The sequence below is a fragment of the Shewanella hafniensis genome (assembly GCF_019655335.1).
Classification (GTDB): Bacteria; Pseudomonadota; Gammaproteobacteria; order Enterobacterales; family Shewanellaceae; genus Shewanella; species Shewanella hafniensis.
Window position 1 is genome coordinate 57,672 of record NZ_BPFD01000006.1, and the last position, 44,640, is coordinate 102,311.

A 44,640-nucleotide genomic window follows, 5' to 3' on the forward strand; every position below is an offset into this window, starting at 1 on the left:
GTGGGCTTAGGCGACAATAACGGCCCAGAGTACGGATCTAGCTTTGATATTACCGCCGCCTCTGAGTTGATGGCGATTTTAGCCTTAAGTCATGATTTGGCGGATCTGCGGGCGCGGATCGGTCGTTTAGTGCTGGCCTTAAATACCCAAGGGCAAGTGATTACCGCCGACGATTTAGGTGTGGCTGGCGCGATGACGGCCATCATGGCCGATGCAATAAAACCGACGTTAATGCAGACCTTAAATGGCTCGCCTTGCCTTATTCATTCAGGGCCCTTTGCCAATATTGCCCACGGTAACTCTTCGATCATTGCCGATGATATTGCCCTCAGGTTGGCGGACTTTGTGGTGACTGAAGGCGGTTTCGGCTCGGATATGGGCTTTGAAAAGTTCTGTAATATCAAAGTACGTCAATCGGGGCAGGCGCCAGCCGCCGCTGTGTTGGTGACGACTTTAAAAGCGCTGAAGGCCAATAGTGGCTTGGTATCTGAGGCGGATAGCAATGTATCAAATATCCATGTGCCAAACATAAGCGCGACAAACAGCAATGCCCTTGATAAGGCTCGACTCGAAGCGGGCTTTGCAAATTTAAACTGGCATATCAACAATGTGGCGCGTTATGGCGTTCCTGTGGTGGTGGCTATTAATCGTTTCGCCACTGATTCTGATGCTGAGTTGCAATGGCTAACGGAAGCCGTCAATGCGAGCGCTGCCTTTGGCTGTGAAATTAGCGATGCCTTCAGCCAAGGGGAAGCGGGCGCTATCGCCTTAGCGCAAACTGTGGTTCGCGCCGCTGAAACTAAAAGTCAGTTCAAGCTGTTATATCCAGATGAAGCCTCATTGGAGGCTAAGTTATCCACCTTAGCCGAAGTAGGCTATGGCGCTAAAGGCGTGAGTCTGTCTATCGAGGCGAAACAACAGGCGCAGCAACTGACCGCGCTTGGCTATGGACATTTGCCTTTGTGTATGGCTAAAACGCCGTTATCCATTAGCCACGATCCTAGCTTAAAGGGTGTTCCTAAGGATTTTGTGGTGCCAGTGCGAGAGTTAGTGTTACATGCGGGGGCGGGATTCATTACCGCCTTAGTGGGTAATGTGATGACTATGCCAGGACTTGGGCTGAAACCGGGATACTTGAAAATCGATATTGATGCCAAAGGCGAGATAGTCGGTTTGGGCTAACGTTTAGATTCAATACAAACGTTTAGATTCAATACAAACGCTTAGATACAAAACTAACTGTGCTGAGATAGAAAAGGGCGAGCTGACAGCTACGCCCTTTGACTCAGTTAATGTGCTAATACTGTTTTAGTGCTAACGCTTTAGCGCTGTTTTAAAACGGTTATTTCGTGGTTTGATAGATATGCACATCGCGCTGCGGGAACGGAATGCTGATCCCTTCGGCGTCAAAGCGCATTTTCACTTCGCGGGTAATGTCCCAATACACTTCCCAGTAATCTTCCGGTTTTGCCCATGGGCGCACGATAAAGTCCACCGAAGATTCTCCTAGCAGATGCAGTTTAATCGTCGGCTCTGGCAATGGCTGTACTTTAGGATGGGCCTCGACGATGGATTTGAGAATCGCTTCAGCATGTTCTATGTTGTCGCTGTAACCAATACCAAATGTCATATCCACCCGGCGTTGGTGCTCGACCGTGATGTTGTTAATAGTGTCGCCCCAAATCTTATTATTAGGAATAATAAGACGTTGGTTATCCATGGTTTTTATCGTGGTCGAGACCAAACTCATGTGGCTCACTCGACCTGTGACGCCAGCGGCGTTGATCAAGTCTCCCACATCGTAGGGACGATAAATTAAGATCATCATCCCAGAGGCAAAGTTCGACAGAGTATCTTGCAAGGCAAAACCAATAATCACACCCGCGATACCAAAGCCTGCGAGCAGCGGCCCAAGTTCGATCCCAAGTTGAGACAGGGCGATCAAGAGTCCGATAGTAAAGACGGCTTTGCCTGATAGCGAAGTAAAGAAGTCTTGTAATAACTTGCTCAAATTCAATTTAGAATTGCTAACAGTATTCTTCACTATCTGTTTGGCTAACTTACCCGCGAGACCCGCGATAAATAAGATCAAGCAGAATACAAATAACTTAAACACGACCGTAGGGCCATGATTTATCGCTTGTTCCTGCGCCGTGTTCAGCCATTGCTCGATTAAGCTTGAGGCCACATCAAAGCTCAACACATCCTGAGTAATATCGCCTGACACACTGAACAAGGTCTTTTTCAGCGCGGCAGTATCTTGGCCTAAAGCATCGAGTAAGTTGATGTCGATATTTAAGCTTTGGCTATTTTGGGCTAAGCGTTCCTTTAGCATCATCACGTGGCTGGTTTGCGCCGACGTAACGTCTTTACCTGCACTGGTTGCGGTATCGACTGCGGCTTGCAGTTGCTGCTGAGTGTAAGTCACTAAACTTTCGAGCATATCTGCACGCGCAATTAAAATTTGCAGCAGTGACTTTTGCGCTTCACTAATATCTTGGCCAACTTGTTCGAGCCAATTGAGTGTCTCGAGTTGTTGTTTGTAATAGGTGTCTTTGTCTAATTCGCGCTTAGCGATATCGAGCAGAATCGCATCATCTTTACCTGAGCCTAATTGCTGCTCTAATTTATCAATGTTGTCATCGATATAGCTATCAATCTGTTGGATGTAGTTCAATTGCCCTTGGATCAATGGCTGCAGAAAAGCACTGTCGATCGGTGTTGCTTCGAGCAGATCTTTAATCTTATTACGTAACTGTAAGGTTTTGTTTTGAATGCGATATTCGACAATCGTCTTCAACTCACCTTTTGCATGTTTTAGTTTATGGATATCGGTATCGATAGCCTGTTGCAACATAGCCAGTTCAGCTTTGACCGCCACAGGTGTGGTTGATGTGTTATCGGTTACCGCGACAGGTTCGGCTTGCGTTGGAGATGAAAGGCTTAACAATGGAATAAATAGGGCAAACACTAGAGCGAGGTAGCGATGCATAGGAATGGTCTTAAGTTGAAATATGTTTGGCTATGATAGTGGCTGCCGGATTGACTGTAAAACGCCGTCGCGTGAAATTGGCCTCGGAGCTAAGGTTTTTTGTAGTAGGGGTGTATTAGGCTTATTGCTGGTACCCGTATCTTCGACAATATTAGCCTTTTATCAGCATTTGCTGGCCGTAGTCTGGCTGGGATCTGGTAAACTTGCGCATCGCTATTTAGGAATCGTGTTTTCATGTTGTGTTCCCATTGTAATCAGTACATCAAGGTCAGTGATATCACCCAGCAAAGAGGCAAAGGTTTTGATGCTCAAGTGCGTTGTCCCCACTGCACCGCTTGGTTAGGCCGTAGCCCAACATTGGCTAAGCTTAAGTTATTGGGCTTTTATTTGAGTGTGTTTACGGCGGGATACAGTTATTTTGATGCCTCAGTGCGGCACTTTGCGATCCCAGTGATGATTTTTTCGCTGATGTTGTTGTTTGTGAGTCACTTTATGGACCAAGTGATCACCATTGAAGCGCCGGAACCCGTCGATGATAGTGACCAAAGACAGAAGTACCGATAACAAGAAGACAATTTGTTGATGCGCAAATGAGTCGAGTGCCTTTAGCGGGCGCTCAAGGTATAGCGAAGCAGGTGTTTATTGTGGCGAATTATCGCCGTCGCGAGTGGGCCTTTGCTTACTGAACGACTTGTTCTTGGGCCGCTAATGAGTGCTCAACGTAGTAAATTCCACCAAATATCACCACGCTGAAAATCACTATCCCTAAGATAATCCCTAAGTTTTCACGAAAAAATGCTAGCATGTGAGTTGCCTTTTGGTGGTTGAAAATGGACGCCATATCGAGCTCAATTTTGCCGCTGTGCTCGCTGACATAAAAACTAAATACACTATAGTTACACTCACTTAAGCTAATCTTAAATGCACTCTTTTAGCAGCATTCCCGCAAGGATTCGCCGTAATGGGCGAGGCCAGTTGTCGCTAAGATTACCCACCTCAAATATCTTGTAACCTTTTGCAAAGTGATTACCTTATTGCAACTTGCTATGGCCCTGACATAGACTTATGCAACTTTTTAACTATGGGGACGACTGAGTGAGACTTAAACGTCACATTAGACGCACGATTTCGATATGGCTTTCGGCCATCTTGATATTGCTGTCTTTTGCCGCCTCAGCCCATAGTGTGACCCATCTTGACGATGGGGCTAAGACCCACTGTACCCTGTGCTTCCATCAGCACCAGCTCAACAAGATTCTATTGACCCAACCGCTGACGCTTAATTTAGGCGTACAGCATTTCGATGTGGTCGAATTTGTTTTACCCCCCTCCATTTCTGAACACGTCAGTGTTTATCGCAGTCGTGCGCCTCCTGTCACGCTCTAAATCAACTCAAACATTTTAACTTATTGTATTTCTTGATGACTTTATATCAGTCGTCGAGTGCTAGTTGTATTTTGGAGATATCATGACTGTTTTAAATACCCGAATTTCTTTGGTGGCTTTGGCGTGTGCGTTTGTATCGCCTAGCTTATTGGCTGAAGATTCGAGCCTCACGAACCCAGCGATCAGCGCCGTATTAAATGGTTACTATCAAACGGGTGAGCGCCCATTAGCCGAGAGTCCAGATGGCTTTGGTTTAGGCGAGACTGAACTGGCGATGAGTGCCAATATCGATGATATGTTTTACGGTAAAATCACCGCAGTAGTTGAAATGCATGACGGTGACACTGAGCTGAATCTTGAAGAAGCCTTCATTCAAACCATGGCGATGCCAGCGGGATTATCTATCCGTGGTGGCCGTTTCCTATCGGACATTGGTTACCTCAATAACCAACATTTACACACAGATTCTTTCACCGACCGTCCAGTAGTTTACCGCGCATTTTTAGGCGGCCATTACTTCGATGACGGTATACGTTTCAACTACGTAGCGCCAACCGACTTGTATTGGACTATGGGCGTTGAGGCCTTTAAGGGTGACAGTTTACGTGCTGCCGATGAGCATGGTGAACGTGAGTTTAAGAAGGTCGGCGTTTATACCTTGTACTCAAAAATCGGTGGCGACATAGGCGATAACAGCTCATGGCAAGCGGGGTTGAGTTACTTGCGCAACGAAAATGGCCAAGTGACTGCCCATGAAGAAGGGGAGCATGAAGATGAGCATGCCCATGGTGATGAGCATGCCCATGGTGATGAGCATGCCCATGGTGATGAGCACGAAGGTCATAGCCATGCCGCATCTTACACAGGTAAAAATACCTATGGTGCTGATTTTGTTTATAAGTGGGCACCTAACGGTAACTACAAATATCAAAATCTCACTGTGAGCGGTGAGTACTATCGCGTGAGCGATTTTACTCCTATCGATTTACATCCTGAGGATGCACCGAGCCAAGATTACCACCAAGGTTGGTATTTGAGCAGTGTGTACCAATTCACGCCGAGCTGGTCAGCGGGTGTGCGTTACGGTGAAGCTGATACGCAAGAGCTCCATGGCGATCATTTCCATGGGCAGAAGTTGAAAGAATCTGAGGTGAGTTTGGCTTGGCATTCTAGCCATTTCTCGACGGTTCGTTTCCAGTATACCAATCAAAAGGGTACTAACTTTGACGGAATTGAAGACGACAACATCTTCACTATTCAATACATTATGTCTCTGGGGGCTCACGGTGCGCATCAATTCTAATTTAGCTAAATTGGCCGCAGTGGCCTTATCTGTCACTTATACCGGTTTGGCCCACGCCGAATTAAACGTGTTTGCCTGTGAACCTGAATACGCGGCATTGACCAAGGAGCTTGCTCCAACGGCGAGCATCTATTCGGCAACAACGGCATTACAGGACCCGCATCAAGTGCAGGCACGTCCGAGTTTGATCGCCAAAATGCGTCAGGCGGATCTTGTGGTCTGCGCCGGTGCCGATCTTGAGGTGGGTTGGTTGCCTATGCTGCAGATGAAGTCGGCAAACGCAAAAGTGCGCTCGACCGATCACGGCTTATTTTTCGCCGCCGATCAAATCGAGACCTTAGATAAGCTGGCCAGTGTCGATCGCAGCATGGGTGATGTGCATGTTCAAGGCAATCCACATATTCATTTTGACCCGACGCGACTGTTAAAAGTCGCCACGGCATTGAGTGCGAAGCTGACTCAGTTAGATCCTGCTGGTGCGGCTGACTATCAAAAATCACTGGCAGATTTTACCACTCGCTGGCAAGCTGCTGTCCCGCGTTGGGAAGCGCAAGCTAAGGGATTACAAGGTAAAAAAGTGATTGCTTACCACTCAAGCTTCAGATACTTATTCAATTGGATTGGTATCGAGCAAGTGGCGGATTTAGAGCCTAAACCGGGTTTAGCTCCAACGAGCGGCCACTTAGCGAGCCTGCTGACGCGCGCCGAGCAAGGGGATATTCTGGCGGTGGTCGTGGCCTCTTATCAGGACGAGCGCGGTGCAAAATGGCTGGGTGAGAAAGCGAACTTGCCCGTGGTAATGCTGCCTATGTCTGTGGGTGGTAACGATAAGAGCCAAGATTTATTTAGCCTTTATGACAGCGTGATTTCCCTCTTAAATGGAGTGAAATAAACCTATGTTTGATCTTGAACTGATGTCGATTCTGTTGCCTGCATTGGCGGCGGGGATCTTAGTGTTGTCGACGCATATTGTACTTGGAAGACAAGTACTTAAGCGTGGCATTATCTTTATCGATTTAGCGATAGCGCAAGTTGCCGCCTTAGGCGCGATTGTCGCTCACATGGACCACAGATTAGAAGACATGCCGTTTGCTAATGTGTGGATGCCAGCGCTGTTTGCCCTCGCGGGCGCAGGGTTTATCGCTTGGTTATCTAAGCGGATGGCGGGTGAGTTGGAGGCAATGATCGGCTGCTTTTATGTGTTGTCTGCGGTAGCGGCTATGTTGCTGCTGGCGAACGACCCACACGGCGCCGAGCTGTTAAAGCAATTGATGTCAGGTCAGATCCTGTGGGTGAGTTGGTCACAACTGATTTTGCCGGCAGTAGTATATTCGCTGGTGTTATTGGCGATATTCCTGCGTCCCCAGATATTGGATGGTGCAGGGTTTTATCTGCTATTTGCGCTGGTCATTACCTTGTCGGTGGAATTAGTAGGTGTTTATCTGGTATTCAGTACCTTGATATTGCCCGCTCTCGCGCTGAACAAGTATTGCGGCAAAGGTCGGTTGTTTTACGCTTACCTCGTCGGTTTGTTGGGTTATGTTCTAGGATTAGTCCTGTCGGCAACCTTAGATCTGCCCAGCGGTGCGGCGATTGTCGCGACTTTGGCCGTGAGCGCCTTAGTGATCCGTTTAGTGTTAGCTAAAGTTGCGCCTCAGACAACGGGATCTGAAATCCTGCCAAAGCACCACGCTTAGATAAATATTGATATAAAAGCCCATAGATACACTGGATTTTCAGTATATCGATGGGCTTTTTTGCTTGCTTGTTAGCAAGTCAGCTTACAGATGTAAACAATATATTGAGTCCCAAAGCCATGGTAGCTATACTGACGCCACTTTTACAGTCGGAGTAAATCGTGCTTTTAATCGTCAGATCAATGCTGTTGGCGGTGTCATTGTTGCTTGCCTTTATTTTTGGTGGCTTAGTGTGTTTATTAAGACCTCGCCACCGCGACAATGTACATATGTTCGCCAAGATCTTCTCATCGGTCGCCCCGATCCTTGGGATCAAAGTGATTGTACGTCGACATAAAGATGTGCAGGATGGCCCCTATATTTTCCTCGCAAATCATCAGAATAACTTCGATCTTTTCACTCACACGACTGCGGTACCTAAAGGGACTGTGAGTTTGGGCAAAAAGAGTTTGGCGTGGATGCCATTATTCGGTCAAATCTATTGGTTGTCAGGAAATATTCTGATCGACCGCAAAAACCGTCACAGTGCTTTTGATACTATGGCGAAAACCGTGGAAAAAATTAAACAGAAGAATTTGTCTGTGTGGATTTTCCCTGAAGGGACACGTTCACGTGGGCGCGGTTTGTTACCTTTTAAAGCGGGCGCTTTCCATACGGCGATTGCGGCGGGAGTGCCTGTTGTGCCGGTATTGGCCTCGTGCCAAAGCCATATTAAGCTCAATCGCTGGAATAACGGTGTGGTGATTATCGATATGATGGCACCTGTGCCGACCGCAGGTTTAGATAAAGCCGATGTGAAAAACTTCTCTGCGCAAATTCATGCCAGCATGTCGGCGAGATTTGCTGAGATAAATCAAGAGGCGGCAGCACTTATGGGTAAAACTCTCGCGAGTGATGACGTATAATGCCAATTTGAGCCAGATTTACCTTAACGGAGACAAATCCATGTCTATTGAAAGTCAGTTAAAAGCCCAACTTGCAGAGAATCGTGACATAGTGCAAGCCCTGCTTGACGATGGCTCAGAGCCTGATGCGGAATATGTTATTGAGCATCACTTTTCATCGACCAATTTCGATCGTCTCGAAAAAGCTGCAGTAGATGCCTTTAAATTAGGTTTTGAGGTAAACGACGCTGAAGAAATGGAACTGGAAGATGGTTCAATTATTTTCTGTTTCGATGCTGTCGCGCACCACAAGCTAGATGTTGAATTACTGGATAAAGCCGCAGAACAACTGCTGCAATTAGCGGTAAAACAGAAAGTGGAATATGACGGTTGGGGCACCTATTTTGTCGGTGATGAAATGGATGACGAAGATGAAGACGACGAAGAAGATGATGGTTTCCCTCATTAATTCGCGCGTGAATATCTAATCTATATCCGCTTTAAATAAAAATGCCCATCTATGATGGGCATTTTTATTAGGTGGATATTTTAAGTTTGGCTGATTTTTTTCGCAGTTGTACTGGTATGCAGAACGCTGCAATTACGGCCTTTTTGCTTGGCTTCGTACAGCGCTTTATCAGAGCAAGAAATCCAGCTTGAGCTGCTGGTGATGTGGGAACCAATTTCGCATACACCTAAACTCACAGTCACAGAGATCTTCAAGCTTTCATACACTATGACGGATGCGGCGATTTTTTCCCTGAGCCGCTCGGTAAAGTTCATCGCATCTGCGCCGCTGGTTTTGGGCAATACAACCGCAAATTCTTCGCCGCCATAACGTCCGGCGCAATCGGTCTCACGCAGGGATTGGCTGAGTAAGTGGGCGATATGCTGGATCACTTTATCACCCGCCAGATGACCATAGCTGTCGTTGATATGTTTAAAGTTATCGATATCTATCATCACTAAACTTGCCATACCTGAGTAGCGCGCATACATGTCGTACTCATGGTCTAAACATTCTTGCCAATGACGACGGTTATGCAGCTGAGTCAAACCATCGGTTTGGCTTAGGCGCTCGAGTTGCTCGTTCGCGGCTTTAAGTTGTAACTTGTTGATGGCAATATCAGTCACATCATAAATAATCACGCTGATATGGGTCACTTGCCCTGTAAGCGATGCCAGTGGCAACAAGGTCACGTTTTGGTACATGTAGTCTGCACGGCCTGTGATCGGGCGGTAGTTTTTAAATTGGAAAACGTATGGCCTTTGTTCCCAGCTGATAAAGGCACGGTTTTTAAGCATGAAAACCGATTCCATTTTCTGCTTTAACCAAGTGGCGGGCAGATCGGGGAAGCGGGTAAACAGGTTTTGACCTTTGATCGAATTAGGGGAAACACCGCTGTGATTCTCCATAAAACCGTTCCACAGCTGGATATTGTAATGGCGATCTAATACCACTAATCCCACCTCTATGGTTTGCACCATATCGATGAGCCAGTGTAGTTCGTTCATTGCGCTTTGGTCGTTTGACATAGGATAAAATCCAACTGGTTAATCGAGTAAATAGCCGAGTTTAAAACTAAGCGTAGGGATAGAATCCTCGGTGAAGAGCAGTAACAAATCGCATTGAATATTATGATCTTCAATCCGATAGTTGATCTCCATAGCCAAAGTTCGTTGCCATTTCTCTGAATTATCATGGATCAGATCGTTAACCGTGCAGTGCCGTCCGAGCACGACAGGGTGAGCCTGACTAAATTTCATGTCGAGCTGTTCAGAAATGCCGTTAAGGAAGGCGCCGATTAACACGTTTCCGGTATCGATCAGGACTTCTATCTCAGTATTTTTATCTTCAGGATTGGCTAATCCCATCAGCTTGGCCATGTCCTTAAAGCTGGAGTCATGGAACAAGAGCAGAGCTTCACCCGCAATTCCCGCCCCAATAAAACCTTGGCAAAGTGCCGATACGGTCGAGCTTTCTTCCGTGGCTTTGAGTGCCATGGTTAACTCACTCACCTCAAGCACGTTCACGTTGGGGATGGGCAGTAACACGAAGACATCGAGTAACTTAGCTAACAGATCGGCGGCGCGGCCCATGGCGACGTTGGCAATTTCTTGGCAAGCGTCACGCATGTCGACTTTGATCATCGGGACTTCGTCGGCGATATCTTTCTGCGTCAGGGTTAAGATGCCGTAATCTTGCAAAATGTTGCTGATGGCATCGGCACTGACGGGTTTTTGAATAAAATCTAATGCGCCTAAGGCTTTGACTCGCTCGTGAGCTTTGATTTGAATGTCGCCAGAGACCACAATGATCAGCGCGGGGAGATCCTGCTGCTGCACGGTTTGCAGTACTTCATAACCGTCCATCACTGGCATGTTGAGATCGAGAAACACCACTTCGCCTTTTCCTGCGCGGATAGCATCAAGGCCTTCGGCACCATTGGTCGCATAAGTAATTTCCACATCCCACTCTTTTGGGAGCGTGCGGGCCATTTGCTTACGTGCCATGGCGGAATCGTCACAGATGAGTACAGATATTGACATGCTGACTAGTGATCCTTATTTGCCCATTAATTGAAGATAACACTTATTTTTCAGGTCCGACTGACGAATTGCATTCTTCGGGCAAGTCTGATTTATATCTTCTAGATGTAACTTATAGATATTATTGATTAATTTATTTTTTCGCTGACATTAAAATTTGGCTCATTATTGAATCACATGATGCAAAATTTTAAATCGAGCTGGCTAATTTTTAGCAAATAACAAGGATGTAACGAATAAAAAGGACGACTGAGTCCATCTGTTTGCGGCGTTAACCTTAGCGGCAAGTACAGTGCTATATAAGCGTCGATGTTGGCGGCGAGGTAACTTCATTGCCGAGTTCGATAAGTCTATCTCATCGAAAGATACATTAGGATTACCGCACGTATTGGCGACAGCCTAACATAAGTTGCCTTCAGTCCATGTTTGAATTGGCAATATTTTGACTCAAGTCAAAAAACAGGCTTATGTTATATCTTTTAGTGAATTATTCCAAACGTGTTAACATTTATTCTGGACTGACCAGTAACGGAATATTTCATGAGTGGCCAAAGTGTACAAGTCAAAATCGATGATGGCATCGCCTATGTGTTGCTTAATCGTCCTGAAAAAATGAATGCGATTAACTATTTGATGTTTAGTGATCTCGACCGTGCGATTAAAAAGATCAAATCTAATCGTGGGGTACGAGCCGTGATCCTCTCAGGTGCGGCGGGCAATTTTAGCTCAGGGCTCGATGTCAAAAGCGTGATGTCGGCACCCATGCAGGCAGTTAAGTTACTGTTTAAGGGCTTACCTGGGAATGCTAACTTGGCACAGCGGGTGTCATTAGGTTGGCAAAACTTGCCTGTACCTGTGATTGCCGTGCTTGAGGGCTGTTGCTACGGCGGCGGTATGCAAATCGCCTTGGGCGCAGATGTGCGCATCGCTAGCCATGACTGTAAGTTATCGATTATGGAAGCGAAATGGGGACTCGTGCCCGATATGGCGGGGTTGGTCGCGTTAAGGCAAATCATGCCTAAGGATCAAGCCATGCTGCTGAGCCTGACGGCAAAAGTGCTTGAGAGCAATGAAGCGCTGGCCTTAGGACTCGTGACACAAGTGAGCGAGACGCCGATGGAAGCGGCTCAACAATTGGCGCAGCAACTGATGCAAACCTCGCCGGATGCGGCTGCGGCCATCAAACTCAGTATTAACCGTAGTTGGACGGCTTCGGTGCGGAGTCTACTTTGCCGTGAGTCGATTAGTCAGATTCGCTTGTTGTTAGGCAAAAATTGCAAGATAGCGGCGACGCGCCAGCTGAAAGATCCGCAGAAACCCTATCAAGATCGCCAGTCGGGTTGGTAGTGCTATTTGGCTCGAATTAGTTGGAATCGTGGCGTTTACTGCGCGCCGCTCATGCGGGCGGCAAAGCCTTTAATCGCATTTAAGCAATTCTGCCACGCGCTCTCGTTGTCTAAATTGAGCGCTAAGCGGGTTTGGCGATAGTTAGGGCTTTCTAAGGTTACGGCTAAAACCTTACGGTTAGCGGCCGTTTCTAATGAGGCAGGGTGACCGTCTGGCGATTGGATATCTAAAATCGGTAAGGTAAGTTTCGCCAGTTGCTCCGCGAGTGCTTGATTGAGCTTTTCGTCCTCACGATAGGGATTGATGACGATTAGCACATCGGGATCGGCAATTTTCTTCTGACTTAATAGGCTAATCAATAATCCTGCGCTTTGGTCGGCGGTGATCAAAATGCGTTTGCCCGCATAGTCTGCGCCGACCGCATCTAACTGCGACATGCTTTGGACCAGAAAGTCTTCCTGCTCTTGCAGATGTTTGCTGTTATCTTCGGGCTTGATTTTAGGGCTAGGTTTGTTGGAAGGTGAGCTTAATTGCGCAGCGCCGGGTGAGGTGACTTCAGTGGCGGCGGTGGCAAAATTGGCCGCAGGCAGCTCTGTTGGCGGGGTTAAACTTAAACTTGCCCAACCGGCAGGATTAATATTACGGCGCACAAACGCCATCAGCCCCGGCGCGTCTGCCGTGCCGTTGGTGGCGGGCAGAATGATCGCCGCACCGAGTTTCTTTTTACCTTCCCATGCTCTCACCAACAAATCGTAGGGCTGATTGTCTATGGTGATTTGTTTGACTTCATTCTCGGGTAAATAGCGGTTATTTAATTTTTTGGCACTGACTTCAGCTGGCGTTGGCGCAGCTGTTGCTGGGTCTGCCGCGCGGGTAGAGATGGCTGTGAAACCAAGCATAAGGCAAAAGAGAAGCGAAATAATGCGTGCCATAGAATTGATAACCACCTGTGTAGTCTCATAAATTCATCAGTGCTTGAGTATAACCTGAACAATTACCAAAAAGTGAACTTTCCTCGCCAAAGAGTGGCGCCTCAGTATTTGATATAACCAAGTTAATTTTGAGGACGTCGCTTGGCATCAAAGTCGTTTGGAATCTAAAGCCACAGGGCATAAAAAAGCCCAGCGCTTTAGCTGGGCACATTGATGGAAACCTGTGGTTCGGCTCGGGCCTATACGTGGCTGACGAGTACCATGCGGATCGCATCGAGTTGTAACTGGCTGGCATCCAGATAAGTGTTTAACTCTTGCATCTGATTGCGCAGGTACTCCAATTCTTCCTCACGGATATTGGGGTTCACCGCCTTAAGTGACTCTAAACGATCAAGCTCTGCGCTCAGTTGTTGAGTCATTTTCTCTCTGGCTTGGGCAACCATTTCATCCACAACCACTTGAGCATATTCCTCACCCTTAGCAAATAACGGATGCAGAATTGGCTGAGATGCGGTGACTAACTTGCCGCCAATGTGACGATTCACCGCGCTCAGTTGTTTATCGAAACTGGCGTAATCCACTTTAGCCGACAGATCGTTCCCGTTTTTATCCAGCAACACGCGAATGGGTGTGGGTGGTAAATAACGGTACAACTGGCTCGACTTAGGGGCAGAAGCATCGGCCATGTAGATGAGTTCTAAGAATAAGGTGCCAGCTGGCAGGGCTTTATTCTTCAGAATGGCAACGCTGGTGGTGCCGGTTTCAGAACCTGTGATCAGATCTAGCCCCGTTTGCACCAGTGGATGCTCTTGGGTGATCAGCGCAATATCATCGCGTGATAACGCTGTGTCACGATCAAAGGTCACTGTTACGCCATCTTCTGGCAAGCCAGGGTAAGTTGGGAACATCATGTGCTCACTCGGGCGTAGAATAATCGAGTTTTCACCTTTATCTTCTTGATCGACGCCGATAATATCCCACAGACGGATCACTGAACCGATCAAATGGGTATCACCATCATTCTGGGCGAGGCGCTGTACGATAGCCTGTGCCTTCTCGCCGCCGTGTGAGTTGATTTCCAGCAGCTTGTCGCGGCCTTGTTCCATGGCGTGCTTGAGTTCTTTATAACGGCTCTGGGTGTGGTTGAGCAGGTTTGTCAGCTCATCGCTGTCATCACCCACAAGCACGTTTAGCAGATCTTCAGCAAATTCACTGTAAAGCACATGGCCACTCGGGCAAGTGAGCTCGAAGGCGTTCAGCCCTTGGTGATACCACTGCATCAAGCGTTCTTGGGCGGTATCTTCAAGGTATGGTAAGTGAATTTGGATATCATTTTTCTGGCCGATACGGTCTAAACGACCAATGCGCTGTTCTAATAGATCGGGGTTTAGCGGCAGATCGAATAGCACTAAGTGGCTGGCAAACTGGAAGTTACGGCCTTCAGAACCAATTTCAGAACAGATCAACGCCTGTGCGCCGCCTTCCTCTTGGGCAAAGTAAGCGCCGGCTTTATCGCGCTCGATAATCGACATGCCTTCGTGGAATACCGTTGCTTGAATACCTTCGCGGGTACGCAGGGCTTCTTCTAAGCTCAGGGCTGTTTCCGCTTGGCTGGCGATGATCAGCACTTTTTTGCTGCGGTGTGATTTTAAGAACTCAATTAACCAATCCACACGGGGATCGAACTTCCACCAACTGGCGCTGTTATCTTCAAATTCTTGATATAACTTTTCAGGGCTAAGGGCTTGCGCCGCTTTCGCTTCTAATGACTTGTGTCCGCCCATCATGCCACTGACGCGTGCGGCAGTTTGATATTGATCTGGCATGGCGTGTGGGTAAGCGTTAAAGAAACGCTTTGGAAAGCCTTTTACCGAGGCACGGCTGTTACGGTATAACACACGGCCAGTACCGTGACGGTCGAGTAATTCTTGCAGTAATTCGCTGCGGGCAGCTTGTTGTACTTCGGCATCAATACCGTCTGCTTGGATTAAACGAATACTTGGGCTGATGTCTTTTTCGCCCAGTAATTCGGTCAAGCTGTTGATGGCGGCATCGGATAATTTAGCGTTGCCAGCTAAGGCTTCGGCGGCAATGGCGACGTCTTTATAGCTGTCTTCTTCGGCTAGGAAGGCATCGTAATCGTAGAAACGATCTGGATCGAGCAGGCGTAAACGGGCGAAGTGACTCTCATGGCCAAGTTGATCCGGCGTTGCGGTTAACAGTAACACGCCTGGGATCACTTCGCTTAATGCTTCAACCACTTGATAGGCGCGGCTTGGCGCTTCTTCGGTCCATTCTAAGTGGTGCGCTTCGTCAACCACTAACAGATCCCAATCGGCATCTAGGGCTTGATCGAGACGTTTTTTCTTACGCAGTAATTCGAGTGAGCAAATCACTAACTGCTCTGTGTAGAAAGGATTGTCGTGATCGGCATAGGCTTCTACACAACGGTCTTCATCGAATACCGAGAAGCGCAGGTTAAAGCGGCGCAGCATTTCCACTAACCACTGATGGCGCAGAGTATCGGGCACGATAATCAGAATGCGTTCGGCGCGACCAGTCAGCAGTTGTTGGTGAATAATCAGGCCCGCTTCAATGGTTTTACCTAAACCCACTTCATCGGCTAACAGTACACGCGGTGCATAGCGACGGCCGACTTCATGGGCAATCCACATTTGATGCGGAATAAGTCCTACGCGTGGACCTTGCAGACCCAGCAGATCCGATGAGGCCAGTTTGTGGCGCAACATTTGGCACTGATAACGCACACCAAAACGGTCGAGGCGATCGATTTGGCCGGCGAATAAACGGTCTTGGGGTTTATTGAAACGAATATTATGGTTCAGCAGGGTTTCACGCAGTGTAGCTTGCTCGCCTGTCTCACTGTGAATGCCGTGATAGATCACTATCCCGTCTTTCTCGGTCAATTCACTGACCGCAAGGCTCCAGCCTTCATGGCTTTCAACCGAATCGCCGGGATTGTATATAACGCGTGTCAGAGGGGCTTCTGCTCGGGAGAACATGCGGTTCTCACCCGTGGCAGGGAATAATACAGTGACCATACGGCCTTCTACTTGAACCACAGTTCCTAAACCAAGCTCTGACTCGGTATCACTTATCCAACGTTGACCTAAGGCGAACGGCATCTTAAATTCTCATTTCTAGGCGGACTCTAACAAAGGGCGCGTATGTTATACCAATACTCGTGATATTTAAATCGCCCTCTCACCCGTTAGAGCCTAATTCCCAGAGTGCTAGATTACAAATTGTACAAGCGACAAAATTGTCGTGCCAACACATGAAATTGTCACGCTAATGTCACATCCGCGGTTATACACTGCCTCGAGTCTGTATGGTAAACAATGGTTGCTGTATTGTTATCTCGTGAGTTTGGTGCCAATATCAATTTAAGGTTTAAGTGTGAGTAAGTGCTATCAACTTGAACCTTATGATCATTCTTTGCCATAAGCTTTGCCAGTAATAGGAGCCGTGTAACTTTTATTGAGACTCAAAAGTGTGTTTAAACTTTTATGAAGCACTCTGGAGGCGCCATGGAACAAGACGACAGAAAGTTGTTTGTACTGGATACCAATGTGTTACTACATGAACCTTTGGCGATCTATTCGTTTAAAGAGCACGATGTGGTCATTCCGATGACAGTGCTAGAAGAGTTGGACCAGATTAAAGATCGAAAGAGTGACGTGAGTCGGGATGCTCGGGTTGCTATCAGGGCATTGGAAGATACCCTAGGCGGTGAAACCACCCCTGAGCAGATTATCAATGGCGTCCCTTTACCCAGCCGAGAGGGTCATGCCGATGCCGTCGGTTCGCTCTCAATCTTCCCTGATCACCTTGTTGATTTTACCTTAGGCGCCCTGCCGGGAGATGGAAACGACAATCGCATTATCAATACCGCGCTACATCTACAAAACCTACATCATCCCCGTACCGTTGTCTTAGTCACCAAAGATATCAATATGCGCCTTAAAGCCAAAGGTGCGGGTATTCAATTGGTTGAAGATTATCGAACTGACCAGTTGATCGATGATATCCGCTTCCTCAGTAAAGGCTTTTACCAGTTCGAAGGTAATTTTTGGGAGCACTTGAACAAGGTCTCCACCGAGCGCCACGGTAGACATACAGTGCATGAAGTACCGCTCAAAGACCTCGAAAATGATAATTTCTATATCAACCAATATCTTATCGACACAGAGTCTGATTTTTGCGGCCGTGTTACCGAGCGCACAGACACCCATTTACATATTTTAGATTTAGGCCGTGAGCGGGTGAAAAACCTCGAGGCATGGGGTGTTAAACCTAAAAACGTCTATCAAGGCATGGCATTGCAGGCGCTGCTCGATCCCGATATCGATCTGGTTATCTTAACCGGCCCAGCGGGTTGCGGTAAAACCTTGCTCGCCATGGCGGCGGCGTTGGAACTGGTGGTCGAGCGTAATCGCTACGACAAAGTGATCGTCACCCGTAACACCCCTGAAATCGCCGAATCTATCGGCTTCTTGCCCGGCACGGAAGAGGAGAAGATGATGCCTTGGCTGGCCGCCATTACCGATACGCTCGAAGTACTACATAAGAATGATGTGAATCCCACCGGCAGCATGAACTACATTATGGAGAAGGCTAACATTCAGTTTAAATCGATTAACTTTATGCGCGGGCGTTCGATCCAAAACTCCATAGTGCTACTGGATGAATGTCAAAACCTCACCGCCTCGCAGATCAAAACCATGATCACCCGTATGGGCGAGGGCACAAAGCTGATTTGCTGCGGTAACTTAGCGCAAATCGACTCTAACTACTTAACCGCTGTTACCTCAGGTTTAACCTATATTGTCGAACGTTTTAAAGACTTTGAAGGCAGCGCCAACGTGTATCTAAATGGTGTGGTGCGTTCACGCTTAGCGGAATACGCCGAAGAGCATCTCTAAAGAGAGTCGGTTTAATTTAGCGTAATCACAAGGCCTCAGATATTGAGGCCTTACTTTTAGGAAGTAGAAGATTTTTAATCGACTTATCAGTGGTATGAGTAGGCTTTATCCTGCAATTATTTTATGTGATTGGTAGTTTCTTCCTGCTAACATACCCAAGCAACCTGAAGATACGAGTTTCAGAGCGCCTAGGGTGCTTCAATTCAAGGCGCATCAATGACAGAATGTCGGCCACCTTTTGAATTGATGCAACACGGAAGTGGAGTGCCCTAGGCGCTCCGTCCCGGCGGGTTTTAACGCACTTTATGCCGTGTTGGTTATTTTTAACTTAGCCCGCTAGGTCTGCAAATAACCGCCTTGCCTAAAGTGCGTTAAACTCCCGCTGAATCCTGCATCTTCAGATTGTTTGGGTATATATGGATCTTATAGTTTTTGCCGCCGTAGGCTGAAATTAAGCGCTGCAATCAAGGGTAGTGGATGAAATCGAGTGAGCCGGATCTGCAACTAAAATCGCCGATCCAGAAGAACTACAACCGTGCCGTTTTTTATACGTACATCGGCGTTATCGTCATGTCTTTGTTGACCGCATGGATGTTTTTCGACCGCCAAAAGGCCCAGCAGATGGAGCAGCGTGAAGAACAGGTTCAGCGGCATGTTCTGCAAATCGATTTGTTACTCGAGTCGAGCATTAGAGCGGTAAAAAGCTTACGTGACGTTGCCGTGGATCATTTGCGCTTAGGCGAACTCGTCCGTAAAGAGCGCTTACCCCAATACGGTAAATTTAACGAAAGTGGCCAGTATTTTACCTTAGAACCTAGCTACGCCCAGAGCGGTGAGCCTTTTACCAACATGGGTAGGATCACGGGTGCAGGTTCCCTCGACGGCCGTGGCGACAAGTTCTATCAAGAGCTTGAGATGTTGTTTGAGTTGTCACTGTCATTCCCCGTCGCCAAAGAAGCCGCCCCGAAAGCCTCGGCAATTTATTACCTGTCGAAAAGTAGGATTATGTCCTATTTCCCTTGGTCGAATGACGATCAACGATTTAGGGACGAATTACTCAACAAGAAACAGTTCCAATATGCCACCCCGGCCATGAACCCGCAGCGCAGTGTGTTTTGGAGCGAAGCCTATGTGGACTCCACCGGTAAAGGTTTATTGACCACTTTAGGTGTGCCTGTTTATTTGGACGATGAGTTCATTGGCTCAATCAACTTGGACATGACGCTTGCCTCGTTAGCGCGGCAAATTCGGGTCTACTTTAAGATGCCGGGCACTGTGATTTTGCTCGACCAACAGAACAATATTTTATCCCACAGCGATTTTGATAGCTCAGACATTAATCGGGTCTATCACATCAGCCAACGTATTCCCTCTGAGCTGCATTCTTTACCTGAGTCGGAATTGTTCGATGCCCATGATGGCATCATACGTAACGGCTATTACATCCACTCGGTTGCCCTGCATAACGCGCCTTGGCGTTTACTGTATTTGCAGGATGAAGACGACCTATTCCAAGACTCGTGGGAAAAACTACAGCTGACCTTTATTTTGGTGGTGATCGCCCTGTCTGTGTTGGTGACCATAGTGCATTGGCAGACGCGTCGATCTTTTGTGAGCCCAGCCTCGCGACTACTGTCGCACCTAGAGGGGTGCTCCCAAGAGCCGCGTAAGCCACCGGAGAAAATCACCCGCGGCTGGGAACCTTGGTTCTTGCTAGTCAGTCGGATTTTTGAGGAAAACAAACAATACACCCACCATTTAGCGGAGCAGAATAAGCGGCTCGATAAGCTAGTGGCGCGGCGTACTGAACGCTTAAAAGACACCACAGAGCGGCGTGAGCGCGAATATGCGCTACTGCGTTCTTTGCTTGACTCAATCCCAGAAGCTATTGTCTTTAAAGACAAAGAAGGCAACTACTTAGGTTGTAACAAGGCGGCTGAGCGCATGCTGGGTTACACAGAGAGCGAGATGATAGGTTTGTCATCTGAGGATCTGACCTCGCCTGAAATGGGTATACGTATCCGCGCCGAAGACGAACAAGTCCTAAAAGATCGCACGCCGCTGCGCTACCAAGAAAAGGTTGAGCTTGCGGGCAAACCTGTGCTGCTCGATACCCTTAAACTGCCTTTTTATAATCGCCGCGGTGAACTGCAGGGCTTGATTGCTGTGTGGCGTGATGTGACGCGGGAATACGAATCCGCAGAACAATTGCGCCTGTCCGAAGAGCGTTATCACTTAGCTATGGATGCGGTGGAAGATGGTCTGTGGGACTGGTATTTAGACTCTGAACAGATTATTTGTAACCCTGCGTATTATTCTATGCTGGGTTATAAAACCAACGAGTTTCCAGCTCTTGTGTCGACGATTGATGAATTATCCCACCCCGACGATCGGATTCGCGTCGAGGAATACCGTGCCCAATATTTAGCAGACCCTGTCGGCGCTTACGAAATCGAATTCCGTATGTTAGGTAAAAATGGCGGCTATCACTGGGTGTTATCCCGTGGCCGTGTGGTGGAGTTCACCGCCGAAGGTCAGCCTAAGCGTATGCTCGGTACCCATAAGGATATTACCCGCCATAAGAGTAACGAAGTGGCGCTTTTAGAAGCCAAGCAAGACGCCGAATTAGCTAACCTCTACAAGAGTGAATTCTTGGCCAACATGAGCCATGAGATCCGCACGCCGATGAACGCCATTATCGGTATGTTGCAGTTGGCGCAGCGTACCTCGTTAACGGCGCAGCAGAAAGATTACCTCGAAAAAGCCGGTTTCTCGGCGCAATCGCTGCTGAGGATCATCAACGATATTCTCGACTTCTCTAAAATTGAGGCGGGTAAGTTGGAGCTTGAGCGGGTGCCATTCCCGCTGGATAAAGTGCTCGATCATGCCCTCGATCTCAATGCGCTCAAGGCACAGGAGCAGGGCGTTGAGTTACTCTTGTATGCCCCTGTGACAGCGGGACTCATGCTTAAAGGCGATCCGCTGCGTTTAGGTCAAGTATTGATTAACCTGTTATCGAATGCGGTGAAATTTACCCAATCTGGCGAGATTGAGCTGGGCTGTGAAGATGTCGGTGAGCGCGATCATCGGATTACCTTGAAGTTTTGGGTGCGGGATACCGGTATTGGGATCAGCAAAGATCAGCAAGAAAAACTGTTCGATGCCTTCGCCCAAGCCGACGGTTCGACCACCCGTAAATACGGTGGCACAGGTTTAGGTTTATCGATCAGTAAGCATCTGGTGTCTATGATGGGCGGTAAGATGCAAGTGCAGAGTGAGCTTGGGGTCGGCAGTACCTTTAGCTTTACTATCAGCTTTGAGATTGCCGAAGCCGCTAAGATTGAGCCTTTCGTCGTGCCGGAAAAGCTCAATAGTCTACGTACCTTAGTCGTTGACGATAACCCAACGGCACTGCAAATTTACTCGACCTTGATGCGAGATTTCCACTTCGAAGTTGATACCGCCGCCAGTGGCGCCGAAGCGCTTTATAAACTGTCGCGGGCGCCAATCGATCTGTTATTGCTCGACTGGATGATGCCCGAAATGGACGGCAGCGATGTGGTCAGCGCCATAGACACTATGGTTGCCGAGGGCCGCTTAGCGAAACGGCCTGTGATTATCATGATGACGGCCTATGCGGCAGAGCCCTTGCAGCATGAAGTCGATAGTGCCAATGTGTTTGCCGTACTGCAAAAACCGTTCAAGGCATCGAGCCTGTTCGATGAGATTATTGCCGCCTTTGCCGATGAGCCGAGATTGAATGTGGTTCAGCCTATGGTTGAAGTCCAAGTTGAGGACGGAGAACACACAGGTTTAGTGCTGCTGGTGGAAGATAATTTTATCAACCAGCAAGTGGCCACTGAACTCCTTAAAAGCGCTGGCTATGAAGTGGTGCTGGCCGACAATGGTCAAGTGGCGCTGGATACCATAGACTCGCGGCCGTTTGATGCCGTGTTGATGGATATTCAAATGCCAGTGATGGACGGGTTAACCGCTGCAAAGGCACTGCGTGAGCGTTTTAATGCCGATGAACTGCCTATTATTGCCATGACAGCCCATGCCATGTCGGGCGACAGGGAAAAAAGTTTAGCGGCGGGGATGAATGCCCACATCACTAAACCTATAGTGCTCAACGAATTATTTGAAACATTAAATCACTGGATCAAACATAAGAACCAGCATCAGAATCGTTAATTTATTTGCTCGGGGCCAGTGATGGCCTCGCGTTATTTACTGTAAATCAATCGCTTGAGATCAAGATTCATCGATAACTTATTAAGGTAAATAACGCAGCCAGCCGTATCAGGAGGAAAGATGAAACCCCAAAGTTTAGCCTTAGCCTTAGCCTTATCCATAGCGCTGTTAGGATTTCCCACAGTTACCGTCGCAGCAGCCGCGCCTAGTGCCAAGATTATTAAGCAAAGCCAAGAGGCGAAAGGGTTTCTTAATCTCTATTACGAGGAATCTCAGGGAGAGTTGTACCTTGAGGTCAATCGCTTAAATCAGCCTTTTCTCTTGGTCACTAGTTTGCCGCAGGGCGTAGGTTCAAACGACATTGGTCTCGATCGTGGCCAACTGGGTCAGACCCGCATGGTGCAGTTTGAGCGCCAAGGTCCCTATATTTTACTCAAGCAACTCAATACCCAATATCGTGCAAATACCACTGACGCCGCTGAGCAAAGAGCGGTTGCAGAAGCCTTTGCCGATTCAGTGCTATGGCAAGGCAAAGTGATTGAGGGCAAGCCAGATCTGGTGGCAGTCAACGATCTGGTCCTCAATGATTTACACGGTGTGGCTTCCGCTTTGCAACAGACTGAACAAGGCAATTATCGGCTCGATTTGAGCCGTTCTGTCATTTTGCCCAAAGGGATTAAATCCTTTGAGAAAAACGCCGATGTCGATGTGCAACTCACCTTTAAAGGCGATGTTGCTGGCGCGCAGGTCGCACAGGTAACCCCCGATGGCACCTTAATGTCGGTGCGGATGCGTTATTCCTTTGTTGAGCTGCCCGATACTGATTATCAGCCGCGGGCTTATCATCCGATGAGTGGTTATTTGTCCGATGAGTATCAAGACTATGCGACGCCCTTTGACCAACCGTTAGCTCAGCGTTTTATCCTGCGCCACCGTTTACAGAAAGTGAATCCTGGCCCAGCGCCAAGCGAAGTCGTTAAACCTATTACTTATTATCTTGATCCTGGCGTGCCAGAGCCGATACGTTCGGCGTTGCTCGATGGCGCGCGCTGGTGGGAGACAGCTTTTACTCGCGCCGGATTTATCAACGGCTTTAAAGTTGAGTTATTGCCGGTAGATGCCGATCCGCAGGATATTCGCTACAACATGATCCAATGGGTGCACAGGGCGACGCGGGGTTGGTCCTATGGCGCCGCGCTGACCGATCCTCGCACAGGTGAAATCATTAAGGGTCAAGTCACGCTCGGCAGCTTGCGTGTGCGGCAGGATTACTTGATTGCCAAAGGCTTAACCGCAGGCTGGCAGGATAGAGTGGCGGCCGAGAAAGCGGCGACAGCCTTGTCGCTGGCGCGTATTCGCCAACTGGCCGCCCATGAAGTCGGCCACACCTTAGGGCTAGATCATAACTTTGCCGCTTCGACCAATCAGGATGCCTCTGTGATGGATTATCCCCATCCGAAAATCCAGCTAAAGGGCAATGATATTGATATTTCAGCACCTTACACTACAGGTGTTGGTCCTTGGGATGATTTTGCTATCGCCTATGGCTATAGCGAACAAGGCGATGCTCGCACCCAACAGGCGTTGCAAGTCGACTTATTGGCCGATGTCGCCAAACGTGGCTTACGTTATATCGGTGAGGCCGATTCTCGCCAAAAGGATGCGAGTCAGGCCTATGCCAGTTTGTGGGATAGTGGTGACGATCCGATCGAACAGCTGGGTAAGCTCGATAAAATTCGCACTAAGGCGATTGCGGGATTCTCCAGTGCAGCCTTGTTACCCAATGAGCCGTTGGGCGAGTTAGCCGATGCCTTTGCGCCAATTTATTTGCTGACGCGTTATCAAATCGATGCGGTTGCTAAGTTTATTGGCGGCACTGACTATAACTATCAATCCATAGGTGAAGGCAGCCGCTGGAGCTATATTGCGCCGCAATTGCAGTTAACGGGTTTAGATGCGTTGCTTAAAACCTTAGATGCCGCGAGTTTAACTGTGCCGCAAACCTTGCTCGACAGTTTAGTACCAAAGGCGGGGAATTATCATGCCACGCGGGAATCCTTCGACTCAGGTTTAGGCGCAATTAACGATCCTCTCGGCATGGCTGAAGTATTTAGCCGTCATACTGTTAGCTTGCTATTGATGCCTAAGCGTTTGAACCGTGTCAGCCAAGCATCCATGGCCGATAGCGAGCAGTTATCGGTGACAACATTACTGGATAAGTTATTCGCGGCGACCTTGTATCAAGAAGACAAGCTTGGGCTGGTCGAAGGCGTGTGGATGCGAGTGAACGCTGTGGTGATTGATGAAGTACTGGCAACACTGCACAATCCTCAAACCTCACCAGAGGTGAGGGCTGCGATTAACGATCGCGCTCAGTTTGTGATTAAGCAATTGAAAGCGAGATCGAATCGAGCCAATGCAAGTCTTGCTGCCCATTACACTTGGTTGCAACAAGGTCTGGCTGCGGGCTTAACCGATGCTAAGGTTAAGCTGATCCCTAAGCCGTTAACCTTACCGCCGGGATCGCCAATTTAACCCGATGAACATAGGCGCCATTAGGCGCCTATTTCTTTTGGATTTTTTGGATAAAAGTGATCGGCTTTACGCTCTAGATGGGTAAAGCGGCGGGTGTTTTTGTAAGGTAGTTTCATAAAGCCCGACACGCCGTGGCCTTGGATTTTGCCGACATGATGCAAGATGCGATCGAGACTGGCGCGAAATGCCGCTTGCTTACGGGGGTTGAGCAGCTTCAAGTAACTGTGAATTTTTAAGTGATTCGGTAGCGCCTCAAAAATGATGCAGCCTGTGTGGTGAATTTGGTTGATGCGGGCTAACTCTTCCATGATCTCCACCGGCAGTTCGAGGTTTTCGTCGGGATCTTTACCGTCTTCAAAATAAGAGTGTAATCGCGACTTATCTTCTAAGGTGGGCACATCACCGACTTCAAAGGGTAATTGCAGATCGGCGCTGGCGACAAACGGCTCGCTGATATCTGTGCGTTCGATATGCAGCGTGTCTTTGGCGTTAAAGAAACAGGCCTTAAATACCCCAATACGTTTAATTCCCCGTGCTAAGTCCACCATATTGTTGACCGCAATAATTAAGGCACTTTTTTGTTTTGCATCGTAAATCGCAAGATTGGAGTCGATAAACACGCCTGTTTCCTGCCAATGAATAGCCAGACCACCCACGATCGGATATTGCGCTAACCGACCCACGGCGGCGATAAAGCCTTTTTCGGTATCGCCCATGCCCGCGAGGAAGTTGCGGTAATATTTTTCGAGCTGAATATCATCCATCTTAGCGATGGGATCTTGGGCGTTGTGCTCCTTTAAAAAGGATTTACGAGAACTGTAGCTGACGGTTTCAACATCTTTATCGCGGGATTGTACCCACACAGGAATTTCGCCCTGTAACTCAGCTTTGGGCAGTTCTGGTAAATGCAGTCTGTGGCTGTGGCGCATACTTTTTAAAAAGTAATCACCGGCAATGTTGCGCTGCTCAGGATCTGTGCTGAGCATGCCCTCTAAGGTGCGGGCTAATTCGATTGGTAAGCCAATGCTGGTGGGCGAGATAACTTGTGCGCCGAAGCGACTTGCTTGCCCTGAGGCGAGGGCATACAGAGTTGCGGCAACACCTTGTTCGTCAAAGCGCGGGCTGGAGAGTGCTCCATTGAGTTGCTCTTCGCCGATAAAGTACACATCACCCATGCGGGCGTTGGTATGTTGTTGATCGCTCGACATTAACGCCATCACATTGTCTTCGACGGGCTTGTTATGTTCATCCCGTTGGGCAAATACCGCTGAGCCCCAATCGATTAACGATAAGTGTTGCTGCTCAATGTCGTAAACCAGATTAGAAGGTTTGATATCGCCGTGCACTAAGGGCTTGCCCGTGCGCAGGTAATACAAGATATCGGCGAGTTGGCGGGCGATGCTCATGACCATAGCGGTAGGTAGGGCGCCCATACGGCGGCAAAGTTGGTCGAGATCTTCGCCTTTTGCCCGTTCCATCACGAGTATTCCCTGTTTACCGACTCGCTCAAATTTGATCGCGCCCGGTACATTGGGATGCTTGAGTAAGGACAGCATAAAGGCTTCTTCTTCGAGCCTATCTTGAATATGTTGCGGCAGATTAATCCGTGAGAACTTAAACACATGGGCATCGCCCGCTTGATTGATACCTGCAAAGACGAAACCGTAGGCGCCTTTGCCGACCAATTCAATATCGGTATAACCTAATTTGCTCAGCTGTTGCTTACAGAGGCGGATCCACGCCTTGTGTTTACGGGCATCATTGGCTTTGAGCAAGTAAATGGATTGCTCTTCAGAAATATAAAAATGCTGCAGCTGAGGTGTTTGCAAATTGTGCTCCTTGTTTTGTTCATTTAACCAGTAAGCGGGGGCGATAATCAAATGGCGGCTGGCTTTATTTTAGGATCTTGAGCGGCATGGGCTTTCAGCGTCAGGCGCGGCTTACCTAACCGATCATTTCGTCACTGACTTTGACTTATATCAAGTTAAATCCTCGCGACTATAGGTAATCTTTGGGACATGAGATGGGATCAGTTTTTGTTAATTAACCTACAGACAAAGTACAGCTAAGGAGGGCGTATGCCCACCCAATATAAAGCCTTGTTGATCGAGTTATTGGAATATCCACGTAAGCGTATTTTACAGTCAATGGAAGTGACCCATTGCCCGCATGCGGTATTTTTTAATGATAGAGACGAGCAATGTTTAACGTGTCATCAGGGCATGGAATGTATCTGGATGAACCAGAATGACGAGCTGGTGGCCGTGAACGAAAAATCGATTGCCGAGTTAAAACAGCAGTTGTTGATCGCCGTGGACTTTATCGACTCATCGTTAAGCCCGCACCATTTATCACGCCGTCAATGTCAGTGTGATAACTGTGTTTGGCTGCGTAAAGTGCAAGCCACGTTAGATCAGTAAGTGAGTCTTTACATTGCTGAGTTTGCCGAATGGCAGGAGGCTTTGCATCCACTTTAAAATGTCATTAGAGTAAGGACAACTTTAGCGAATAGAGATAAACCCATGGAACCCGGTTTTTGGCATGAAAAGTGGCACCAGCAACAAATAGGTTTTCATCAGCAAGACATCAATCCTTTCCTCGTTAAGTATTGGCAGCAGCTTAGATTACCCGCAAATACCAAGGTTTTTGTGCCCTTATGCGGTAAGTCGCTAGACATGTGCTTCTTGGCCGAACAGGGGCATCAGGTCATAGGTTGTGAATTGAATGAATTGGCGGTGCAGCAATTTTTCAGCGATAACCAACTCGAGATGTCGCAAACGACCGTGGGTGAACACCAGCATTATCAAACTGAACAGATCAGTTTGTATCAGGGTGATATTTTCACCTTACCTAAGGTTATCACTCAAGAAGTGACAGCATTTTATGATCGCGCGGCTTTGATCGCATGGCCAGAAAGTATGCGTGCACAATATGCCAAGCAGTTAGCGAGCTTATTACCTAGCGGCAGTGTCGGTTTATTAGTGACTTTAGATTATCCGCAAGAATCCCTTATCGGCCCGCCTTTTGCGGTATCCCCTACTTGGGTAGAGCAGCATCTAAGTGAGGATTTTGATATTGAAGTATTAGCGTCGCAAGATGTGTTGGCCGACAATCCACGTTTTATTAAGAAAGCAGTGCCTTGGCTTAATGAAGCCGCCTATTTGTTGAAACGTAAGTAGGCTTGACTCGGAAGTTGGCTCTGTAACCCCATTGAATTATTCGCGGCTTTCGAGCTTGGAGTTCAGTGGGGCTTGTCATTAAAACATCATATCTAAAGTCTAAACTGGCAAGATTATTTAAGACAAAGTGGCGGATATAGGGCTTTGTTATCGCGGGACTTTTTTGGATTGAGTTTGCTTGAGCTGGATTAAGTTTGCTTGAGTCAGCGTGTATTTAGCTTGTCGGAACTTTGTTCGTGAGTGAGTTACCCTTTACCACGCTATTCGCGATGAACTCTATGCGACTTCGTAATAATTAGGCTCAAGCTCTAGTTGATTTTGAATGATCTGCACTGCCATTCTGGCGCATTTACCACATTGATCGGCAACACCTAAGCGCTTTTTTACGTCAGCAAGCGAGCTATCGCCCTGGCTTACTGCGTTTTTAATTTGCGTATCAGTGATCGCATGGCAAAGACAAACGTACATATATTAGTCTCCAATCGAATTGCGCTAATTCTAAATGAAAACGCTTATCAAATGCAATCATATTTTTTGGGTGATTTTCATACTTTAACGCTTTTGTTACATGGCGCACGTTTTATCGTCTATGCTAGGTGTGTTTTAGCACTAAAAAGCTAGGCAGTTTTAGAAGTAGGTTTAGGAATACAGAGTCAGGGTGATGATGCCTCACGGATGGATAACTCATGGATGAATAACGAAGAATTAATCAAAGATCCATAAGGTTTCATGAGAACAAATCTACCAGTTACACAGTGAGAATATGATTATCCAGCGGATTGGATTTTATTGTCGACCACGGATACTCAAAGTCATATCACTTACGCCAATCAATCTTTCTGTACCGTTGCCGGTTACGACCTCGATGCCATGCTAGGCAAGCCCCACAACATGGTGCGTCATCCAGATATGCCTCCGCAAGCGTTTGAGGATCTGTGGCGCTGCATCAAAAAAGGCGAGCCTTGGAAAGGAATAGTGAAAAATCGCTGCGCCAATGGCGATCACTATTGGGTTGATGCCTATGTCTCCCCCATTTCAGTTAATGGCAAAGTCGTTGAGTTTCAATCTGTACGCACTAAACCCACCCGCGATCAGGTTAAGCGTGCAGAAATAGCCTATGCAGAGTTGAACAAAAAGGGCAGCGTCAGCGCGTTAAAACGTACCTTGGATATGCCAGTTAAATTGCTGTTACTCGCATTGGTTGCCATGCTACCTATGCTTTACCTTGCTCTGCAAATTGGCTTAATGGGCTTTATTGCCCTAGCGATAAGTGTCCTAGTATTGCTGGTGGGCGGTAATCTGGTGCTGAATCGCTATTACGCGATAGTGGCTAAGGCAAAGCATATCTACGATAACCCCTTGATGGCGCATATTTATAGTGGAAGCAGTGATGATCTTGGCGCGATTGATTTAGCACTGCAAATGCAGAATTCTGAGCTTAAGTCGATTCTGGGGCGTGCATCGGATTCCTGTTATAACGTGTCAGAACAGGCCAAAATATCTGCCGCCAAGGGTAAACAAATCCAGAGTACCAGTCAGGCTCAACTGTCTGAAATAGAACAAGTCGCTACGGCGATGCAGGAAATGACCGCTACATTAGGCGATATGTCCTCCAATTGTGCTGATGCAGCCAGTGCCTCGCAAATGGCATCCGCTGAAACCATCAATGGCGATAAAACGGTGTCGAGCACCATTAGCTCGATTCAAGCTATGGCGGAGCAGCTGCAACAAACATCAAAGGTGATTACTGAGTTAGAAGCCCACAGTAAAGATATTGGCACAGTACTCGATGTGATTCAGAGTATTGCGGGGCAGACGAATCTACTGGCATTAAATGCCGCGATTGAAGCGGCTAGAGCGGGTGAGCAAGGGCGTGGCTTTGCTGTCGTTGCTGACGAAGTGCGGGCGCTGGCGCAACGTACCCACGATGCTACTAAGGAAATCCAAAGCATGATTAACCTGTTGCAGCAGGGGACCAACAAAGCTGTGGTCAGCATGCAGCAAGGAGTGGTTGCCGCTGCCGACTGTATTTCAACAGCGGATCTTGCGGGCGCAGCCTTACGCACAATCCGTGAGGCCATTTCGACCATTACCGATATGACGCACCATATTGCCAGCGCGGTTGAAGAGCAATCGAGTGTGGCAAATGAGATGAATCGCAGCGTGGTAAATGTGTCGCAATTTACCCATTCTAGCCATCAACTCGGCAGTGAAATGGTCGGCTTGAATGATGAAGTGACTCACGAAATGGATTCACACTCGGTATTGGTTGAGCAATTTTTAAAGCGTAGCTTTAGGATTTAACTGTCTAAAACTTAAGATAAATAAGGCAATAGTCTGACTATTGCCTTTGCTTTTTCTGATCCCTGACTCAATTTCAATTCTCTAACTTAATTCCTGAGCGCTAACTCAATAGCCCTTACTAAAGTCGATTCGATTCTGCAGTGGCTCACCGCTAATGTAGCGGTGATAGTTTTGGCTAAAAATCTCGACGATTTGTGCGGGATGGCTTGGCGCAGAAATATGCGGCGTGATGATGGCATTTTCCCGCTCCCAAATGGGATGGCTATTGGGCAAAGGTTCTTGAGTAAAAACATCCAAAACCGCTTGTTGGGCAGGTTTAGCGATAAGCTGGACATTAAGCGCATCGAGATCGAGTGCATCACCGCGGCCAACGTTAAACAGCACTGCATCATCTTTTAGCTTGCCTAAGGTATCAGCGTTAAGCAGGCTTTGGGTTGCCGGAGTGCTGGGCAGTAAATTCACCACCACATCGGCTTGCATCAACGTCTGGCCCAAATTGGCTATCACTTCAATGGCATCAAAACCTTCTACGGCATTACCGCTGCTATTGATACCAGTAACATGCATGCCAAAGTGTTTTGCGGTTTTCGCTAAATGCTGGGCGATTGACCCTGTGCCAAGCAAGAGCAATCGCATTCCCTGTAAACTTGAGTGGCGGTGCTGGGGTTGAATCAGCCACTGTTTTTGCTGTTGCTGCTGGCGATAAAAACCATGACCACGGATATGCGCGAGTAAATAACCGAACACAAACTCACTCATCAACGGGCCGAAAATGCCTTTAATATTGGTAAGTTGATAGTCTTTTCTGCCCCTTGGGCTTATCAGGACATCTATGCCAGCAAAGCTTGATTGTAGCCATTGCAGATTTTTAGCATGGGGCAATAGGGGGGCGGCGAGTTTCGGTTCGGCTAACCAAATATCTGCATCAATTATGCTCGCTGGATTATCGTCGAGTAACGTTAAATCTGGGAGACTCTGCGCCTCAATCAAGTCGCGGTACTGTTGATTTGCCTTTGTTAGCAAGAGTAACTTGTGCCCCATGGCGTCTCCCTTTATGCTTGGTTATTGTTATTTTTCAATACGCTGTCGCGGTCACTTCGAGGCATTGCGTCGCATCTTTTTAGGTTAAGTCTATGTTTGATCAATTAGTCGCTATTATTGCCCAGTTAGGTAATATGCTTCGCCCTTGGGCCTTCGATATTGCTACCGCTATGGTGGTATGTCTTATTTTGGTTTTTTCAGCGGATGTAAATCGTATCTTAAGGCGTCATTTGTTGGGGCATTCTTTTGTGCTGCGGACATTTGTTTTTATTATTGTGAATGCCTTTGGCTATGGCCTATTGATCGTGAAAGCCACGCCTTGGGTGGCAAGACACATAGTGGCTATGCCATCCCATTGGATGTTTCTGTTAATTGTGGCCATGTTTATTTTTATCGGTTATTGGGCTCAGCGAAATAGCCAAGCTTAATAGCGTTATTATTTTTGTAGTTACTCAAAGTAGCCAGAGTAATTGGCCATTGCCTTTTGGGTTAAGGCTTGCATGGCGCGATCGGGGTAATTGCTGAACACGCCATCGACGCCTATCTGCTTAAGCGCATGAATATCATCAATATGATCGACAGTATAAACATAAACCTTGGCACCTCGGTTATGGGCGTCATCTACTAGCGCTTGGCTGATAAAACTCACATCTAAATGCAATGAATAGGCATTCAGTTCGCTTACCACGCCAGCCCCATCGAGTGGAATACTGGCAAGCAGCGGCGCGACGAAAGCCTCGGGCAACGCCTGTTTAAGTTCATGCAGATAGGGGTGGTTAAAGGAGGAAATCAGTAACTGCTCCTTGGTAAACCCAAGCTGACTCATAGCCTTTGGGTATAAGTCGATTAACGGCGTGACGGTATTAATGCCTTTTAACTCTATATTGACTATGCAGCGCCCCGCAATCAGCTCAAGTACTTGCCATAGCGTCGGAATGGATTCACCTTTCACATTGATGCTTGCTAGATAGTCCTTGCTCACTAAGTGAATGACGCCCGTGCCCGAGCTTTTGTTATCGAGTCGTCTGTCGTGAAACACGACTAACTCACCTTCGACATTATGTACATCGAGTTCGACGGCTTGTGCACCCAATTCTAACGCTTTAGCCATGGCGGCTAAGGTATTTTCGGCCTGATAACCGCTGGCGCCGCGGTGAGCAAAAATAAGCATGGTCTGCGATCCTATTAGCTTCTAATAATGCCTTGTTGCTCGCGATTTTGACCATTCTTAATATGGATTTCCATCTGCGGGTAGGCGAGTTCGAGATTGTTTTCTTTGAGTTTTTTAGTCACTCGTTTATGTAAATCATGACGCAGTGGCCAGCGTGCCGACATATCTTTCGCATAGGCGCGCACTTCATAATCTTGGGTATGTTTACCAAAGCCGGCAAACCAGACTTCAGGTTCTGGGCTGGCAAGTGCATCTTCACACTCTTGCACCGCTTGATACAGGGTCGCTTCAACTTTGGCAGGGTCTGAATCCCGCGCCACCGATACATAAACAATGACCCGAGTAATAGGATCTGACAAGGACCAGTTGATCAGCTGCTCTGTGATAAAGGCCTTGTTCGGGATGATAATTTCCTTTCTATCCCAGTCAATAATCGTTGTCGCCCGAATTTGGATTTTACTGACAGTCCCTGTTAAATCACGAATTGTCACTGTGTCGCCAATCCGCACGGGTTTCTCAAACAAAATGATCAAACCTGAGATAAAGTTGGCGAAAATTTCTTGCAAACCAAAACCTAAACCGAGCGACAGTGCGGCAATCAGCCATTGAAGCTTAGACCATTCCATCCCGAGATTAGAAAAGCCGATTAATAGTCCGAGGAAAACCACCAGATAACGACTGACGGTGGTGATCGCAAACCCCGTTCCGGGCGAGAGATCAAGCCTTTGCAGGATCATTAGCTCAAGTAGGCCGGGTAAATTGGTGGCAATCATTAACGAGAAACCCACCACTATCAGCCCAAACATCAAGGACTTCATGGTAATTGGCAGTTGTTGTTCTAGGCCATTGACGCTGGTATTGGTCGTCCACAGGGTGATGCCGTCGAGGAAGGAAAATAGCGCCGTGTGGGTTTGAGTCCACAGACCAATCAAGCTGGCTAAGAAGGCCAATAACAACAACGAACGGACTAGACCGAGGGATTGGCTCGAAATAGTTTCGAGATCGACCACGGGTTCTTCGTAGGTGTCGAGCCCATCGGTAGAAAGATGATGGGTTTCGCCTTTTTCCCTTTGTGCTAAGCGCTCTGCACGTTTTGCCTTGGCGCGATCGAAAGCGATACGCCGGCGTTCAATTAACATCCAGCGTTTGATCAACTGGTATAAGAGTAAGAAACCCAGACCAAGTACGATCGACAATTGCAGCTGTAGCAACATTTGGAAGGCGGTGAAGTAGTAACCCCTAAAGGCTAATCCGGCACTTAACAGTGGCACAGATATCAACAAGGTCCAGAGCATTTTCTGAATGAGTTTTTTGTTTTTACCGTCTTTCTTGGCATCTGAGTTTTTACGGCTCAGGATTAAAATATCTTTGTATAACAAGAATAAAACGATACAGAAAATAATGAATGCGCCGCGGCCTATGCTATTACGCACCAGTGATGTGTCGAGCACTTCGGTAAAGCCCATCAGACCCAATAATGGGCTAGCAATCAGCACAAAGTGTCTGAGCCGTGATTGTCCCGCTTGAATGAGTTTTGAGGGGCGTTTGAAATGGCCCACGAGTACGCCTTTGTCGAGCGTCAGAATAAAGATAAAGCGATATAAGAGATACACTAAACCAATCGCCAGTATGCCCATACCCACAGCTTGCACAAAGTTGCGATCGGATTGATAAAAAATTAATCCCGCCATGATCACAGGGAAAGGTTTTATCAAGGCATAGCAGATACTGCAAACGAGCGCTTTGAGGGTGTAAATAAATTTATCTTGGGTCACATTGCCCACATAAGTAGTGTAATGATTTAGCAAGCGATTGAATTTAGGAGTGATCAAGTCTTGTACGACTAAACACAGTACCAGCAATATGATCCACCAAGACCAATAATCGTTTTGTTCATCCCAGGCTTTTCCCAGTTCATCCCACTGTGCTTGTTGCACAAGCCAAACCGTGCTGCGCTCAAGATCCGTAAGCCATAACTTACTGATACTGGCAGCATTAGGCACCCAGAATAAATGCTCGTTAAGGGTATTTTTAAGGGTGAGATGTTGCTGGCTCAGTTGTTGATAGTTGACCTTCAACTTGCCTAATTCACTCAAGTATTGGTCATAGCTTTGCATCAACTGCGAGATCAAACTTTGCTGCGAGTGCAGTAGTTTAATCTGTTGCTCATTGTATAAGCCGGGCTGTTCTAACTCTTGCTCATTGAGGGCTTGTTGCTGCTCTAAATGATATCTGTCTAAGCGCGCATCGGCGATCAGGGTTTGCAGTTTTTCGTGGTTCGGCGGCTTAGGCAGTGATTGCAACATCTGCAAAAAGCGCTCACCAAAGGCGGAGTTCATTTTGACCCAAGTGATCTGTTCTTGGATGTTCGCCAACTGTTTGGCTTGGGATTGATATTGGGTTTCTGCCTGTTCCTGCTGCTCGACCACATTATTGATCTGTAAGGTTAAGGTTTGCAGTTTTTGGCCATAAATCTGGTTAGTGTCGGCAATATTGCGGGTAATGGGATCGAGGACTTTGTCCGTGTTGACTAAGTTTTTGGCTAGGGTGGCATCGGTTTGTTGCTGACGTTGTTTATTGATCGCCTTGTTGATGGTTTCGATCAAGGCTTCTTGCTGCACCAGTTGTTGGCGTACTAGCTGTAATTGCAACTGCGTCAGTTCAATGCGTTTTTGGCTGCTGGCAAGCTCGGCCTCATTGGTCGCAAGGCTTTGTTCAAAGAAGAGTCGTTGAGTTTGTTGTAACTCACCCGTAGGGGTATCAAGCGGGGCGAGTTCTGCTTTTTTGTTCTGGGCGACTGTTTGCCTCGCGTTGGCAATCACTGTCGGTAAGTCATTGTGGCGCTGTAATAAATCGTTAACTTGTCGGCCAAGGGTCGATTCACTTTCTTTAAGTTCAGACAAGCGAATATAGGCCATCGAAGCCTGCTGGCTGAGGTCTGTGCCTTTTTCCAGTGATAGAGGTTTGTAGGCTTCTTTCAGTGCTTGGTTGGTGCGCTTCTTGTGTTGTTCAAAATCGATCTGCGCCTGTTGGAAACTGGTCGCACTGGCGGCGAGTTTCTCTATGTTAATTTTTAGGTCGTTAATTTGTTCGTCAATGCTGAAATTTTGTTGCTGATCTTGCTTGTTCATGCCAAGACGTTTGTCCAACTGCAAAGGCGAATTGGCAAGTGCGGAAAATGTGAAAAAAGCAATAATGAACAATAAAATACGTGGCATATAGGCTAAAGACATTTAGGGGCGAAAGACGCTCCATATTAGCCAAATTGCGTTGAGATTGGTATGTTTCAGGCGTTCTTTTTTCGCCGCTGTGATTGGTGCGATTGATGGGTTTCGAAGATGGCGGTCGCGACTATGATAGTGCCGCCGATTACGGTGTTGAGATTAAGCTCTTCACCCAAAATAATCAGCGCTAACATGGCGCCATAGAAGGGCTGTAAGCAAGAGACTAGCCCAACCGTTTTGGCGCTGAGTTGCCTCAGTGCGGAAGTGAATAGCGCATGGGGCGCGGCGGTAAAGGCAACGCCGAGTAAAATAATTAATCCCCACACTTCTAATGAGATACTGCCCAGTTCCGTTTGGTGCCACGGCATCAAGAACACCACGGCGACCAAGGTTTGATAGAACATGGCATGGGGGCCGCTGTACTGGGAAAAGTAGCGTTTGTGCAATAAGTTACGGGTGGTGAACAAGATGGCGGACACTATGCCGATGGCAATGCCCAGCGTAGTGTCGTTACCTAAATTGGCTTCAGGGATCAGTAATATCACCCCAATCAGCACTAATACACCGCTGATCATATCGTGTAATTTTATCTTATTACCTGTCAGCAACGGCTCGGCAATCACTGTCATCACCGGATAGGTGAAAAACGCAATCATGCCAATGGCGACCGACGATAATTGCATGGCCGCAAAATAAGTCACCCAATGCAGGCTGACGATAACCCCAAGCCCGATTGCGACCAGATAATCTTGTTTGCTTGCCAGCGTTAGCCGTTTACGGCTGAATTTGACTAGCAAACCTAACACAGTGGCGGCGACGATACAGCGTAGGAAGGTGATGTCGAGCGCGCTAAGTGGGATTAATTTAGAAAACAAAGCTGTGCCGCCAAATAGCAGCACAGCCAGATGCAATTCAATTAATCCCGAAGGTTTAGCAGAACTCAAGAAAGCTTAACCCGCTTGCTTAACGTCTTTCAGGTTAGCGAAGGCTTGTCCCATACGTGTTACTGCTTCGGCTTCAACACCTTCAGCAAAGGTCGCGATAGCATCTTTGGCAAACAACATCACCACAGTACTGCCTAACTTGAAGCGACCCATTTCTTCGCCTTTGTCTAAGGTGATGGCATCTGGGCCTTGGGTTGGATATTCCCAAGTGAAGACTTGCTTACCTGTCGGCGGCGTGACTGTGCCAGCCCATACGGTTTCAATACTGGCAACAATCGTTGCGCCAACCAATACCATAGCCAGTGGACCTAATTCGGTTTCGAAAATCGCCACCACACGTTCGTTACGGGCAAACAGACCGGGTACGTGTCTCGCCGTTAACGGATTCACCGAAAACAGTTCGCCAGGTACATAGGTCATTTTTGATAACGTGCCTTTAATCGGCATGTGGATACGGTGATAATCTTTAGGCGCCAGATAGATAGTCGCAAAATCACCGCCTTCGAAGCGTTTAGCATCTTCGGCTTGATCGCCAAGCAAAGTTAACGATGAATAGTGATGACCCTTAGCTTGGAAGATGCGACCGTTTTTGATGGGGCCTAACTGACTTACCGCACCATCGACGGGATGCACCATGATATCGGCGTCCATATCTAACGGACGAATACCGGGTTTAAGGGCGCGGGTAAAAAAGGCATTAAAGCTTTTATAGGCTTCAGGCTCACTCTGCGCCGCTTCGCTCATGTCGATTTTATATTGTTTGATAAACCACTTAATGGCGGCAGTGGTTAAGGCGCCAGCTTCGGCTGCAGCGAGTTTACCCACTAAACGAGATAACAAGTGTTTTGGCAGCATGTACTGCAGCGCTATTTTGACTTTATCCAATTTCAATTCCTTTTCTTACTGCTCAATCTTTGCTGAGACTGTTGTTATTTATCAATAAGTCATTATTCGTCAGTTGCCGCGCGGAAATGGCGGGCATGGCGTTGTTCATCTAAGCTGGAGATAATTTTATGGTAATTATTAAAGCGATCTGCGCTGATCTTACCTTGGCTCAGGGCTTCTTGCAGTGCACAGCCGGGATCGTCACCGTGTTTACAATCGCGGAATTTACATGCGCCAAGATACTCGCGAAACTCGATAAAGCACCAGCCGACACGTTGTGCAGGAAGATGCCATAGGGCGAATTCGCGCACGCCAGGAGAGTCGATTAAATCGCCGCCACTAGGCAAGTGCAACAGCTTAGCAGTGGTAGTAGTGTGTTGACCTAAACCTGAGTTATCGGAAACATCGCCGATAATAAGCTCTGCATCGGGTAGTAATGCATTGATGATCGATGATTTACCCACACCAGATTGGCCGGCAAACACGCTGACTTTATCTTTGAGTATGCCTTTGATGGTATCGATACCATCGCCAAGCTTGCTGCTGACCTTATAAACCGGATAGCCAATGTCTTTGTAGCGCTGTAGCGCTTCGTCGATTGCCTGCGCTTCATCGGGATTGAGCAAGTCAATTTTATTCAAAATGATGATAGGCGGAATATCGGTATCTTCGGCAGCCACTAAATAACGGTCGATGATCTGGGTGGTAAAGCTGGGTAATACCGAGGAGACAATCAAAATTTGGTCGATATTCGAGGCGATAATTTTCACGCCATCGTATAAATCTGGGCGTGTAAGTGATGAGCGACGTGGATGAACGGCTTCAACAATACCTGCGATACCGCTATTGGCTTGGCTCTCAATGGCTAAGCGTACGATGACTTTATCGCCAGTCACTAAACTGGTGACGGCACGGCGAATATTACAGCGCACAATTTGGCCGCTTTCAGTTTCTATGTCGGCATGTTGGCCAAAACGTGAAATCACAGTACCGGGCTGTTCTTGCCCCAATGAACTATCCTGTAACTCTGGCGTATTTTTATCGCCACTGTCACGATTGAGTCGCTTCTCGTGATTAGCGCGCATACGGCGTAATTGACCTTGGCTTAGGGGTTTCTTTTTACTCACTGATTCGTCTTCGTCAATTAGGTGATTTTTTGTGTTGGAAAAAAGCAGTATGATACACGCTCTTGAATAAAAAAGCCTGAATTTAGGCTAACTGACACGATAAGGCTGATTTATGACGGCAGATGTAAATAATCTCATTTGGATCGATTTGGAAATGACAGGGTTAGAGCCCGACGTCGACAGGATCATTGAAATTGCCACGTTAGTGACAGATCAAGAACTCAATATTATCGGTCAAGGTCCGGTTATCGCGATTCATCAATCGGATGACGTGCTGGCTGCTATGGATGATTGGAATCAAAAGCACCATGGTGAGTCAGGGTTGATTGACCGCGTTCGTGCTAGCCAAGAAACCGAAGCGCAAGCCGTGGCTAAGACGATTGCCTTCTTAGAACAGTATGTTCCTAAGGGTGCTTCTCCAATGTGTGGTAACAGTATTGGCCAAGATAGACGCTTCTTAAATCGTTATATGCGCGAGCTGGAAGATTATTTCCACTACCGCAATGTGGATGTCAGTACAATTAAAGAGCTAGTGAAGCGTTGGAGCCCAGAAACTATGGCGGGCTTTAAGAAGCAAAACACTCACCAAGCACTGCAGGATATCCAAGAGTCGATCGCTGAATTGCAGTATTATCGCAGCAAAGTATTTAAAATTTGACCGATCAGTAGATAAATATGCAAGAAGGGGTTGCAGCCGCATGAATTTTTCATATAATGCGGCCTCAACTTTTTGATGCGAACAGAGATGTACGGTCATTTAGATTGAATGCGACATTAGCTCAGTTGATAAAGGTTAAAGGCGATACCTTTGTTAATGTTGAAGGCAAATGTAGCAGCGATGCAAAAAGCGACATTAGCTCAGTTGGTAGAGCGATACCTTGCCAAGGTATAGGTCATCGGTTCGAACCCGATATGTCGCTCCAAATTAAAATTTAGTGATTTGCCAAATCATTAATACAGATTATGCGACATTAGCTCAGTTGGTAGAGCGATACCTTGCCAAGGTATAGGTCATCGGTTCGAACCCGATATGTCGCTCCAAATTAAAACTTAGTGATTTACCAAATCATTAGTACAGATTATGCGACATTAGCTCAGTTGGTAGAGCGATACCTTGCCAAGGTATAGGTCATCGGTTCGAACCCGATATGTCGCTCCAATTTCCTAAATATCCCACTACTCAATTGACATTAGCTCAGTTACCAACTTGATATGGCGATACCTTCTTTTTTGCCAAGGTATAGGTCATAGGTTCGAACCGCTCTTGATCAAAATCATGTCGCTGTAATTCCGTTAAACTCTCAACAGCGACTTTTTCACGTCATTCCCTCAATTAGCTCATCTATATCCTTTCTTGATTAACGACTTTCCACTGCAAACCCTCTATATCTGATTCATCATGTACAACCAAAGGCTTACGTTAACCTATTGGGTTAAGTGTTTTGAGATCTCTTTTGGCTTTTCTCTCTTACACAAAACGGTGTGATTGGATTTAGATGCGTGATCTGAAGCGTGTTTCTTCAAGTTTTCCTAAATTAGATAGCTTCGCGAAAGTTAAATTATGACCTTGTTCAAATATTCGTAACGCTTTTGCTCACATAATGAAGCTAGACAAAATTAATAGCGCCAAGTAGTTGGCCTGACAGTGGAGTGCATTATATGCGTATTCAACAATTACGTGATCTACTTGAGTATGTGGCAAATTGCCGCTTAGATATGGCGCAACTCTATGGCCGACTCAATAATCAAGCTGACTCGGCCCGTGTGAAAATGATGCTGGATTATTTTGAGTCACATCAAAAAACCATGGCGGAGAAACTGCGTGATTATATGGAAGAAGCGCCACATCGTATTCTTGATACTTGGTATAAAGACTTCACTTTTGAAGACTTTACCAAGCGTTGCCAAGATATTATGTTGCCCGCAAACATGAATGAAGACGATGTGCTCAACTTGCACTTAGACTTAGAAAATCGTCTGATTGGTTTGTTAGAAAAAACGGTTAACTCCACCACTGCCGAAGATGCGCGTAATGCGTTAGCTAATTTGATCCGCGTGGAAAAAACTCAGCAGCAACGTTTAGTCCATAGTACGATTCGGATGGACGATATCTAAACCGTTATTTCTTCTCGATTCCTAAAGCCAGCCGAGTGCTGGCTTTTGTCTTTGTATTATCTATGTATTGATGACTTTTGATCTACTTGGCGTCATTTGGACGGGTAACTGCGTCTGAACTGATTTACGTCATAATTATCCGCTCTGATTCTTGCTATTTTCTTACTTTAATTGGCTGATTCTTTATCGGTCTTGCTCAATGCTGCTAAGACTCCTATGGTGAGGTAACTCATGGTGGAATGAAGTCGTTGGCGTCTAAGGAGATCCTTTATGGCACAAGATCTATCGCAATTCCCCAAGGCCTTATTTACCCAAGCACAGGTTCGTGATGCTGAACTGAGCGCTGTGTCGCAGGGAGCTTCTAGCCTCTATGAATTGGTCGAGCGTGCTGGCGCGGCGGCTTTTGAGTGTTTAGTGAAGCATAACCCCAACGCTTCTTCTGTATTTATCCTCGCTGGCAGCGGTAACAATGGTGCCGATGCCTTAGTGTGCGCCCGTTTAGCCCGTGCCTGTGGTATGGCCGTTTCTGTGATGATGACGTTAGCGGCAGGCACGCCTGAGTGTCAGCAAGCATTGGCCCATTATCTTAAAGACGGCGGAGAGTTACTGCCAAAAGCCGTTGCGCCCATTCTTGCGGCCAAGATTATCGTCGATGGTTTACTCGGTACAGGTGTGCGAGATGCGGTGCGCGACGATATGGCTGAGTATATTAGTGCAATCAATGATAATTCGGCTTGGGTATTGAGTCTTGATTTACCCTCTGGAGTCATTGCTGATACAGGCGCCGTAGTAGGTGTTGCTGTGATGGCGGATATCACCTTATGTTTTGGTGGTTTAAAGCAAGGTGTTTTAACGGGTAAGGCACGGCATTACAGTGGTGAGCTTGAATTTGCAGATTTAGGATTAACGCCTTTCTTTGCTGAAGCGAGCGCACAAAGAGTAGGAAGAGAGACTCTTAAGGACTATTTTGCCGCCCGAGCACGGGATAGCCATAAAGGCCAATCGGGTAAAGTCACTGTCATCGGTGGTGATATGGGCATGGCTGGCGCCGTGCGACTGGCAAGTGAGGCATGTCTGCGTGCCGGTGCTGGGTTAGTCACAGTGATCAGTCGACCAGAGCATCAGTTGACGGTAAATGTCTCCCGTCCTGAATTGATGTTTTGGGGTTGCGATCTAGTCGATATGGAAGTGTATCTGCGCTTAGGTTGGGCGCAGGTTATCGTACTTGGCCCCGGTTTAGGTAAACATGACTGGGGCTATAACTTGTTTAAAGCCGTGGGCTTAAGCGATAAACCCTGTGTTTTGGATGCTGATGCTTTAAATCTACTCAGTAATGAGCCGCGTCGGCAAACCAATTGGGTGCTAACACCGCATCCGGGTGAGGCGGCGCGTTTACTCGGTTGCTCTGTGGCAGAAATTGAGCAGGATAGGTTTGCGGCAGTGCGGGCTATACAGCAAAAGTACGGCGGTGTTGTGTTGCTAAAAGGCGCTGGAACCGTCATTTTTGATGGCAAACAAATGGTTGTTGCGCCTGTTGGTAATCCTGGGCTTGCCAGTGGTGGGTGTGGTGATGTGTTATCTGGTATTATAGGCGCGCTCATGGCTCAAGGAATGGATAACATGCAAGCGACTGTGCTGGGTGTTGTTGTACATGGTTGCGCCGCCGATCTTGCGGCAATACAGGGAGAACGGGGTATGTTAGCGAGTGATTTAATGCCTTTTATTCGCCAATTAGTGAATAGTGATTTACTCTAGGCGGTATGTGAGACTCAAGCGGGGCTGGGCTTTGTTCTATACCTGTACCTTTTTAGGCTTGAGTCGCTTCTCCATCAATAACAGCAGTGATATAAGCGGATATGACAGAGTTAACTTTTTTCTTAGACAACGAAGACGACACTATTGCGGTTGGGCAAAAATTAGCCCGCCATGTCCAAGCGCCTTTGACTCTGTATCTTACGGGTGATTTAGGTGCCGGTAAAACGACGCTGAGTCGCGGCTTAATTCAAGGTTTAGGTCATAAAGGAGCAGTTAAAAGCCCGACTTACACTTTAGTTGAACCATATGAGCTGGATGGTGTCGAAGTTTATCATTTTGATTTGTATCGTTTAAACGATCCAGAAGAACTGGAGTTTATGGGTATTCGTGATTACTTCACAGATAAGAGTCTGTGCATTGTTGAATGGCCAGATAAGGGAGAGGGTTTATTGCCCGATGCCGATGTCCATATGCATTTAAGTTATCAAAATAGTGGGCGTGAAATACGCATAGACGCCTTGTCAGAGCCAGGTGAAAAGTTATTAAAAGCGATAAAATAAAAACTAAAATGATAAAAAATAACCCCTTTTTTCAAATTATTATTCTTTCTTTATGTTCTTTTTTATCTGTGACGGCCCATGCGGCTAATCAGTTAGAAAGCGTACGTATTTGGGCTGCGCCTGAGTCAACTCGAATCGTGTTTGACCTAAGCGAAGTCCCGGATTACACCTATTTCTCTTTAGATGGTCCTAATCGCTTAGTGGTGGATTTAAAAAAGTCCGCCACTAAAGTTGCGCTTAAAAATATTGAAAACAACAGTAAGTTAGTCAAGGGCGTGCGAGTCAGTAAGTCGCCGACTAAGGGCGATTTGCGCTTAGTCATAGATTTGGTGAAGCCACTGAATGCGAGCTTGTTTTCGTTGCCCGTAACTGCGCCCTACGGCAATCGTCTCGTGGTTGATTTGGAAGATAAAACCTTAACAACCGCCACTGCAGTTGTGTCATCAACCCCTGTTAAAACGGTTACTCAAGCGGCAAAGTCATCCCGTGACATTGTGATTGCTATCGATGCGGGCCATGGTGGCGACGATCCCGGCTCCATTGGCCCTTCGGGCGTTTATGAAAAAAAGGTGGCTCTAGAAATCGCCAGACGTGTTTCGAGTAAAATCAATGACACGCCCGGCATGCGCGCTGTGATGATCCGTACCGGCGATTATTTTGTGAATCTGAATAAGCGCTCTGAGTTGGCCCGCAACAGTAAGGCCGATCTGCTCATTTCTATCCATGCCGATGCTTTTACATCACCCAATCCGCGCGGGGCCTCTGTGTGGGTATTATCTATGCGTCGTGCTAACAGTGAAATTGGCCGTTGGTTAGAGCAAAAAGAAAAACATTCTGAGTTGCTGGGCGGTGCGGGGGAAATTATCCAAAACACGGATAATGAACAGTATTTGGCTATGACGCTGCTCGATATGTCAATGAACAGTTCGATGGCAATTGGCCATTCTGTTGCGGGGGATATTTTAAAAGATTTAGGTGGCGTGACTCAATTGCATAAAAGTCGCCCTGAGTCCGCGAGTTTAGCCGTGCTGAAGTCACCGGATATTCCTTCAATCTTGGTTGAAACGGGCTTTATTTCAAACCCTAAAGAAGAGCGTTTACTGTCGAGTAGTCGGCATCAAGAAAGCATTGCCGATGCTATTTACAAAGGTGTGAGTCGTTACTATCACAATAATCCGCCCGCGGACACTTTGCTTGCCCAGCGTGGCGGCGCAAGTTCTAGCAATACTAAATCGACAAAAGAGAGAACGCCAACTGCTTATGTGGGAAGTTCAACGGCATCGAATGTCAAACATAAAGTCAGTCGTGGTGAGTCTTTATCAGCCATTGCGCAGCGTTACCGTGTGCCTATGTCTAGCACTGAAGAATCCCCTGATGATTTACAAATAAATCATCAAATTAGGGTGGAAGCACATCTTGTTGCATGATCAAATGGTTTCGCTAAAAACTACACTTGGACAACAAGATGCGCGAAGCCAATATCCTACAACATTCTTTACACCAATACTGCCCAGAACTTCACCTAAAACGATTAAACAGCTTGATGCTGGCCTCTAAGGCACTGATTGA

At 47.2% G+C, this 44,640-nt stretch carries 35 protein-coding genes and 3 tRNA genes (1 of these 38 cut by a window edge); 24 read left to right on the top strand and 14 right to left on the bottom strand.

What is annotated here, in order from left to right:
• Positions 1-1,182, top strand: the 3' portion of a protein-coding gene (locus tag K5Q99_RS03415) for a formate--tetrahydrofolate ligase (RefSeq protein WP_220776055.1). 576 nt of this gene lie to the left of the window's left edge; only the last 1,182 of its 1,758 coding nucleotides appear in the window; its start codon lies off the left edge, out of view; it ends in the stop codon at positions 1,180-1,182.
• Positions 1,183-1,342: 160 nt separating this feature from the next.
• Here K5Q99_RS03415 and K5Q99_RS03420 read toward each other — a convergent pair whose 3' ends face one another.
• On the bottom strand, positions 1,343-2,992 hold the full coding sequence (locus tag K5Q99_RS03420; protein WP_220776056.1) for a mechanosensitive ion channel domain-containing protein: 1,650 nt from the start codon (positions 2,990-2,992) through the stop codon (positions 1,343-1,345).
• A gap of 234 nt (positions 2,993-3,226) precedes the next feature.
• On the opposite strand from K5Q99_RS03420, the gene K5Q99_RS03425 reads away from it, so the two are divergent.
• Entirely contained in the window at positions 3,227-3,556 is a 330-nt protein-coding gene (locus K5Q99_RS03425; RefSeq protein ID WP_006084232.1) for a hypothetical protein, read from the top strand.
• A 115-nt stretch (positions 3,557-3,671) separates the two neighbouring features.
• Here K5Q99_RS03425 and K5Q99_RS22695 read toward each other — a convergent pair whose 3' ends face one another.
• Entirely contained in the window at positions 3,672-3,797 is a 126-nt protein-coding gene (locus K5Q99_RS22695; protein ID WP_106651706.1) for a hypothetical protein, read from the bottom strand.
• Positions 3,798-4,087: 290 nt separating this feature from the next.
• Here K5Q99_RS22695 and K5Q99_RS03430 point away from each other — a divergent pair, with 290 nt between their 5' ends.
• From K5Q99_RS03430 to rraB, 6 genes are all read left to right on the top strand, one after another.
• Entirely contained in the window at positions 4,088-4,378 is a 291-nt protein-coding gene (locus K5Q99_RS03430; protein ID WP_106648225.1) for an ABC-type zinc uptake system zinc chaperone, read from the top strand.
• An 82-nt stretch (positions 4,379-4,460) separates the two neighbouring features.
• A complete protein-coding gene (locus K5Q99_RS03435) occupies positions 4,461-5,681 on the top strand; it encodes a hypothetical protein (protein WP_220776057.1) in 1,221 nt (406 codons plus the stop codon).
• The gene (locus tag K5Q99_RS03440; protein ID WP_220776058.1) at positions 5,665-6,573 is read left to right on the top strand and encodes a metal ABC transporter solute-binding protein, Zn/Mn family; all 909 of its coding nucleotides are present in this window, start codon (positions 5,665-5,667) and stop codon (positions 6,571-6,573) included. Before K5Q99_RS03435 ends, K5Q99_RS03440 begins: the two co-directional genes overlap by 17 nt.
• A gap of 4 nt (positions 6,574-6,577) precedes the next feature.
• On the top strand, positions 6,578-7,378 hold the full coding sequence (locus tag K5Q99_RS03445) for a metal ABC transporter permease (protein WP_106648223.1): 801 nt from the start codon (positions 6,578-6,580) through the stop codon (positions 7,376-7,378).
• Positions 7,379-7,539: 161 nt separating this feature from the next.
• Complete coding sequence (locus K5Q99_RS03450) at positions 7,540-8,283, top strand: 1-acylglycerol-3-phosphate O-acyltransferase (protein WP_012090274.1); 744 nt, start codon at positions 7,540-7,542, stop codon at positions 8,281-8,283.
• Between the two features lie 40 nt (positions 8,284-8,323).
• Entirely contained in the window at positions 8,324-8,731 is a 408-nt protein-coding gene (gene rraB / locus K5Q99_RS03455) for a ribonuclease E inhibitor RraB (protein ID WP_106648222.1), read from the top strand.
• 80 nt (positions 8,732-8,811) lie between these two features.
• Here the strand turns inward: rraB and K5Q99_RS03460 are convergent, their stop codons facing one another.
• Entirely contained in the window at positions 8,812-9,798 is a 987-nt protein-coding gene (locus K5Q99_RS03460) for a sensor domain-containing diguanylate cyclase (RefSeq protein WP_106648221.1), read from the bottom strand.
• An 18-nt stretch (positions 9,799-9,816) separates the two neighbouring features.
• Positions 9,817-10,812: a response regulator gene (locus K5Q99_RS03465; RefSeq protein WP_012090271.1), complete on the bottom strand. Its 996-nt coding sequence runs from the start codon at positions 10,810-10,812 to the stop codon at positions 9,817-9,819.
• 540 nt (positions 10,813-11,352) lie between these two features.
• Between K5Q99_RS03465 and K5Q99_RS03470 the strand changes: the two genes are divergently transcribed.
• The gene (locus tag K5Q99_RS03470) at positions 11,353-12,159 is read left to right on the top strand and encodes a crotonase/enoyl-CoA hydratase family protein (protein WP_220776059.1); all 807 of its coding nucleotides are present in this window, start codon (positions 11,353-11,355) and stop codon (positions 12,157-12,159) included.
• 35 nt (positions 12,160-12,194) lie between these two features.
• Here the strand turns inward: K5Q99_RS03470 and K5Q99_RS03475 are convergent, their stop codons facing one another.
• Both K5Q99_RS03475 and rapA read right to left on the bottom strand, forming a co-directional pair.
• Positions 12,195-13,091 carry a DUF3530 family protein gene (locus K5Q99_RS03475; RefSeq protein ID WP_220776060.1) on the bottom strand — a complete coding sequence of 299 codons (897 nt, stop codon included), beginning with the start codon at positions 13,089-13,091 and terminating at the stop codon, positions 12,195-12,197.
• 239 nt (positions 13,092-13,330) lie between these two features.
• The gene (gene rapA, locus K5Q99_RS03480) at positions 13,331-16,237 is read right to left on the bottom strand and encodes an RNA polymerase-associated protein RapA (RefSeq protein WP_220776061.1); all 2,907 of its coding nucleotides are present in this window, start codon (positions 16,235-16,237) and stop codon (positions 13,331-13,333) included.
• Between the two features lie 405 nt (positions 16,238-16,642).
• Here rapA and K5Q99_RS03485 point away from each other — a divergent pair, with 405 nt between their 5' ends.
• From K5Q99_RS03485 to K5Q99_RS03495, 3 genes are all read left to right on the top strand, one after another.
• Positions 16,643-18,037 (top strand): PhoH family protein, encoded by a 1,395-nt coding sequence (locus K5Q99_RS03485; RefSeq protein ID WP_106651703.1) that lies wholly within the window; start codon positions 16,643-16,645, stop codon positions 18,035-18,037.
• 477 nt (positions 18,038-18,514) lie between these two features.
• Entirely contained in the window at positions 18,515-22,231 is a 3,717-nt protein-coding gene (locus tag K5Q99_RS03490; RefSeq protein WP_220776062.1) for a response regulator, read from the top strand.
• A gap of 120 nt (positions 22,232-22,351) precedes the next feature.
• The gene (locus K5Q99_RS03495) at positions 22,352-24,766 is read left to right on the top strand and encodes a zinc-dependent metalloprotease (RefSeq protein WP_220776063.1); all 2,415 of its coding nucleotides are present in this window, start codon (positions 22,352-22,354) and stop codon (positions 24,764-24,766) included.
• A gap of 20 nt (positions 24,767-24,786) precedes the next feature.
• Here K5Q99_RS03495 and K5Q99_RS03500 read toward each other — a convergent pair whose 3' ends face one another.
• Positions 24,787-26,595: a protein kinase domain-containing protein gene (locus K5Q99_RS03500; RefSeq protein ID WP_220591190.1), complete on the bottom strand. Its 1,809-nt coding sequence runs from the start codon at positions 26,593-26,595 to the stop codon at positions 24,787-24,789.
• 249 nt (positions 26,596-26,844) lie between these two features.
• Between K5Q99_RS03500 and K5Q99_RS03505 the strand changes: the two genes are divergently transcribed.
• Positions 26,845-27,186 carry a hypothetical protein gene (locus tag K5Q99_RS03505; RefSeq protein ID WP_105250285.1) on the top strand — a complete coding sequence of 114 codons (342 nt, stop codon included), beginning with the start codon at positions 26,845-26,847 and terminating at the stop codon, positions 27,184-27,186.
• Between the two features lie 102 nt (positions 27,187-27,288).
• Positions 27,289-27,945, top strand: coding sequence for a thiopurine S-methyltransferase (locus K5Q99_RS03510; protein WP_220776064.1), 657 nt, complete (start codon positions 27,289-27,291; stop codon positions 27,943-27,945).
• 276 nt (positions 27,946-28,221) lie between these two features.
• Here K5Q99_RS03510 and K5Q99_RS03515 read toward each other — a convergent pair whose 3' ends face one another.
• On the bottom strand, positions 28,222-28,413 hold the full coding sequence (locus K5Q99_RS03515) for a bacterioferritin-associated ferredoxin (RefSeq protein WP_076498521.1): 192 nt from the start codon (positions 28,411-28,413) through the stop codon (positions 28,222-28,224).
• A gap of 315 nt (positions 28,414-28,728) precedes the next feature.
• On the opposite strand from K5Q99_RS03515, the gene K5Q99_RS03520 reads away from it, so the two are divergent.
• Complete coding sequence (locus tag K5Q99_RS03520) at positions 28,729-30,249, top strand: methyl-accepting chemotaxis protein (protein ID WP_246604377.1); 1,521 nt, start codon at positions 28,729-28,731, stop codon at positions 30,247-30,249.
• A 105-nt stretch (positions 30,250-30,354) separates the two neighbouring features.
• Here the strand turns inward: K5Q99_RS03520 and K5Q99_RS03525 are convergent, their stop codons facing one another.
• A complete protein-coding gene (locus K5Q99_RS03525; RefSeq protein ID WP_220776065.1) occupies positions 30,355-31,290 on the bottom strand; it encodes a D-2-hydroxyacid dehydrogenase in 936 nt (311 codons plus the stop codon).
• A gap of 92 nt (positions 31,291-31,382) precedes the next feature.
• Between K5Q99_RS03525 and K5Q99_RS03530 the strand changes: the two genes are divergently transcribed.
• On the top strand, positions 31,383-31,718 hold the full coding sequence (locus tag K5Q99_RS03530; RefSeq protein WP_113939153.1) for a DUF3392 domain-containing protein: 336 nt from the start codon (positions 31,383-31,385) through the stop codon (positions 31,716-31,718).
• A 20-nt stretch (positions 31,719-31,738) separates the two neighbouring features.
• On the opposite strand, the gene K5Q99_RS03535 is transcribed toward K5Q99_RS03530, so the two are convergent.
• From K5Q99_RS03535 to rsgA, 5 genes are all read right to left on the bottom strand, one after another.
• Positions 31,739-32,461, bottom strand: a complete 723-nt coding sequence (locus tag K5Q99_RS03535; protein WP_220776066.1) for a glycerophosphodiester phosphodiesterase — start codon at positions 32,459-32,461, stop codon at positions 31,739-31,741.
• A 14-nt stretch (positions 32,462-32,475) separates the two neighbouring features.
• Positions 32,476-35,679, bottom strand: a complete 3,204-nt coding sequence (locus K5Q99_RS03540; protein ID WP_220776077.1) for a mechanosensitive ion channel domain-containing protein — start codon at positions 35,677-35,679, stop codon at positions 32,476-32,478.
• Positions 35,680-35,747: 68 nt separating this feature from the next.
• A complete protein-coding gene (locus K5Q99_RS03545; protein WP_220776067.1) occupies positions 35,748-36,629 on the bottom strand; it encodes a DMT family transporter in 882 nt (293 codons plus the stop codon).
• Between the two features lie 6 nt (positions 36,630-36,635).
• Entirely contained in the window at positions 36,636-37,514 is an 879-nt protein-coding gene (asd, locus tag K5Q99_RS03550) for an archaetidylserine decarboxylase (RefSeq protein ID WP_220776068.1), read from the bottom strand.
• Between the two features lie 62 nt (positions 37,515-37,576).
• Entirely contained in the window at positions 37,577-38,641 is a 1,065-nt protein-coding gene (rsgA, locus tag K5Q99_RS03555; RefSeq protein WP_220776069.1) for a small ribosomal subunit biogenesis GTPase RsgA, read from the bottom strand.
• A 112-nt stretch (positions 38,642-38,753) separates the two neighbouring features.
• Between rsgA and orn the strand changes: the two genes are divergently transcribed.
• From orn to K5Q99_RS03595, 8 genes are all read left to right on the top strand, one after another.
• Positions 38,754-39,299 carry an oligoribonuclease gene (gene orn / locus K5Q99_RS03560; RefSeq protein WP_006080044.1) on the top strand — a complete coding sequence of 182 codons (546 nt, stop codon included), beginning with the start codon at positions 38,754-38,756 and terminating at the stop codon, positions 39,297-39,299.
• A gap of 189 nt (positions 39,300-39,488) precedes the next feature.
• Positions 39,489-39,564 (top strand) — tRNA-Gly (locus K5Q99_RS03565).
• A 42-nt stretch (positions 39,565-39,606) separates the two neighbouring features.
• Positions 39,607-39,682 (top strand) — tRNA-Gly (locus K5Q99_RS03570).
• A gap of 42 nt (positions 39,683-39,724) precedes the next feature.
• Positions 39,725-39,800: transfer RNA gene (locus K5Q99_RS03575), tRNA-Gly, on the top strand.
• 500 nt (positions 39,801-40,300) lie between these two features.
• Positions 40,301-40,756: a hypothetical protein gene (locus K5Q99_RS03580; protein WP_106651690.1), complete on the top strand. Its 456-nt coding sequence runs from the start codon at positions 40,301-40,303 to the stop codon at positions 40,754-40,756.
• Between the two features lie 270 nt (positions 40,757-41,026).
• Entirely contained in the window at positions 41,027-42,511 is a 1,485-nt protein-coding gene (locus tag K5Q99_RS03585; protein WP_220776070.1) for an NAD(P)H-hydrate dehydratase, read from the top strand.
• Positions 42,512-42,612: 101 nt separating this feature from the next.
• Positions 42,613-43,071, top strand: a complete 459-nt coding sequence (gene tsaE, locus K5Q99_RS03590; protein ID WP_220776071.1) for a tRNA (adenosine(37)-N6)-threonylcarbamoyltransferase complex ATPase subunit type 1 TsaE — start codon at positions 42,613-42,615, stop codon at positions 43,069-43,071.
• An 8-nt stretch (positions 43,072-43,079) separates the two neighbouring features.
• Positions 43,080-44,498, top strand: coding sequence for an N-acetylmuramoyl-L-alanine amidase (locus K5Q99_RS03595; protein WP_220776072.1), 1,419 nt, complete (start codon positions 43,080-43,082; stop codon positions 44,496-44,498).
• Positions 44,499-44,640: the final 142 nt, after the last annotated feature.

Excerpts from the sequence above, each read along its gene's own strand:
- K5Q99_RS03525 (WP_220776065.1), bottom strand. The coding sequence starts at position 31,290 with ATGGGGCACAAGTTACTCTTGCTAACAAAGGCAAATCAACAGTACCGC.
- K5Q99_RS03535 (WP_220776066.1), bottom strand. The coding sequence starts at position 32,461 with ATGCTTATTTTTGCTCACCGCGGCGCCAGCGGTTATCAGGCCGAAAAT.
- orn (WP_006080044.1), top strand. The coding sequence starts at position 38,754 with ATGACGGCAGATGTAAATAATCTCATTTGGATCGATTTGGAAATGACA.
- K5Q99_RS03505 (WP_105250285.1), top strand. The coding sequence starts at position 26,845 with ATGCCCACCCAATATAAAGCCTTGTTGATCGAGTTATTGGAATATCCA.
- K5Q99_RS03495 (WP_220776063.1), top strand. The coding sequence starts at position 22,352 with ATGAAACCCCAAAGTTTAGCCTTAGCCTTAGCCTTATCCATAGCGCTG.
- K5Q99_RS03585 (WP_220776070.1), top strand. The coding sequence starts at position 41,027 with ATGGCACAAGATCTATCGCAATTCCCCAAGGCCTTATTTACCCAAGCA.
- tsaE (WP_220776071.1), top strand. The coding sequence starts at position 42,613 with ATGACAGAGTTAACTTTTTTCTTAGACAACGAAGACGACACTATTGCG.
- rapA (WP_220776061.1), bottom strand. The coding sequence starts at position 16,237 with ATGCCGTTCGCCTTAGGTCAACGTTGGATAAGTGATACCGAGTCAGAG.
- K5Q99_RS22695 (WP_106651706.1), bottom strand. The coding sequence starts at position 3,797 with ATGCTAGCATTTTTTCGTGAAAACTTAGGGATTATCTTAGGGATAGTG.
- K5Q99_RS03435 (WP_220776057.1), top strand. The coding sequence starts at position 4,461 with ATGACTGTTTTAAATACCCGAATTTCTTTGGTGGCTTTGGCGTGTGCG.
- K5Q99_RS03515 (WP_076498521.1), bottom strand. The coding sequence starts at position 28,413 with ATGTACGTTTGTCTTTGCCATGCGATCACTGATACGCAAATTAAAAAC.
- K5Q99_RS03485 (WP_106651703.1), top strand. The coding sequence starts at position 16,643 with ATGGAACAAGACGACAGAAAGTTGTTTGTACTGGATACCAATGTGTTA.
- K5Q99_RS03510 (WP_220776064.1), top strand. The coding sequence starts at position 27,289 with ATGGAACCCGGTTTTTGGCATGAAAAGTGGCACCAGCAACAAATAGGT.
- K5Q99_RS03475 (WP_220776060.1), bottom strand. The coding sequence starts at position 13,091 with ATGGCACGCATTATTTCGCTTCTCTTTTGCCTTATGCTTGGTTTCACA.
- K5Q99_RS03445 (WP_106648223.1), top strand. The coding sequence starts at position 6,578 with ATGTTTGATCTTGAACTGATGTCGATTCTGTTGCCTGCATTGGCGGCG.
- K5Q99_RS03460 (WP_106648221.1), bottom strand. The coding sequence starts at position 9,798 with ATGTCAAACGACCAAAGCGCAATGAACGAACTACACTGGCTCATCGAT.
- K5Q99_RS03580 (WP_106651690.1), top strand. The coding sequence starts at position 40,301 with ATGCGTATTCAACAATTACGTGATCTACTTGAGTATGTGGCAAATTGC.
- K5Q99_RS03540 (WP_220776077.1), bottom strand. The coding sequence starts at position 35,679 with ATGCCACGTATTTTATTGTTCATTATTGCTTTTTTCACATTTTCCGCA.
- K5Q99_RS03420 (WP_220776056.1), bottom strand. The coding sequence starts at position 2,992 with ATGCATCGCTACCTCGCTCTAGTGTTTGCCCTATTTATTCCATTGTTA.
- K5Q99_RS03425 (WP_006084232.1), top strand. The coding sequence starts at position 3,227 with ATGTTGTGTTCCCATTGTAATCAGTACATCAAGGTCAGTGATATCACC.
- K5Q99_RS03470 (WP_220776059.1), top strand. The coding sequence starts at position 11,353 with ATGAGTGGCCAAAGTGTACAAGTCAAAATCGATGATGGCATCGCCTAT.
- K5Q99_RS03530 (WP_113939153.1), top strand. The coding sequence starts at position 31,383 with ATGTTTGATCAATTAGTCGCTATTATTGCCCAGTTAGGTAATATGCTT.
- K5Q99_RS03595 (WP_220776072.1), top strand. The coding sequence starts at position 43,080 with ATGATAAAAAATAACCCCTTTTTTCAAATTATTATTCTTTCTTTATGT.
- rraB (WP_106648222.1), top strand. The coding sequence starts at position 8,324 with ATGTCTATTGAAAGTCAGTTAAAAGCCCAACTTGCAGAGAATCGTGAC.
- K5Q99_RS03465 (WP_012090271.1), bottom strand. The coding sequence starts at position 10,812 with ATGTCAATATCTGTACTCATCTGTGACGATTCCGCCATGGCACGTAAG.
- K5Q99_RS03490 (WP_220776062.1), top strand. The coding sequence starts at position 18,515 with ATGAAATCGAGTGAGCCGGATCTGCAACTAAAATCGCCGATCCAGAAG.